At 36.5% G+C, this 54882-nt stretch carries 42 protein-coding genes; 32 read left to right on the top strand and 10 right to left on the bottom strand.

All coding sequences use genetic code 11. From position 1 onward, the window contains the following. Positions 1 to 218 precede the first annotated feature (218 nt). On the top strand, positions 219 to 476 hold the full coding sequence (locus ACECE_RS30545) for a hypothetical protein (RefSeq protein WP_162862475.1): 258 nt from the start codon (positions 219 to 221) through the stop codon (positions 474 to 476). 273 nt (positions 477 to 749) lie between these two features. On the opposite strand, the gene ACECE_RS0203770 is transcribed toward ACECE_RS30545, so the two are convergent. Next, complete coding sequence (locus ACECE_RS0203770; protein WP_010244281.1) at positions 750 to 1652, bottom strand: AraC family transcriptional regulator; 903 nt, start codon at positions 1650 to 1652, stop codon at positions 750 to 752. Positions 1653 to 2033: 381 nt separating this feature from the next. On the opposite strand from ACECE_RS0203770, the gene ACECE_RS29995 reads away from it, so the two are divergent. The 3 genes from ACECE_RS29995 (at position 2034) to ACECE_RS0203755 (ending at position 6451) form a co-directional block, all read left to right on the top strand. Continuing rightward, positions 2034 to 3128, top strand: coding sequence for an S-layer homology domain-containing protein (locus ACECE_RS29995; protein ID WP_010244278.1), 1095 nt, complete (start codon positions 2034 to 2036; stop codon positions 3126 to 3128). Positions 3129 to 3265: 137 nt separating this feature from the next. Continuing rightward, positions 3266 to 5758 carry a glycosyl hydrolase family 8 gene (locus tag ACECE_RS28995; RefSeq protein ID WP_010244275.1) on the top strand — a complete coding sequence of 831 codons (2493 nt, stop codon included), beginning with the start codon at positions 3266 to 3268 and terminating at the stop codon, positions 5756 to 5758. Positions 5759 to 5779: 21 nt separating this feature from the next. After that, the gene (locus ACECE_RS0203755) at positions 5780 to 6451 is read left to right on the top strand and encodes a hypothetical protein (RefSeq protein WP_010244272.1); all 672 of its coding nucleotides are present in this window, start codon (positions 5780 to 5782) and stop codon (positions 6449 to 6451) included. Positions 6452 to 6550: 99 nt separating this feature from the next. Here ACECE_RS0203755 and ACECE_RS0203750 read toward each other — a convergent pair whose 3' ends face one another. Then, positions 6551 to 7102 carry a DUF6143 family protein gene (locus tag ACECE_RS0203750; RefSeq protein WP_051033529.1) on the bottom strand — a complete coding sequence of 184 codons (552 nt, stop codon included), beginning with the start codon at positions 7100 to 7102 and terminating at the stop codon, positions 6551 to 6553. 33 nt (positions 7103 to 7135) lie between these two features. Beyond that, entirely contained in the window at positions 7136 to 7675 is a 540-nt protein-coding gene (locus tag ACECE_RS0203745) for a DUF6143 family protein (protein WP_010244269.1), read from the bottom strand. A gap of 223 nt (positions 7676 to 7898) precedes the next feature. Here ACECE_RS0203745 and ACECE_RS0203740 point away from each other — a divergent pair, with 223 nt between their 5' ends. From ACECE_RS0203740 to ACECE_RS0203670, 14 genes are all read left to right on the top strand, one after another. Beyond that, a complete protein-coding gene (locus ACECE_RS0203740; RefSeq protein ID WP_010244266.1) occupies positions 7899 to 8354 on the top strand; it encodes a MarR family winged helix-turn-helix transcriptional regulator in 456 nt (151 codons plus the stop codon). A gap of 57 nt (positions 8355 to 8411) precedes the next feature. Continuing rightward, positions 8412 to 10139, top strand: a complete 1728-nt coding sequence (locus ACECE_RS0203735) for an ABC transporter ATP-binding protein (protein ID WP_010244263.1) — start codon at positions 8412 to 8414, stop codon at positions 10137 to 10139. Further along, a complete protein-coding gene (locus ACECE_RS0203730) occupies positions 10136 to 12544 on the top strand; it encodes an ABC transporter ATP-binding protein (protein WP_010244260.1) in 2409 nt (802 codons plus the stop codon). The genes ACECE_RS0203735 and ACECE_RS0203730 overlap by 4 nt, the downstream gene beginning before the upstream one ends. 68 nt (positions 12545 to 12612) lie before the next feature. After that, on the top strand, positions 12613 to 14235 hold the full coding sequence (locus ACECE_RS0203725) for an alpha/beta hydrolase family protein (RefSeq protein WP_010244257.1): 1623 nt from the start codon (positions 12613 to 12615) through the stop codon (positions 14233 to 14235). A 31-nt stretch (positions 14236 to 14266) separates the two neighbouring features. Then, positions 14267 to 14920, top strand: coding sequence for an MtnX-like HAD-IB family phosphatase (locus tag ACECE_RS0203720; protein WP_010244254.1), 654 nt, complete (start codon positions 14267 to 14269; stop codon positions 14918 to 14920). Beyond that, positions 14917 to 15993, top strand: a complete 1077-nt coding sequence (locus tag ACECE_RS0203715; protein WP_010244250.1) for an iron-containing alcohol dehydrogenase family protein — start codon at positions 14917 to 14919, stop codon at positions 15991 to 15993. The genes ACECE_RS0203720 and ACECE_RS0203715 overlap by 4 nt, the downstream gene beginning before the upstream one ends. 197 nt (positions 15994 to 16190) lie before the next feature. Beyond that, positions 16191 to 17042, top strand: a complete 852-nt coding sequence (locus tag ACECE_RS0203710) for a transporter substrate-binding domain-containing protein (RefSeq protein WP_010244246.1) — start codon at positions 16191 to 16193, stop codon at positions 17040 to 17042. 75 nt (positions 17043 to 17117) lie between these two features. Beyond that, positions 17118 to 17828 carry an amino acid ABC transporter permease gene (locus tag ACECE_RS0203705; RefSeq protein WP_010244243.1) on the top strand — a complete coding sequence of 237 codons (711 nt, stop codon included), beginning with the start codon at positions 17118 to 17120 and terminating at the stop codon, positions 17826 to 17828. Next, positions 17812 to 18636 carry an amino acid ABC transporter ATP-binding protein gene (locus ACECE_RS0203700; RefSeq protein WP_010244240.1) on the top strand — a complete coding sequence of 275 codons (825 nt, stop codon included), beginning with the start codon at positions 17812 to 17814 and terminating at the stop codon, positions 18634 to 18636. The genes ACECE_RS0203705 and ACECE_RS0203700 overlap by 17 nt, the downstream gene beginning before the upstream one ends. Positions 18637 to 19009: 373 nt before the next feature. Continuing rightward, positions 19010 to 20680 (top strand): FMN-binding protein, encoded by a 1671-nt coding sequence (locus tag ACECE_RS0203690; protein ID WP_010244235.1) that lies wholly within the window; start codon positions 19010 to 19012, stop codon positions 20678 to 20680. Positions 20681 to 21097: 417 nt separating this feature from the next. Beyond that, positions 21098 to 22714: a hypothetical protein gene (locus ACECE_RS0203685; RefSeq protein ID WP_010244233.1), complete on the top strand. Its 1617-nt coding sequence runs from the start codon at positions 21098 to 21100 to the stop codon at positions 22712 to 22714. Positions 22715 to 22938: 224 nt separating this feature from the next. Next, positions 22939 to 24393 (top strand): NAD(P)/FAD-dependent oxidoreductase, encoded by a 1455-nt coding sequence (locus ACECE_RS0203680; RefSeq protein ID WP_010244230.1) that lies wholly within the window; start codon positions 22939 to 22941, stop codon positions 24391 to 24393. A 29-nt stretch (positions 24394 to 24422) separates the two neighbouring features. Next, positions 24423 to 25664, top strand: coding sequence for an NAD(P)/FAD-dependent oxidoreductase (locus tag ACECE_RS0203675; RefSeq protein WP_010244228.1), 1242 nt, complete (start codon positions 24423 to 24425; stop codon positions 25662 to 25664). Further along, the gene (locus ACECE_RS0203670) at positions 25654 to 26022 is read left to right on the top strand and encodes a DUF1667 domain-containing protein (protein ID WP_010244226.1); all 369 of its coding nucleotides are present in this window, start codon (positions 25654 to 25656) and stop codon (positions 26020 to 26022) included. The genes ACECE_RS0203675 and ACECE_RS0203670 overlap by 11 nt, the downstream gene beginning before the upstream one ends. Before the next feature lie 199 nt (positions 26023 to 26221). Here ACECE_RS0203670 and polX read toward each other — a convergent pair whose 3' ends face one another. After that, on the bottom strand, positions 26222 to 27931 hold the full coding sequence (gene polX, locus ACECE_RS0203665; protein WP_010244223.1) for a DNA polymerase/3'-5' exonuclease PolX: 1710 nt from the start codon (positions 27929 to 27931) through the stop codon (positions 26222 to 26224). Positions 27932 to 28245: 314 nt separating this feature from the next. Here polX and ACECE_RS0203660 point away from each other — a divergent pair, with 314 nt between their 5' ends. From ACECE_RS0203660 to ACECE_RS0203640, 5 genes are all read left to right on the top strand, one after another. Next, a complete protein-coding gene (locus ACECE_RS0203660; RefSeq protein ID WP_010244221.1) occupies positions 28246 to 33054 on the top strand; it encodes a RecQ family ATP-dependent DNA helicase in 4809 nt (1602 codons plus the stop codon). A 170-nt stretch (positions 33055 to 33224) separates the two neighbouring features. Next, on the top strand, positions 33225 to 33752 hold the full coding sequence (locus ACECE_RS0203655; RefSeq protein ID WP_010244219.1) for a ferritin: 528 nt from the start codon (positions 33225 to 33227) through the stop codon (positions 33750 to 33752). Positions 33753 to 33962: 210 nt separating this feature from the next. Then, complete coding sequence (locus tag ACECE_RS0203650; RefSeq protein ID WP_010244217.1) at positions 33963 to 34847, top strand: ABC transporter ATP-binding protein; 885 nt, start codon at positions 33963 to 33965, stop codon at positions 34845 to 34847. 5 nt (positions 34848 to 34852) lie between these two features. Further along, entirely contained in the window at positions 34853 to 35647 is a 795-nt protein-coding gene (locus tag ACECE_RS0203645) for an ABC transporter permease subunit (RefSeq protein ID WP_010244216.1), read from the top strand. 15 nt (positions 35648 to 35662) lie between these two features. Then, positions 35663 to 36457 carry an ABC transporter permease subunit gene (locus tag ACECE_RS0203640; protein WP_010244214.1) on the top strand — a complete coding sequence of 265 codons (795 nt, stop codon included), beginning with the start codon at positions 35663 to 35665 and terminating at the stop codon, positions 36455 to 36457. A 104-nt stretch (positions 36458 to 36561) separates the two neighbouring features. Here the strand turns inward: ACECE_RS0203640 and ACECE_RS0203635 are convergent, their stop codons facing one another. Continuing rightward, positions 36562 to 38586 carry an alpha-amylase family glycosyl hydrolase gene (locus ACECE_RS0203635; protein ID WP_010244212.1) on the bottom strand — a complete coding sequence of 675 codons (2025 nt, stop codon included), beginning with the start codon at positions 38584 to 38586 and terminating at the stop codon, positions 36562 to 36564. A 786-nt stretch (positions 38587 to 39372) separates the two neighbouring features. Between ACECE_RS0203635 and msrB the strand changes: the two genes are divergently transcribed. The 5 genes from msrB to ACECE_RS0203615 all read left to right on the top strand — a co-directional run bounded on the left by msrB (position 39373) and on the right by ACECE_RS0203615 (position 44434). Beyond that, positions 39373 to 40374 carry a peptide-methionine (R)-S-oxide reductase MsrB gene (gene msrB / locus ACECE_RS0203630; protein ID WP_010244209.1) on the top strand — a complete coding sequence of 334 codons (1002 nt, stop codon included), beginning with the start codon at positions 39373 to 39375 and terminating at the stop codon, positions 40372 to 40374. A gap of 261 nt (positions 40375 to 40635) precedes the next feature. Next, positions 40636 to 40791, top strand: coding sequence for a hypothetical protein (locus ACECE_RS32530; RefSeq protein WP_162862463.1), 156 nt, complete (start codon positions 40636 to 40638; stop codon positions 40789 to 40791). Beyond that, complete coding sequence (locus ACECE_RS0203625) at positions 40778 to 42412, top strand: class I adenylate-forming enzyme family protein (RefSeq protein WP_010244207.1); 1635 nt, start codon at positions 40778 to 40780, stop codon at positions 42410 to 42412. The genes ACECE_RS32530 and ACECE_RS0203625 overlap by 14 nt, the downstream gene beginning before the upstream one ends. A gap of 312 nt (positions 42413 to 42724) precedes the next feature. Next, positions 42725 to 43774 carry an inorganic phosphate transporter gene (locus ACECE_RS0203620; protein ID WP_010244204.1) on the top strand — a complete coding sequence of 350 codons (1050 nt, stop codon included), beginning with the start codon at positions 42725 to 42727 and terminating at the stop codon, positions 43772 to 43774. Positions 43775 to 43810: 36 nt separating this feature from the next. Beyond that, positions 43811 to 44434 carry a DUF47 domain-containing protein gene (locus ACECE_RS0203615; RefSeq protein ID WP_010244202.1) on the top strand — a complete coding sequence of 208 codons (624 nt, stop codon included), beginning with the start codon at positions 43811 to 43813 and terminating at the stop codon, positions 44432 to 44434. A gap of 23 nt (positions 44435 to 44457) precedes the next feature. Here the strand turns inward: ACECE_RS0203615 and ACECE_RS0203610 are convergent, their stop codons facing one another. Beyond that, complete coding sequence (locus ACECE_RS0203610) at positions 44458 to 45507, bottom strand: asparaginase (RefSeq protein ID WP_010244200.1); 1050 nt, start codon at positions 45505 to 45507, stop codon at positions 44458 to 44460. A gap of 333 nt (positions 45508 to 45840) precedes the next feature. On the opposite strand from ACECE_RS0203610, the gene ACECE_RS0203605 reads away from it, so the two are divergent. After that, positions 45841 to 46659: an undecaprenyl-diphosphate phosphatase gene (locus ACECE_RS0203605; protein WP_010244198.1), complete on the top strand. Its 819-nt coding sequence runs from the start codon at positions 45841 to 45843 to the stop codon at positions 46657 to 46659. Between the two features lie 36 nt (positions 46660 to 46695). Here the strand turns inward: ACECE_RS0203605 and ACECE_RS0203600 are convergent, their stop codons facing one another. The 4 genes from ACECE_RS0203600 to ACECE_RS0203585 form a co-directional block, all read right to left on the bottom strand. Next, positions 46696 to 47931 carry a sensor histidine kinase gene (locus ACECE_RS0203600; protein WP_010244196.1) on the bottom strand — a complete coding sequence of 412 codons (1236 nt, stop codon included), beginning with the start codon at positions 47929 to 47931 and terminating at the stop codon, positions 46696 to 46698. After that, complete coding sequence (locus ACECE_RS0203595) at positions 47932 to 48606, bottom strand: response regulator transcription factor (RefSeq protein WP_010244194.1); 675 nt, start codon at positions 48604 to 48606, stop codon at positions 47932 to 47934. Between the two features lie 61 nt (positions 48607 to 48667). Beyond that, on the bottom strand, positions 48668 to 50131 hold the full coding sequence (locus ACECE_RS0203590) for a sensor histidine kinase (RefSeq protein WP_026073681.1): 1464 nt from the start codon (positions 50129 to 50131) through the stop codon (positions 48668 to 48670). Positions 50132 to 50135: 4 nt separating this feature from the next. Continuing rightward, positions 50136 to 50834 carry a response regulator transcription factor gene (locus ACECE_RS0203585; protein ID WP_010244191.1) on the bottom strand — a complete coding sequence of 233 codons (699 nt, stop codon included), beginning with the start codon at positions 50832 to 50834 and terminating at the stop codon, positions 50136 to 50138. Positions 50835 to 51046: 212 nt separating this feature from the next. On the opposite strand from ACECE_RS0203585, the gene ACECE_RS0203580 reads away from it, so the two are divergent. From ACECE_RS0203580 to ACECE_RS0203570, 3 genes are all read left to right on the top strand, one after another. Beyond that, positions 51047 to 51733: a polyphosphate polymerase domain-containing protein gene (locus tag ACECE_RS0203580; RefSeq protein WP_010244189.1), complete on the top strand. Its 687-nt coding sequence runs from the start codon at positions 51047 to 51049 to the stop codon at positions 51731 to 51733. A gap of 113 nt (positions 51734 to 51846) precedes the next feature. After that, positions 51847 to 52548: a DUF4956 domain-containing protein gene (locus ACECE_RS0203575; protein WP_010244185.1), complete on the top strand. Its 702-nt coding sequence runs from the start codon at positions 51847 to 51849 to the stop codon at positions 52546 to 52548. A 14-nt stretch (positions 52549 to 52562) separates the two neighbouring features. Continuing rightward, positions 52563 to 54812, top strand: coding sequence for a CotH kinase family protein (locus tag ACECE_RS0203570; RefSeq protein ID WP_010244182.1), 2250 nt, complete (start codon positions 52563 to 52565; stop codon positions 54810 to 54812). Positions 54813 to 54882 lie beyond the last annotated feature (70 nt).

The raw sequence follows: 54882 nt of genomic DNA, 5'->3' as shown, positions 1-54882 counted from the left end.
CCGCCTATTAAATACAATGATGATGGTTGGCCACTTTGCTCTAAAGATTTCTTCTGTACCAATGAAACCAAATGGCTGGAGCCGAGAAGAAGGAAGAATCGAAAGATTCAAATGGCGGTGCCCACAGGCAAAACTAATTAAAGGTAAATGGGTTACTTCTTGTGATAACCCCCTGTAATGGCAAGCCTTGCGGTCGTGTAACCTTCACATCTCCTGCCATGGATAAACGCATGTATCCAGGTGTGATTAGAGGCTCTGACGAATGGATTTCTGACTACAAAATTAGGACTGTAGTAGAAAAAAACATTCAATACCTTAAGGAGCCTATGGCCTGTGGTAATCTTAAAACAAGAGACAACCTAACTATTAAAGCAGATTTATATCTCGCAGGTATCACACAACTAATTACTGTAATACTTGCAGATAAAATTCATGAGCACAAGTATATACGTAGTTTAAAACCTTTAATCGCTTGATTTACTAACTTACTCTTGAAACTTATGTCTTATACATAAGCTTATTTGTGCTGTAATTTCATCAACAAGGTTCTGGTTTTTCAGTCAAATCACTAACATATATCCCTCTTAAGTTATCAAAGTCCATTTTACATCTCTTCTAACTTTTTACATCTGATTTTTTAAGTCATTTTGCAAATGCCTATAATAAATATTATATATAGAATTATATTACTATGCATTAAGTCCGAAATCTTGTCAATTTCTGTTCGATTTTGTCCAATACATAATTGATTATTCTATTGTATTATTTAATAATGGGAGCCACAATTCACTTATTACATCATCTGCATTTCGAAAGCCTTCCCTACAGACCTCTAAAATTCCAAGCTCTTTGATTTGATAAGTAGAATAAGGTAAAAAGTTTGTATAAATCTGATTCCATAGTTTCTGAATTGCCATTGGGCGCAAACCCTTACATTTAAAAACGAGCCACTTTCTTGCAGGTATTTCTACTATTTCATATCCATCAGGAACTGTATCTTTTATAGACTCCACACCCACGCTCATACGGAATTCGCTTCCATCCGGTTTACAACCAATCCCATCATGAATTCCTAAGATCGAGTCTGCAAAGTAGGTTGTAGCATCCGTCATCTTATAAAGAATATCATACATGCCTTCTGAGGCCCATTTTTCTATGTGTTCTGGGATGCTTTCATGTTTGTCTTCGATAGACTGAGGTTTAAATACTTTGGTTTTAGCAATAACTCTCACGCAGCTATGGTTAATGATCTGATATTCCAAAGAATAACCACCGTCTACCTGTAAGCGGATGCTCAACTTATTATACAGCTTTAAACCTGCATTCCTTTTTCTTACAGCACTCGGAGTCGCTCCATGAAATCTTGTAAATGCTTTTGTAAAGCTTTCTGCAGTTTCATAACCATATTTTAATCCGATATCTAGTATGGATGTATCAGTTAACAGGAGTTCTTCACCGGATAATGAAAGTTTTCGGTTACGGATATATTCACCCACAGTTATACCGGTTACAATACTGAAAACCTTTTGAAATTCATACTCTGACGAGTATGCCTGCTTTGCTAACATATTTAATTTAAGTACACTCTGATCTTCGGTCAAGTGTAGCTCTATATATTCGATTACTTTTTGCAGCCGACTAATCCAATCCATTTGTTATTCTCTTTACTTTATTCTATAGATTTTACTTTGATAAAAAGAAGTATTATTTTGTTCGATTGATAAATCATATGATACCAAACATAATTCATAAAATCAAATGCTTTAGGATTGAAACTGTCAAAAATACCAGAAGTGTAAAAAAAGGAAATTACTCATCAATGTGGAATAATCTTAATATCTGAAATATGGTTGGAGATAGTATAATATGTCTTCATATGTGAAAGTAAATGTATGGAAAAGTTAGGGCTAAATGATCGTACTAAATTGATTATTCGATATAGCAATGAAGTCAAAAAGGAAGATTGAGCGTATAGGTATGCGAAAATGTGTAAATGTGTGAAAACAATAATATATCAATTGGAGGTAACTGTTATGAAAAAAATATTATTAGCTTGTCTGCTTTTGCTGAGCCTGATTTCGGTGTTTTTACCGACGAGTGTACTGGCTGAACTACCTGAAGGGGTTCCAACTTCGCTTGAAGCTCCAACGATCAAAAACATCGAACTTAAGAAAAATGAGGATGGTACTCCATATTTTGAAGCGCAGGTGTATTTTCCACAAAGTGTTCTCAATTTAGACAGCGAGGCACCTGGTGAGGGTTCTGTCTTTTGGGATTATTCAGTGAAGGTTGATAATGGTGATTGGGAAGAGTTTGGTGGCGGCGGATATATTTCTGTGTACACAGGAGGCGAAGATGGCGAACCTCCTGTCACTGCCGGTACATTTCCAATTATGTTCGAGCCTATGGACGAGGGTAGTTTAGAAACTATAGATATTAAGAACCACATTTATTCCTATCAAATGCGTTTTAGTTATGATTACTACGAGGGATGGCCGGATGTAGAACCAATATATTCCCCGGTTTCAAATGTGGTTACAATAGGTTCAGGCAGTTTTTACTCCGATGTAAGCAGTTGGGCAGAACCTCAGTTGAAAAAAGCAAATGAGCTTGGACTTATTCCTGATATCCTTAAGGGTGCCGACATGACAAAACCTATCAACCGTGAGGAATTCTGCGAGCTTGCTGTTCTACTCTATGAAAAAGTAACAAAAGTTTCTGCGACTCCTGTATCCCCAAATCCTTTTACCGACACAACAAACAGCCAGATATTGAAAGCAAATAAGCTGGGTATTACGTCAGGAACATCAGCTACTACCTTTTCTCCTAAAACACTTATCAACCGCGAACAATGTGCAACAATGCTATTTAATGCAATTAAGGCTATCGCACCTAATGCTGATTACAGTGTTACAGGTGTCAAGGATTTTCCGGATCAGAAGCATATTTCAGTTTGGGCGGTTAATGCGACAAAGTACATGTCAAAGCTTGAGATTATAAAGGGAGATTCGTCAGGCTACTTTATGCCCAAAGCCACAACTACAGCTCAGACTGCGGCCGGCTATGGCATGGCAACCCGCGAGGCTGCTATTATTATGGTTGTAAGAACATATGGTACCATGGAATAACAAGAAAGTGTCTTCGGTAAGTTGTAGTTACATAAGCAGCAAAAAGTATATAAATTTATTGTGAAAGTTGAGTTATAGAGACCGAAGGGCAACATTCCCTTTGCTATTTCCAAGAAGTTTAGGAGGGAAATTGATTTATGAATGCTATCAAAAAGTTTGTCAGTTTAATGCTTATATTGGTTTTTTCAGTATCCATGTCTTTGAACTCTTATGCCATAGTGGCCGTAAACACTCCGGAATATCCTTTTGGACTTGGTTCTGTGCTTGATGACCAGGTACAGACACGAGAAATGCTGTGTGAAGAGTGGGAGGATTGGAAAGAGAATTACTTATCTGAAAGTGGTTCTCTGAGGGTTATTTCAACTGACAATATTAATACAACATCCGAAAGTATGGGATTTGGACTTTTGTTATCCGTCTACTTTAATGAAAAGACAACCTTTGATTCTTTATACAGGTATGTAAAGCTTTGTTCAAATGCCAACGGCTTAATGAATTGGAAAACAAAAGATGGTCAAATTGTTGGTGCAGGTACAGATACTGGTGCAGATGAGAATATTGCTTTGGCGTTGATTTTTGCCGATAGTATGTGGGGTTCGAACGGTGATATGAATTATGCCAATGACGCACGTACACTGCTGGATAATATCCACACCCATTCAATTACATCAAATTATATTAACCCAGGAGATGATTTTGATTCGCCTAAATTCCTTTCTCAAGTTGCTCCGGGATGGTATGATATTTTCGAAGATTTCAGCGGGCAAAGCTTTTGGAGCACTGTTAAAGCAAACGAATACAACCTGGTATTGCAAGCAACTAATCCTAGTACAGGACTCTTTCCGGATCGATGTATTATCGGAGGGGCAAGTTTAGGGTCAGAGTTTGGTTATGAGGCAATTCAGCTTATATTTAGAATGGCTGTTTCCTATAGCTGGTATGGAGATGCGAATGCAAAAAATTATCTCAGCAAAATGTTGGTATTCTTTAATAATATAGGTGCAGAAAACATTGTTGACGGATATGCCTTAAATGGTACGCCAAAGAGAAATAACCATTCTCCTGCATTTGTTTCAGCAATATCGGCAGGATTTATGACAGGGACTAGTATGCAGCAGGCAACCGAGTTTTATGAGGAATGTTATGCAACAAAAGATAATTATTTCTATAATGCAACTTTGAGATTATTATCCTTGATGTATATGACAGGTAATTTTCAAAACTTGTATACTGGGGGCAGACAAATCCAGCAAGCTGATGGCAGTAATCAATCAGACAACCCTTCGGATACTACAGGTGTGACCGTTCCATTGACCTTAAGTGCTGTCGGAAAGGCTGGATATATAAGTCTTACTTGGAATACCGTTTCTGGGGTAAAAGGCTATTATGTCTTTAAATCGACGGTTTCCGGTGGACAAACTACAACACCTGAAACTGATTTTTGGGTAACAGGTACGACCTTTGAGGATATGAAAACTAATCCAGGCACGAAGTATTATTACATCGTCAGACCGGTATTGCAGGATAATTCACTAGGAGCAGCGTCGAATGAAGTTTCGGCCACGCCTTTGAGCAAAAGCACTACTATTGAGCTTATCATCGGTGATCCGTACATGAAAATCAATAATGCTTCAAAAGAAATTGATACTGGCAAAGGTACAGCACCTTCAATTACGAATGGTAGAACCTTCCTGCCTATACGTACAGTTATCGAGGAACTAGGTGGAAGCATCGAGTGGGATGGCAAGGAAAAGAAGATAACAATTCATTTAAACAATAAGACTGCAGAATTATGGATTGGAAAAAAAGAAATCTTTATTGACGGTGTTAAAAAGGTTTTAGATGTTGCACCTTACATCAGCAATACAAACAGGACCATGATACCACTAAGGTTTATAGAGGGACTTGGCTGTGTTCTGGTATGGGAAGGTGGCACCGTACAAAAAGCAACCATAATCTATGAGGGATTAAATACACAACAGGACAATACACAAAATGGTGATAACAAGCCGAATGGCGGCGAGGAAATTGGAACATGGCTTGGAACATGGTTTACGGACTACGGGCGTATGGAACTGACCCAAAGCGGAAATGAGATTACCGGTATTTATGGAGAAGAGAAACATACCCTTCGCGGTACCGTTTCCGGCAATAAGTTCATGGGTACATATAATGAATATGGTTCTATCGAACAGCTAGAATTCAGCATGTCATCAGATGGGTTATCTTTCGTCGGTATTTATGGAGAAAAGGATACTCCTCAAAGCGAATGGTCTCAATGGAATGGCAAAAGAGAGAGGGATGTATTAAGTGCATATCTAAGAATATTGACAACACCTTCAAACTGGGCGGGTACATGGGAAACTGATTATGGTACAATGGTACTCACTCAAAATGGAAACTCTGTCACAGGTACATATGGCGAAAATGCTTATACTATTACGGGTACTGTATCGAATAACAAGCTGACAGGCAAGTATAATGAAGACGGTTCAATATGTAAAATTGAGTTTTACATGAATGAAGACAACAAAAGCTTTAAAGGCTCATTTGGTGATGATCAAACCCCGAGGCAGGATTGGTCAACCTGGGATGGGGCGCAAACTGAAGTGGATTTTTTTATTGAGTAATTATAATAAGGCGGTGTAAACATGAAGGACCCAAATAGAGTATATTGGAACGAACAATTCAAGATTTTACAGGATACATGGCCAAAACCGGACGACTTCGAAAATTGCATAAATATGTTCTTAATCCTGCATGGTATGGTTCATTCTTTGCAAGTGTCGGCATTAGGTTTTTCTTTTGAGGATGAATTATGGGGAAATATGAATGAAGCTGCTTTTAGAAGGTTTTTCAAAGGAGAACAGTCTATTGCATGGAAGCTTTGGCATTCTGCGAGAATTGAAGACATTACCATGAATATACTGATTGCAAATAATTCACAGGTTTTGATTAATGAAGGCTGGACAGAAAAGTTAGGTGTTAATTTTTATGATACAGGAAATGCAATGGACGAGAATGAAATAGTACAATTATCAAATTCACTAGATATAAATGCTTTACAGGAATATAGAAATTCTGTCGGATTAAAAACGATAGAAATTGTAAAAGGTTTAAATCCTGAGGATCTCAAAAAGAAAGTAGAGCCATCAAGATTGCAGAAGTTGTTGGATGAAGGGGCTGTAGTTAATGAGGCAAAGGGACTTCTTGACTACTGGGGCAAAAAGACTTATTCAGGACTTCTCCTGATGCCTGCAAGTAGACATATCTTTGTCCATTTGAACGAATCATTTAGATTACTCTCCAAAAGGGCGAATTGATTATGATTATATCAGCATCAAGAAGCACTGCTATTATTTTGAAAGCTTAAAAGCTATCAGATAGAATTCTTTTAAATGAGGTGTTAAGCAGAACTTATTTTATCTGCAGATTTTTTCTTCCCACCAGCCGAAGGCTACTCTGGTATGTACCTGCCCTTTGCCTGGAGATAGAAAGAATAAAGCAAAGGAACTCCCTGGAGGAATAATATACATGCCTTGGAAGTCATGCTTTGTAAGTGTTGCGTTTGGTTCCACTCTTCTTACAAATGTGTATGTTCCCCCAGTAGGTGTTCCTGATACCATGCTTGCATTTTTAATTTTAACATGGGGGACCGGTGATGGAACTATGGATTGGTTCCCGGGTGCAAAATATGTGGACACTTTTGCATTTCCAGGTAGCATGCTGCTTAGCCAGCCTTCAGCAGTTAATGGTATACTTGCAAAGTTAGAAATAGTATAAGCGTTCAAAAACATATTTACATTTGAGTTTGCCGGGTTGACGAGTGCGCCCCAGCCATTATTAGTATCCCCAAAGGTTATAATATCTGTTTGACCTAGAAAGTATTCCCCCAGGTATGAATGATAAACGGCATCTGACAATACAACAACCTCTTTGGGTTGCTTTTCTTTTTTCACGAATGCGAATTTCATAGCTGATCCCCTCCTGCAAATAAATAAACAAATTTACTGGATTTTTTCCTCCCACCAGGTCAAAACAATTGTTCCGGTTATATTTTGCTGTCCCGGTGATTTCAGAAGAATTGAAAATGAGCCTCCAGGACCTATGATCATTGAGCCTTTGTGTGAATCACTTACAAGGGTGGAATTTGGGGCAACGATTCTTCCGAAGATATTCACACCGTTTTTCAGCGGTTCCGTTATATTATTGGCATATTCCATTATGGCTTTGGGTCGTGGGGGTGGAAAAATAGCTTGATTTGATGGAGTAACGGTGGAAGCTGGTTTGGATTCCTTTGGAGGCTTGGCATTGAGCCAAATTTCTCCGGTAAAGCTATAATTTGAAAAGTTAGTAATAGTAAAAATGTCAAAGTAAAGATTAACTCCTGAGTTACGCGGATTTATTATACCGCCCCAGGCATCACTTTTGTTTCCAAAACTCAGCGTATCAGTTTGAGCAATAAAGTATCTTCCTAACATGGAATTCATTGCTGGAGTGGTAATATCAACTACCTCAATTGGCTGCTTGGCTATTTTTTCAAACATATTGTTTCCTCCCGATTCTGCTGTCTATATAGTATATGATCTATTATTCATTTGTGTTAAGTTATCAGATTTTATTGTCAAAAATGTATATTGACTTTTTTTGGTTATCTAACTATAATGATTTTTAAACGAAAAATTTGTGTTGAAATATTTAGTACACGAAATAAATGCGATAAAAATGCATAAGAACAGAATTATAATGATAATGAAAGGTTGTTAATACATGGACAATAGTGACTCAATTGTTGAAACTACCAAGCTTTCTTTTGAAGTGTTTGGAATTGTTAAGCAACGTATGAGAAAAGCATTTGAAAATGAAGAATTAACATTACCGCAGAGCAGAGTTTTAGGTGTGTTGGTTAAATTCGGGAAAATTAAAATTAGTGAATTGAGTGAGAAGGTGAATTTATCAAACAGTACTGTTTCAGGCATTTTAGATAGACTGGAGAAGCAGGGGCTTGTTCAAAGAGTAAGAAGCGAAGAAGACCGTAGAACAGTTTATATACAAATTACAGATAAATTCAAGGAAGTGCATAAAGGGGGGTGCAAGAAGGCAGAAGAAAGTTTCGGAGATTTGCTTAGTGTAGCTACTCCAGAACAAATTGAAAAAATAAATGATGGACTTAATGCTTTGAAAAATATACTACTGATAGAACAGAGCAATAAGGATAAAGGATAGTCTCAGTTACGTCAAACTATGCTTTGAAATTAATACTATAATAGAAGGAGAGTTTTTATGTTAAAGCTATATAGGTTTTTAAAGCCATATACCATAATGATAATTGGTGTGCTATTTTTAGTAACATGTCAATCATTAGGCGATCTTTATCTTCCCACACTGATGGGAGATATTATAAATGATGGTGTTATGCAAGGTGATACTGATAAGATTTACCACATAGGTGGGATAATGCTGCTGGTGGCAGGTGCAGGTGCTCTTTGCTCTATACTTGCCAGCTTATTATCGTCAAAGATTGCTGTTGGGCTCGGGACAATACTTAGAAGCAAAGTGTTCAGAAAGGTTGAAAGCTTTTCTTTGCATGAATTCGACAAATTTGGTACGGCAACTCTTATTACTAGAACAACAAACGATATAAATCAAATTCAAACTGTTACAGTTATGATAATGCGTATGATGATCGGAGCCCCCATTATGGCAATCGGCGGTTTGATTCTGGCAATGAGACAAGACAAACCTCTGACATTGGTGCTGGCTTTTGCAATTCCAGTACTTACTATTGTAATAGTATTTATATCATCGAAAATGATGCCGTTGTTTAAACAGGTTCAGGTCAAAATAGATAGAATTAACCTGGTATTACGTGAAAAATTAACAGGTATAAGAGTAATACGTGCTTTTAATACGGTTGAACGTGAGACAAAACGTTTTGACGAGGCAAATGTTGATCTGACAGAAAACTACATAAAAGTTAACAGGATAATGGCATTTTTGATGCCTTCCATAACGCTCATAATGAGCTTAACCTCACTTTCAATCCTTTGGTTCGGTGGTATAAGAATAAGCCATGGTGATATGGATTTGGGAGCACTTTCTTCATTTACACAATATGCCATACAGATAATGATGTCAATGCTGATGTTGGCTATGATGTTTATTATGGTGCCACGTTCTCAGGCTGCAGCAGTGAGAATAAATGAAGTTCTTGATACTGTGCCGGAGATTACTGATCCAGAAGTTATAAATGAATCTTTCAGCGGTAAAGGCTATGTAGAATTTAAAAATGTAACTTTCAGCTACCACGGAGCAGAGGAGCCTGCATTAAAGAATATTTCATTTTCAGCAAAGCCGGGAGAAGTGACTGCTATTATCGGAAGTACAGGTTCTGGCAAATCAACGCTTATTAACCTTATTCCAAGGTTTTATGATGTGGATAGCGGAAATATTTACGTTGATGGAGTCGACGTCAGAGAAATAACACAGGAAAACCTGAGAGCAAAGATTGGCCTTGTGCCTCAGAAGGCAATATTATTCTCCGGTACAATAGCTGAAAATATAAAGTTTGGCAGCGATGATGCAACGGAAGAGGAAATCAGACATGCAGCAGAAGTTGCGCAAGCTGCTGACTTCATAGCAGCAATGAATGGTGGATATGACCATGAAATTGCGCAGGGTGGTACTAACGTATCAGGAGGACAGAAACAGCGTCTTTCCATAGCTCGCGCATTGGTGAAAAGGCCTGAAATATATATTTTTGATGATAGTTTTTCTGCTCTTGACTTCAAGACAGATGCAAAGCTTAGGGCAGCTCTTAATAAAGAAACTCAGGAGTCTACAGTAATAATTGTTGCACAAAGAGTTGGTACAGTTATGGATGCTAACAGGATTATAGTTATGGATGAAGGAAAAGTGGTTGGAATGGGAACCCACAAGGAACTGCTAGATACCTGTGATGTATACCGCGAAATCGTATCATCACAGCTTTCAGAGGAGGAGATAGCATGAGTCAACATAAAACAGGACAAGGAGCTATGAGGGGCAAAAAAGGCGGACCTATGGGTGGAATGGGAAGACCTGTAGAAAAAGCAAAGGACTTCAAAGGCACATTAAAGAGGCTAATCCGTTACTTAAAACCACATAGAATGAATTTATTAATAGTATTAATATTTGCTATAGCAAGTACATCATTTGCCATAGCTTCACCTAGAGTAATGGGTAAGGCTACGAACAAGCTTCAGTCAGCGTTTATGGTAAGAAAGATGCTACCCGAAGTGGAAAAGGGCCAGAATGAAGGAGTAAAGAAAATTACCGAAAAAATGGGGGATTATCAAAAAGACATAGTCAACCAGATTAGTAGTAAGATGACAGAGGTGCAGACAAAACCCAAGGGCAATAACAGCAGCTCAAGTGAAATGATGACTCCTGAACAGCTAGAAGGTGTTAAAAAGCTTTTACAACTGCCAATGCTTAATTCAATAAGTGATGCTGATAAGAAGTTGGCTGTATTGAATGAGCTGTTTGATATATTAAGTATAATGCCTGATATGTCAACTACAGACTCGAACTCAGACAACAAGCTCAAAATGGATAAAGAGAGCATTAAATCAATTAAGGAGTTCATAAATCTTCCTAAGTTGAGTACTTTAACTGATGCAAATCAGAAGGCAGATGTTACTAAAAAGATTCTTGATTTGAGCAAGAGCATGCAAAGTGCCATGAGTAATACAACATCAGATGTAAAGAGTAATGTGAAATTCACTGATGAGCAGATAGATTCTGTTATAAAAGCAATTAGGGAAACAAACGGTGAATATGACTTTAAATATATAGGTATGATAGCGATTATCCTAATATTTATGTATATCATAAGTGCGTTATTTAGCATTATAATGGGACTTGTAATGTCAGGCGTAGCGCAAAAGACAGTTAGAGATCTTAGAAGAGAAGTAGATGAAAAGTTTGCCAAACTACCGCTTAAGTACTTTGACCTTCATCCACATGGAGATATATTGAGCCGTGTTACAAATGACGTTGATACTATTGCTACAACCTTACAGCAAAGTTTGACACAGATAATTACGTCTGTTATTACTATAATCGGTTATATCATTATGATGCTGACAATAAGTCCGATACTGACTTTAATTGTAGTAGCAACAATGCCGCTGTATTTATTGGCTACAGCAATGCTTGCAAAGAAATCCCAGAAGTATTTTGCAGCTCAGCAAAAGCACCTCGGTAAGCTTAGCGGTCATGTAGAAGAAATGTATACAGGTCATAAAATCGTTAAGGCATTTGGACATGAAAAGGATTCAATAGAGGAATTTGAAGCTGTAAATAAAGAACTGGAGAATGCAGGTTGGAAAGCACAGTTCGTTTCAGGTACAATGTTCCCGCTCATGAACTTTATAAGTAATCTTGGCTATGTGGGTATCAGTATAGTTGGAGGTATTTGGATTACTAAGAGCATTTTGGGACTTGGAGATATATTGGCATTTATACAATACTCAAGATCATTCACAATGCCTATTGTTCAAACAGCAAATATAGCTAATGTTATACAATCGACAATTGCTTGTGCTGAACGTGTATTTGAGGTAATTGATGAAGAGGAAGAAATACCTAATAGTTCAAATGCAATAGTTCTTGATAAACCAAAGGGTGAAGTAAGCTTTGAGAAGGTGTCGTTTAAATACAAGGAAGATGAACCACTTATCGAAAATATGAATTTAGATGTAAAGCAAGGCAATACAATTGCTATTGTTGGGCCTACCGGTGCCGGTAAAACAACTCTTGTTAACCTGCTGATGCGCTTCTATGAAATTAATGCCGGTAAAATAAAAGTTGACGGAGTTGATATAAAGGATATGGAGCGCGGTAAACTGCGTAAAATGTTTGGTATGGTACTTCAGGATACATGGTTGTATAATGGATCTATAAAGGATAATATAGCTTATGGAAAAGAAGATGCTACAATGGATGAAATAGTAAGAGCAGCTAAAGCAGCGCATGCAGACCATTTTATCAGAACTTTGCCAGACGGTTACAATACAGTGCTTAATGAAGAAGCTACAAATATTTCACAAGGTCAAAAGCAATTATTGACCATAGCACGTGCAATCCTTGCGGATCCAACAATTCTGATTCTTGATGAGGCTACAAGCAGTGTTGATACCAGAACGGAAGTATTGATTCAAAAGGCAATGGCAAATCTTATGAAGGACAGAACAAGCTTTGTTATTGCACATAGACTTTCAACTATCCGTGATGCAGAACTTATCCTTGTTATGAACAGAGGAAGTATAATAGAAATGGGTAATCATAAGGAACTTATTGCTAAAGGCGGATTTTATGCTGATCTGTACAACAGCCAGTTCAGCGGAGCTGATTTGGAAGATAAAGCAGTATAGGATATGGCTTAAGAAGAATCAATTAGTAAATTTGAATATTAAAGGGCATATAATGAGTGGGGTTTTAAATGTCAAAACTGAATGATCAACAATATTTGCTTTTAAGTCAGTTTGCATATGTTAAGGCAACAGTAGATCCACAAAAATTTGCGGATTATGTAAAGAACGGGTATACACTTAAAGATATTATTGGGGTTGAAGGAGAAAAGGATATTGATACCATACTTGGCAGTCCGGACGGTAAAATAATCCACAGGAATGGGAGGATAACGACTGCCGAGTTTGTTACAATTCTAACTACGATTGCTAACGATCCTGTGCTTGGAAACCTTAAACTTAAGGGGTATGAGAATGATGATAATTGTGGAGGAATGGTTGCTTATGCCCTGGAAGACGATTCCGGCAATACATATTTTGCATTTACAGGTTCTGAAGGTATGCTGGCTCAAGGAAAAACTGGGAATAACTTATTAAGTGAAGATTGGATAAATAATTATAGAACATGCCTGGACAATATGTCTTGCCAGTTCGAACCCTCCAGAAGGTTTGTTGAGAAATATAAGAGTAGTGCTGGAATAAACTATTTAACAGGACATTCTCAAGGTGGTGCAAATGCAATGTATGTTTGTGCATTTGTTGAGGGATGTACAGGTAAGATATTTAATGGTACAGGGATTAGTCAACTTCTAAGTGTTGAGCAAAGGCAAAGGCTTACAAATTCGGGTCTTATTAATTATGTTGCACATAACGATTTTGTAGGCGCAATGTTATTTCATAGTGAAAAAAGGGTGTTTGTAGAAGAAAGTGCTGAGTATTTCAGTTGCTCAAGTCTGGGCATAAACCACCAAACGCAGGCACTGGTTTTTAAGGATGGGAAAGCTGTTGAAGCACCAAGAACAGATATATCAAAGACTATTGAAAAGCTTTCACAAAGATATTTTATTTATAATACACTAATAGGTTCAGGGGCAAAGGATATTTTTAATTGTTTTGAGGAAATCTATTCTAGTAATGCTACAATAGGCATTACTGATTACTCCCAGGCTACAATAGATATGATAAGCGGTTTGATTAAGCTGCCTATAGACTTTTTAGTACTGATTGTTTCTTATGTTGACAGTATTGGAGAAATATCAGTTGAATCAATTGAGTCGGAATATGGTTTGGCCGCAGAATTAGCTTATACATATGTTTTGGCTAGTATTTGTCCGATTCTGTTCGTGGATGATTTTTTAAGAGCGTTAAACAAAAACAGCAAAGTGCTACTAGATAAAGCAAAGACGGAGTTTGAAAGTAAAGGAGCAACTATAGTAAAAGCATTGCATGAAATTGAAGATAAATTGATGCAATTTTCAAATCCATTAGGGAATTCACTAGGTGTCTTTGAAGTGGAAGTTCAAGCGGCTTGGAGCGAGCTGTTGACCTGCATAACATGCGTTTATAACGATATTGACAATATTAGAAAGATGGATGAAGCAGCTATTGATAGTTTTGTATATGAAGTAAAAAGTGATGTATCCGACTTTTTTTTAGTGGTTTCAAATAGAATAAAAAGTTTTCATTCCAACTTAATATGCGATGTCAACGATGGCATAAAAAAAGCAGCTCATGGCGTTAATTGGATTATAAATGAAGCAAAGGCAGAAATCGAATTGCATTATAAAGAGTTTAAAGACAGAACATTTATTTGACCTATGTAAAAAAGGCCTTGGAGGTAAATTAATGAAAAAGTTTGCATTTATTTCGGATTTTGATGGAACACTTTCAGCAAAGGATTTTTATCACATCATTATTGATAAATACTTGGGAAGAGAGGGTAAGGAATTCTATACTGAATGGAAGAGGACAAAAAAGATAAATGTTGAGTTCCTTAATAAGATATTTGGCTCTGTTAATTTAAGTGAAAAGCAGTTGTTTGAGGAAATAACAAAAATACCTATTGATGCTTATGCTGGAGACTTTATCAATAGGGTTAGGAAAAGCTGTGGGGATTTTTATATTGTGAGTGCCGGTACATCATACTATATTAAAATTTTACTTGAGTACCTTGGTATAAAAGATGTACAGGTAATCTCCATGGAGGGTGTGTACTCAAACGGAGGTATTAAAATAATGCCAGATTCAAGCAGTTTGTATTACTCTGATGTTTTTGGACTGGATAAGCGAAAATTTGTTGAAAGTATTAAAAAAGATTATGAATACATAATTTTTGCAGGTGACAGTGAACCTGACCTTGGAGCAGCAAAGGCTGCTGATATAGTTTATGCAAGAGGAGAACTGGTTGAATTGCTTCGCAGTGAAAATATTAGCTTTACGGCTTTTTCTGATTTTAAACAGATTGAAAACGATTTAATAGAAAAGGGGTATTTGGAATGAAAGCACAAATACATAAAATTTCTATTCCGGTTATTATGGAAGTAGGACCAAACAAACTTGGTGAGATGGATCGCTATATAACAAAAGCGGGAATCAGAAAAATAACTTTATTTTTAGGTGAGGGAATTAGAGATTTATTTGGTGAAACAATATTTCAAGCCCTCAATGGAAAAAAGGAATTGGAAGTACTAGAAGACAGTGATTGTAATGAGAATTCCATGGAATATATAACACAAAAGGCTTTTTCGATTCCTGCAGGTACCGAAGCTATTGTAGGAATAGGTGGTGGAAAAGTGCTTGATGTCGCTAAGTACATAGCTTTTTTAAATAACCTTCCATTTATTAGTGTTCCAACATCCACAGCGCATGATGGTTTTGCCAGTTCAGGATGTTCTCTGTTTATAAATGAGCGCAGAACTTCTGTACATGCTTCTATACCCTATGGAATTATTGTTGATACTGCTGTAATTAAGAAATCCCCTGAGAAGTTTATTTATTCGGGGTTAGGTGATATTGTATCAAAGGTAACAGCAGTATTTGATTGGCAGTTTGAAGAACAACAAGGTGTGACGAGAGTTGATGATGTGGCAGCAATGATAGCAAAAAAATCTGTCAATAGTATAGTAAGGATGCCTTATACCGATATAAAGGAAGACTTTTTTATTAAAGAGCTTGTTGATTCATTGACTATGAGCGGGATTGCAATGGAGATAGCCGGTAACAGTTCACCTGCAAGTGGTAGTGAACATCTCATATCTCATGCCCTTGACAAGATGACACGAAAACCTCAGTTGCATGGTATACAAGTAGGTATAGCAACCTATATCATGAGTATTGTTCAAAATCACCGACATGAAAGAGTAAGAAAGTTTCTTACAGATACAGGCTTTTTAAGTTTTGTAAAGACACTTAACCTTAATGCAGCCGATTATGTAAAAGCTATAGATATTGCTCCAACCATAAAACCAAACAGGATGACATATATACATGTTGAGGAATACAGGGAAAAAGCAAAAAAAGTCATTTATGAAGACGATGTGCTGGCACAGGTGTTTAATACGATCCAAGTGTAAATTGTCTGATTGTTTATGTAAACAAAAGCGGCAAATTAACAACTGTAGGAAACTTGAGCGTAAGATATTCTCCTTTATTGGTTCAAAATAATTCAAATTTTATGTTGACAATTATGTTTGGATACTATAATTTATATTTATGAAAATAGGAGCATAGAATGTATAAGTAAAAAAGGTTTGTTAAGGAGAATGGTATTATGAAAAAAGTCATTACATTGGTCATTGCGATGCTGGCACTATGCAGCTTTACGCTTGCAGGCTGCAGTTCGAACAACAAAAGTTCGAAAGTCAAAGTTATAAACATCCCATTAACTGAAGAGGAGTACGCTTTTGGAATAGACAAGAGTCAACCGGAACTTCTCACAAAGGTTAATGAATTCATATCTAAGATTAAATCAGATGGAACGTTTGACAAAATAAGCAACAAATACTTCGGCGATGGAACACCTGAAGCTGTTACGCCTTCAGTATTTGACAGTTCAAAGGATCAGCTTGTTATTGCCACAAATGCGGCATTTGAGCCATTTGAATATACTGTAGGGGATAAGTATTACGGTATTGACATGGAAATTGCATCACTTCTTGCTAAATATCTTGGAAAAGAGCTTGTAATCAATAATATGGATTTTGATGCCGTTTGCCTCTCTGTAGGTCAAGGAAAAGCAGACGTTGCAATGTCTGGTCTTACAATAAAAGAAGACAGAAAAGAGTATGTTACATTTTCAGACAAATACTATAATGCGTCTCAGAAACTTATCGTTAAGGAAGCTGATAATTCATTTGACAATTGCAAAACAGCGGCTGATATTGAAGCGATTCTATCAGGACTAAAAAGCGATGCAAAGATCGGTGTCCAGACAGGAACAACCGGCCAATTCTATGTTGAAGGCGATAAAGATTGGGGCTTTAGCGGTTTTAAGGTGAAATGTGTAGGTTATAAATCAGGATCTCTTGCTGTTCAGGATATGCTTAACGGAAATATCGGTTATGTTATTATTGATGAGGCACCTGCTCAAAGTATTACAAAAGCAATCAACGAACTTAACTAAAGGGATTCTTAAATAAAAAAATAATTCAATGCTCCTCAGGATATTGTGGGGCATTGAATTCTATAAGGGATTAATATGGGGAATTTTGATAAAAAGTTAATGAAATTTTGGGAAATATTTTACCAAAATGACGGCTACACAAAAGTCCTGGCAGGACTAAAAAATACACTTTGCATTGCTGTTTTTGGCCTTTTGATAGGAATTATCATTGGTACACTAATAGCTGTTGTTAAAGTAGTACCCAAATATAAAAGATTACCCAAAATACTAAATGGCATATGTGATTTTTATGTTGGATTGTTTAGAGGTACACCGGTTGTTGTGCAGCTTCTGGTAGCGTATTATGTAATTCTGCCATTGATTGGTGTAAATATGCCTGCACTTAATGTATGTATTTTGGTGTTTGGTTTCAATAGTGGTGCTTACGTCTCAGAAATAATGAGAGGCGGTATCATGTCTGTAGATCATGGACAGATGGAAGCAGGCCGTGCTCTCGGTCTTAGCTATAGAATTACAATGTTGAAAATCGTTGTCCCTCAGGCAATTAAAAACATACTTCCTACATTGGGAAATGAATTTATAGCCCTGATAAAGGAAACATCCGTTGTAAGTTTTGTGGGTACTGCCGACTTGTATGTTGCATTTAATTATATAGGCACAAACAGTTATGAATTTATGGTTCCATACCTTGTTATGGCTATAATTTATATTGTTTTAGTTATGATTATAGCATCGCTCATAAAGATAATGGAAAGGAGGCTAAGAAAGAGTGATAGACGTAATTAACCTTAGGAAAAACTATGGCAGCCTTGAAGTATTAAAAGATATTACCATTACCATTAATGAAGGTGAAAAGGTTGCCATCATAGGACCCTCCGGAAGCGGTAAAAGCACCTTTCTGCGCTGCCTTAACTGTATGGAAGACCCTACAAGCGGTGCTATTATATTTGAAGGTGTTGATATTGCTGATATGAAAGTTGATATTAATATTCATCGCCGTGATATGGGAATGGTTTTTCAACAATTCAACCTATTCAGCAATAAGACTGTTATAGATAATATAATGCTTGCACCTTTGTATATAGAAACGCATGATTTTTACATGAAGAAGTGCAAGAATTTCTTTATAAAAATTACAAATACGTTTACAAAAAATAAGAAAGCTTTATATGAAATTAACACTTCACGAGGCAAGATAAAAGCAGATGTAAAAGAAAACGCTATTAGTCTGTTAAAAAGAATCGGACTTGAAGATAAAGCTAATGTTTATCCTTCAACTCTTTCTGGTGGCCAGAAACAAAGAATAGCAATAGTGCGTGCACTTGCAATGAACCCAAAAGTCATTCTGTTTGATGAGCCAACTTCAGCGCTTGACCCTGAGATGGTCGGCGAGGTTCTTGAGCTTATCAAGCAACTTGCAAACGAAGGAATGACTATGGTTATCGTAACTCATGAAATGGGATTTGCAAAAGAGGTCGCTACCAGAGTATTGTTTATGGATGAAGGAAAGATTCTTGAGGAAAACACACCGGAAGAAATCTTTTCAAACCCTCAAAATGCAAGAACCAAGGAATTCTTATCAAAAGTGTTATAAATATCTTTTTAGAGTACTTATGGAACCACTTTCATAAAATAAGTATGTACAATGTAAAGCTCTTGATATCAAGGGCTTTTTGTTTTTTGAGAAATTATCCAGCCTAAAAAGCAATCTTTAAGACTACTTTAAGCTTTTGAATTTATACTGTGTAATAGTGATCCAAATATTAAAGGAGAGAACCTGCTATAGTGAAATTCGGATTTGTCAAAGAAAGTTTTAACATTTGCAACATTAAGCCATATGTAGATATAATTGAAGCGGAGTTATGTTGTAAAGCTCAAGGAAGTTATTACAGTAAGAACCTAAAATGTTTGCAGTTCTTTTATTTTGGGTATAAAAACAAAAGGATATTTAGAAGTGAGGTATTATTATGAGCGCAAATAAAAAAAATTCGCTTTTACTAATTGTAAGATTCATAATCCAATTAATCTTTTTTATAATACTGCCTGGTATATATATAAATGCGTTTGCGGGTATAAAGCAAATTTACATGGGTGTTATAAACCAGAGCTTTAGCTTCGTTGGCAATCTGCCCCAACTTATAGAAGTAATAGCAGTAATCCCTGCAACTATTGTTTTTGGAAGGGCCTTCTGTGGATGGATGTGTGCATTTGGAACTCTAGGAGATATGCTTTACTTAATTTCGAATAGGTTCTTCAAAATTAAGTTTAAAATGAATGAAAAACTCGATAGAGTACTAAAATATTTCAAATTTGTTCTTCTAGCCTTTTTGATTGCTGTTGTATGGACCTTTGATATAACGATTTTTACAGGAGCAAACCCATGGAATGCATTTGGAGTGCTTGCAACATTCGGCAAATTCCCTGATGTTTCTTATGCTTTAACGGAGTTCACAATAGGTACTTTGATATTAGTGGCAATTATTATAGCATCATTTTTCGTTGAAAGGTTCTTCTGTCGTTACCTTTGCCCATTAGGTGCAGTCTTTTCAATAGTATCTAAGTTGAAATTTGTTAAAATTAGTAAACTATCACAGAAATGCGGTTCCTGCAGAATATGTACCAATAGCTGTGCAATGGGTATTCAGCTTTATAAACATGACAAAATAGATTCAGGAGAATGTATTCATTGTTATAAGTGTGTTTCAGCATGTCCGCGTAATAATGTAGCTATAAATATAGGTAAAGAGGATATGCGTACCGGTGTTGCCGCTGCTTTAGCAGTTACCTGTATGACAGGTTTGTATTATGCAGGAACCATAGCATGCAATGCTTCAGGCACTGTAAATACTATAACTTCAACTAAAAGTACTTCGAAGTCATCAGAATCACAAATATATGCTGACGGCACGTATGAAGGATCTGGTACAGGCTTTAGAGGAGCTGTTACAAATGTGTCGGTAACTATTGAAAACGATATTATTAAGGATATTAAGGTGGTATCCTATGGAGATGATGCTCCATACTTTAACAGGGCTTATAATTCCATCGCAAATCAGATTTTAAGTTCACAATCCACGGAAGTTGATGCTGTTTCAGGTGCAACTTATAGCAGTGTTGGAATAATGGATGCAGTAGCTGATGCGTTGGAGAAGGCAAAGATTACACCAGTAATTGCATCATCGGATGTTGAAGAAAAAGTGACAGAAGTACCTACTCCAACAAGTGCTGCTTTGGAAAGTACTCCCGTAAGTGCTGATTTTGAACCAACTCAAGCTAATAATTCAAATGAACTTTCGAAAAGCGATAACAATGCAAATAATGAAAATTCTGAGAACGAAGCGAAGAGTACAGAAAATAGTAAAAGTATTTACAAGGATGGAATGTATGAAGGCTCTGCCAGAGGTTTCAAAAGGGGTATTACTACAGTTTCTGTAGTTATAAAGAATGATAAAATCACTGATATAGAGGTTGTATCACATGGTGATGACAGGCCATTCTTCAATTCTGCATATGCAGTAATAGATGAAATGCTTCAAACCCAGTCAACCGATGTGGATGTGGTATCTGGCGCAACATATAGCAGTATGGGAATCATGAACGCTGTAGAAGATGCACTCGAACAAGCGAGAACCCAGTAAATGACAAATTAGAATTATTGTTTATATTATATTTTAAAATATGTACAGTTTGAATAATACAAAGTAAACCCACGCTTGAATACATGATTTGTAATCAAAGTGGGTTTTTATGTTTGGGAGTACTTTGTTACTACTTGAATAATATTGTAAAAAAGACTAAAATATTAATATACGTGAGTTGCCATGAAAGTATTTGCGTGGCAAAATTGACTTCGGTTTTTATAAATCACCTTATTCAATGAAGCTTATTTTAATGACCTCAGAGATTGACGATTCAAGGCGACAATAATTATGAAGTATTAGGATAGTCCGACATTTTGAGAGTGTATTATCCAGGAAGATAAGTAATATATAAGGAGGAGTCTTAAAAGAAATGTATTAATGCAATGTTGTTTTGGACGGGGAAGGAAAAGATTTATGAGGTCAAGTAATAAGGAAATAGAGTTAAATTTAAAGGCAGCAAGAAAACCAATTGGATTTACTGCAATACTTTACATAATCGTAATTGTATCTGGAATACTGTTTAGAATAGGCTCCTACATACAGGACAGAACTCTCTGGTATGATGAAGCAATGCTTGCTAGCGCAATAATTCAGCGCGGTTTTGGTGGGTTATTTGCACCGCTTGATTATTCACAAAGTGCACCTCTTGGGTTCCTAACAATCGTAAAGAGTTTTGTTGTTATCATGGGAAGTTCTCAACATGTTTTGCGGCTGTACTCTCTTTTGACCGGTTTATTATCAATTAGGCTTTTTTATCTTCTTTTAAAAAATTGGGGGTTCAAAAGGCCTCTGTTAGGAGTTGCCTTTTATGCTACAATTTCTCCGCTTATTTACTATTCTACCGAATTAAAGCCATATATGCAGGATGCTTTTTTTACAATTCTGGCTTTATATCTCTACCAGCTTTATATTGACAAAAGGCTTCCTTTATGGATATATATGCTGTTTTGCTTTTTAGCGGTATGGATTTCGTTTCCGGTAATTTTTGTGATCGGAGCAATTACATGCTTCAATTTCTTTTCAAGTATAATCAGGTTTATAATAAATCTGTTTACCAGAGACGAAGAAAAGCGAAGGGAAATAGCAAGGACTTTTTTTAGTGCCGTAATCTTTGGTGCAATAGCTCTTATAGGTTTTGGCATTTGTTATATTGTTTATACCCAAAGGGTTTCAGGAAACATTGACGGGATGTCTATGGAATATTGGAAACATCTTTATTTTCCACTCATTCCGAAAAGTCAATCGGATTGGGACCTGATATATCTTATGCTTAATAATTATCTTAACTTTGTTTTTTCAGGAGCGTTTCCTCTTGCAGGTATTCTATGGATAGGTGGAATTCTGCTCTTATTTGTCAGAAAAAACAACCTTGGAGCATATAGTATTCTGACCATTCTATTTACATTAATTGCGTCTAATATGAAACAATACCCTATTCAGGACCGCTTATTATTATTCTTAGTACCTTTTACAGTGATTGCAATCCTTTTCTTTGTGGAAGTTCTGCTGGATATGCTGAGGTGGAAGCCGTTTGAAGTCATAGTTTTTATATTGATTATCGCATTAAATTATGGGTCATTAAAATATACAGATGTTAATAGCATGTACAAAGAAGGTCAGGAAGCATCCAAACTGATTGATTATCTTAATAACAACATTGAAGAGGATGAAAAACTTTATATTTTCGCCAATGCAATACCAATTTATGAATATACTTCGGGATACAAGCAGCATTTAGAGCAATTTCCGGAGAAGGTTTTTGAATCAGGCCAGCTGATTTATGGCTGCAAATACTGGGACCTTAAGTGTGAGCCTTACAAATACATTACTTCTATTGATGAAGAACGCCTCGAGGAAAACGTTGAAGCTATTATAAAATACCCTAAGGCATATGTATTATTCTATCATCATGGTGCTGATGCAGAATACTATTTGACCTCTGAATTAAGAAAATATGGGACAGTAACTTATTTCATGCAAGATAACGATACTCCTTTGTACTACTTTGTGAGGTTTGCGCATCTTAACTAAGTATTCTCCATATTTCCTTATTTACGATGTACTTTTTAGTAATCATATTCAATTGCACTTATTTTCGTGATATAATTTTTTGTGGATTATCTTTTGCATTTGTCTATTGAGGCGCACTTAGGTTGAAGCTTTTGATATTTACTCTGTCAAATGTAAGATTATACTTAGGAATGCTGAAAATATAACTTCGGCTATAATTTTTAAAAGGAATGGATAAATATTGCATGGAAAATTATTTTGATATAATCATTGTGGGAGCAGGTGCGGTAGGCTGCGCCGTAGCTAGAGAACTCTCGAAATATAAGCTTGATATTGCAGTTTTGGAAAAGGAAAGCGATGTTGCAGCTGGTACAAGCGGCAGAAACAGTGCTGTTGTTCATGCAGGATTTAATAACAAGACCGGAAGCCTTATGGCCAAGCTTTGTGTAGAAGGAAATTTGGGATTTGAAAAAGTATGCAAAGACCTCGATGTACCTTATAAGAAGACTGGGAAACTTGTTGTTGCATTTGATGAAGGTGATCTTAAAGGCATAGAAAAACTGATGGATGCAGGAAAAAAGAACGGTGTACCAGGGCTTGCTTTTATAGACGCAGAGGAAGTCAGGAGACTTGAACCGCATGTGGGAGGCATTGGAGCAATGTTGTCGCCAAATACGGCGATTACCAACCCTTTTATATATACTGTTGCATTAGCTGAAAATGCTTGTGCAAATGGTGTAAAATTCTATTTTAACTCTGAAGTTCAAGGTATAAGCAAGCAGGAAAACAAGTTCCGCATTAGTGCGGGTGGAAGGTATTATTATTGCAAATACATTGTAAATGCAGCCGGACTTTACTCCGATAAGGTTTCTTCTTTGGCAGGGGATCCAAACTATAAGATCTATCCTTGCAGGGGCCAATACTATATTTTAGATAAACGGACAAGCAAGTACCTGAATATGCCTGTATACCCTGTACCGAGGCCCGGAATTGGAGGACTTGGAGTTCATCTAACTCCTACAATTGAGGGGAATATATTGATAGGACCCAGTGCGGAGTATATAAAAACAAAATCAGATTATGCTGTCACAAAGGATGTCATGAATCAGCTCTTTAGTGAGGCAAAGGAATTGCTGCCTCCTATCAGAATTAAAGATGTTATCAGAAATTATTCCGGTATCAGATCTAAGCTGGTTGGACCCAAAATAGGCGGATTTGGCGATTTTGTTATTGAAGAATCACAGGTTGTGAAGGGGCTTATCCAATTGATAGGCATTGAGTCACCAGGTCTTACGTCTTCTGTGCCAATTTCCCGGATGGTAAGAGATATTATAGGAAATAAGGAAGACCTTTTAGAAAAGCCTGACTTTATCAATAAAAGAAAAGGCATTGTTGAGTTTCGTCAGCTAAGTGCAGAGGAAAAAGACAGGTTGGTAAAGGAATGCGCTGAATACGGGGAAATAGTATGCAGGTGTGAGCAAATCACAAAAAGAGAAATTATGGATGCAATTGAAAACCCCCTGGGTGTGAAAACTTTGGCAGGGATCAAATACAGAGCACGGGCTATGATGGGAAGATGTCAGGGCGGTTATTGTCTCACCAGGATTGTTGAGATACTTACAAAAGAATATGGTATTCCAGTAGAAGAGATAACACTAAGAGGTAAGGAATCCAAGCTGTTTGAAGGAAGCGTCAAATAGAAGGGGCGAATAATTTAGGAGTGAGCAAAATGATAATAGATAAAGATGTGGTTATCATTGGAGCTGGACCCGCAGGGTTGGCGGCTGCAGTGGAACTTGGGAAAAATGGAGTGAAAAAGCTTGTTGTCATAGAAAGGGAGCCATTTGCAGGAGGGATACTTAATCAATGTATTCATGATGGATTTGGCGTTATAAGGTTCAATGAAGTATTGACTGGCCCTGAATATGCACAGAGATATATAGATGAAGCAGAAAAATTAGGTATTGAAGTGCTGACGAGCTCTACGGTTATTAATATGAGCCGGGATAAAGATATAACTGTACTGAGTCCAAAGGGGCTTATTGTATATAAAGCAAAGGCTGTTATTCTCGCTATGGGATGCAGAGAAAGGACAAGGGGTGCTCTTGCAATCCCGGGTACGAGACCTGCAGGAGTTTTTACTGCGGGAGTGGCTCAGCATTTTGTGAATCTCAAAAATATAATGATTGGAAAACAGGTTGTTATTCTAGGCTCCGGGGATATTGGGCTTATTATGGCAAGAAGGCTTACGCTAGAAGGTGCAAAGGTTATTGCGGTGGTCGAAAAAATGCCTTATTCAAACGGGCTTGCAAGGAATGTTACACAGTGCCTGGAGGATTTTGATATTCCCCTTTTGTTGAGCCATACTGTTACAAGTATTGAAGGAAAAGAACGTTTGAAAAGCGTTACGATTGCAAAGGTTGATGACAAAGGGGAGCCTATACGCGGTACATCCAGGAAAATTGATTGTGATACCCTCATACTTTCTGTAGGACTTATTCCTGAAAACGAATTATCTAAAGATGCAGGTGTAAACTTAGATGATATTACTCAGGGGGCAGTAGTTGACGAAAACCTGCAGACCAGCATTGAAGGTGTATTTGCCTGCGGGAATGTATTGCAGGTTCATGACCTTGTTGACCATGTTTCCAATGAGGCTGAGAAAGCAGCTAGATCTGTAATTAGCTATCTTGACAGCAAGCATGTACAGCAAAATAAAGTTACTGTGAAAGCGGGAATGGGTGTCAGATATGTAATTCCTCATTCTATATCGGGAGAAAAGGATGTTACTTTTTCGATGAGAGTGGATAGACCATGTATTGACAGAAGACTGACTTTCAGAAACTGTGGAAATATAGTAAAATCATTTAAATTTAAGAAAATGAATCCTTCCGAGATGGTGGTAGTAAATTTGAAGGCATCGGAACTCCAAGATGTTGAAAGTTTGGAGGTATCAATAAATGAAGATTAAGAAAGAAATGACCTGTATTGTGTGTCCAAACGGGTGCAAGCTGGAAGTGACTTGCGAAGATACTATAATTGTAAAGAATGCTCTATGCCCGAAAGGTGAAGAGTATGCACGCAATGAGATGATTAATCCTGTAAGAAATGTAACTTCTACAGTAAAGGTTAATGGAGGAGTGTTGCCTTTAGTAAGTGTGCGTAGCAACAGGCCTGTTCCCAAAGAAAAAATGTCTGAGATTGTTCAACTTCTTAAAGAGATTGAAATCGAGGCTCCGGTTGAGTTCCATTACATAGTGCATCGGGATATACTTGGTACTGGGGCAGATATTATTGCAACACGAGAAGTGAAAAAGAAGAAGGCATAATAGTTAGGTGCTGCTAGGTTTGAAATGGACCTAAGCCGCACATTGTGCGGCTTAGGCATCTATGAGAAGTCGGATTCATGATAATTTATTTTTAGTCGTATTGTCGGGATATGATGGAGAAGTTATTATCAATGCCCATTTTGTCTAAAATTTAAGATGTTTTAAATTGTATGAAAAATAGGTTTGACAATTAAAAATGCTAGCGTCCTATTAACTTTAAAAAATCTTCAATACTTCTGGTGTTAACTATATCATCCTTTTCAAGCCATCCTTTTCTAGCAGTATTTACACCGTATTTTATATCATCAATTCCTTCAAGCCTGTGAGCATCTGGACATATAACGAATTTGCAGCCTTCATATCTTGCACCTTTTAACAGCCTCCAATCCATATCCAGCCTGTGAGGATTTGCATTAATCTCCAGAATAACCTTTCGTGATGCACATGCTTTTATTACCTCATTTATGTTTATTTTAAAAGGCTCTCTTGAAAGTAAAAGTCTTCCTGTTGGATGCCCTAAGATAGTAACATATTTATTGCTAATTGCCTTTAAGACCCTTTCGGTCATCTTATCTTCATCTAATGTGAAGGATGAGTGAACTGATGCAATAGTAAAGTCAAAGCTAGACAGAACATTATCAGTATAGTCAAGACTTCCATCCGGAAGGATATCTAATTCTATACCCTTCAAAATAGTAAAATTAGTGTACTTTTCATTTAGTTTGTCTATTTCTTCATGCTGTCTTTTTATATCATCCTCTACCAGTCCACCAGCATAATATGCGGACTTGCTGTGATCGGTGATTCCAAGGTAGGTATAACCTTTATTCATAGAGAACTTCACCAATTCTTCTATAGTATTGGCACCATCACTGTATGTAGAATGTACATGAAGAATTCCTTCTATATCATTATGATCAACAAGACATGGAAGTTGATTATTGCTTGCAGCCTCAAGTTCGCCGTTGTTTTCCCTCAGTTCAGGCTCAATATAATCCATACCAAAAACTTTAAAGATGTCCTTTTCATCACTGCATTTTATTGTTTCATTTCCCTTAAAAAGGCCGTATTCATTTATTTTTATACCTTGTTGCTTTGCAATATGCCTTAATGCTGTGTTGTGTTCCTTGCTTCCTGTAAAATGGTGAAGAGCATATGGGTATTCATCATCACTCACTACTCTCAGGTCGACATTTATTCCATCTTTAAGGATGACAGCGGATTTCGTTTCTCCCTTTGAGGTAACACTACTTACAAGCGGGTGGTTTGTAAAAAGAGCCATTACAGCTTCAGCATTATTACTGCTTGCCAGTATATCAATGTCTTTTACAGTTTCTTTTTTTCTCCTGAGGCTGCCGCCCTCACATACTCTTATAACCTGTCCACTTTCTTTTAGCGTAGCTATAATCATATCAGCAAGTGTTTTGGCAAAAGGGTAATAAAATTGGTTAGAATATTTATTTAAGTTCTCGATTCCCTCAAGTATTTTTTTCTGAGTCTTTTCACCAAATCCCGCAAGCTTTATAAGTCTGTTTTCCTCACAAGCATACTTTAACTCACCTATAGTAGTTATTCCGAGTTGTTTATAGACTGCAGCCACTTTTTTTGGTCCGAATCCAGGTATCTTAAGCATTTCTACCAGACCATGAGGTATACTTTTCTTAAGATTTTCATAATATTCAAGCTTACCTGTTGTAACTAATTCGGTTATTTTTTGAGTTAAAGCATTTCCGATTCCCTTTATTTCCTTTAGGCGATCATTTAAAATCAATGCCTCCAGATCTTCGTCCAAAAGCTCTATAGTTCTAGAAGCATCATAGTATGCCTTTGACTTAAAAAAACTCTCACCTTGTATTTCAAGAAGAAGTCCAATGTCATTTAGAATATTACTTACTTCATGCTTATCCATTTGATGCCTCCATATGCAAGGATTATATAGTTATGTTGCCCCAATTCAGTAAAATTCACAACTATGAAGTAAGAAATCGGAATAAAGTATTAAAACTTGAAACTTTTATCCTGATAATTTGGCCTATATGGGAGGAAAGACCATAGGTAATGTAGGTGCGTGTATTTGTAAAATGACTGGAATTTGAGATACGTTTTCAAAATCAAAAAGAGCAAGCAATCTTTACCAATTCTGTTTTTAGGGTTATAATTATAAAATAAAGAAGCTTTCAATAAATTTACGAGCCGTTCAAAAGCTTTTTTAGGGGGCAGAACATGAACTCTATCGTTTTTATTGATACCGAAATTGAGCTAAATAGTGGAAGGATCCTTGACATTGGGGGGATTAAGTGGAATGGTTCTTCATTTCACTCAAATTCTGTTGCACATTTTATTGAATTTCTGAACGGTTCAGAATATGTTTGTGGTCATAATATATTTAATCATGATTTAAAATATATCAAAGATGCAATTAATTCTGCCCATATCAACAATTTGAAGTTTATTGATACTTTGTTTTTTTCTCCGCTTCTGTTTCCAACCAGACCTTATCATGCTCTATTAAAAGACGATAAGCTGCAAACAGAAGAACTCAACAATCCGCTCAATGATTCAATAAAGGCCAGGGATCTTTTCTTTGACGAGGTTGCAGCTTTTCAAAATACAGATGATATATTAAAACAAATCTATTATTCATTATTAAAAGACAAAAAGGAGTTTTGTTCTTTTTTTAATATCGTTGGATTTAAAGAAAATGCTATAAATACTGAAAAAATGATTATGGAGAAGTTCTATTCACAAATATGTGAGCAGGCTAATTTGAATGACATAATATCAAAATACCCCATCGAATTAGCCTACTGTTTGTCATTGATAAATACAAGAAGCCGTTATTCAATTACTCCGCCATGGGTGCTAAAAAATTTTCCTACAGTTGAGAAGGTCATGTTTCTACTAAGAGGCAATCCATGTTTGTGCGGTTGTACTTACTGCAACGAAGCGCTTGACATTTATAAAGGTTTGAAACGGTTTTTTGGGTTTGATTCCTATAGAAAATACGCAGGTGAAGCATTACAGGAGAGAGCGGTCAAAGCAGCTGTTGACAGGAAATCGCTTTTGGTTGTGTTTCCTACCGGTGGAGGAAAGTCAATTACTTTTCAAGTACCGGCATTGATGAGCGGAATTAATTCTAAGGGCTTGACTGTTGTTATTTCTCCTTTGCAGTCATTGATGAAGGATCAGGTTGATAATCTGGAAAAAGCAGGTATTACAGATGCTGTTACTATAAATGGTTTGCTTGACCCTATTGAAAAGGCTAAATCTTTTGAAAGAGTTGAAAATGGGTCTGCTTCTATACTGTATATTTCTCCTGAAGCTTTACGTTCAAAGAGTATTGAACGATTACTACTAGGAAGAAACGTTGTTAGGTTTGTTATTGATGAAGCGCATTGCTTTTCGGCATGGGGACAGGATTTTAGAGTGGATTATTTATATATTGGTGATTTCATAAAGTCAATTCAGGAAAGGAAAAACCTGGAGGAAGGAATTCCGGTTTCGTGTTTTACTGCTACAGCAAAACAAAAGGTAATTGAGGATATCAGGGAGTACTTCAGGCAAAAGCTTTCTATTGAAATGGAGCTTTTTACTTCTGGTGCATCAAGGAGCAATCTGCATTATAAGGTATTTGAAAAAGATAATGAAGAAGAAAAATACAATACGGTAAGGGATTTGATTGAACAGAAGAAATGTCCAACCATAATCTATGTTTCAAGAACAAAAAAAGCTTATAAGCTGGCACAAAGATTAACACACGATGGTTATTCGGCAAAACCGTATCATGGAAAAATGGATAAGCAGGAAAAAAGCGAAAATCAGGATGCATTTGTTAATGGTGAGGTTCGGATTATGGTTGCAACATCTGCTTTCGGTATGGGAGTTGATAAGAAAGATGTTGGAATGGTTATTCACTATGAGATATCAGATTCCCTTGAAAATTATGTTCAGGAAGCAGGAAGGGCTGGCAGGGATGAAACTATTTCTGCTGACTGTTATGTTCTGTTTAATGATGAAGACCTGAACAAGCATTTTATGCTGTTAAACCAGACTAAAGTGAATATCGAAGAAGTACAACAGGTATGGAGGGCAATAAAAGATATTACCAGATTACGTTTAAAAACATCTCAATCGGCGTTAGAGATTGCACGAATGGCTGGGTGGGATGAAAATATAGGTGGAATAGAAACAAGGGTAACAACAGCAATTGCAGCGCTGGAAGATGCCGGATATGTTAAGCGTGGACAGAATATGCCAAGAATATTTGCGGATAGCATTCTATCCAAAAATGCCCAAGAGGCAATTGACAAAATCAATACATCAAATAGGTTTGAAGGAAAGCAAAAGGAAAATGCAATTCGAATAATTAAGAGTTTAATTTCTAGTAGAAGCAGAAAAAGTGCATTAGGAGAAGAAGCTGAGTCTAGAATTGATTATATTTCAGACCATCTAGGTATTACCAAGGAGGATGTAATTCAAACTGTAAATCTGCTACGGGAAGAAAAAATATTGGCTTTTACGAAAGATTTAGGAGCATTTATAAAGAGAAAGGAAAACAAAAACCGTTCACTTGTCATATTAAAAAGTTTTGTACGTATTGAAAATTTTCTTTTGACTATTTTTACTAATGAGGAAAAAACATTTCATATTAAAGAGTTAAACGAGCAGGCTGAAAGTTTCGGCTGTAAGGACGTAACTCCCAGGAACATTAAAACTGTCATAAACTTTTGGGTGATCAAAAATTGGATAAAGAGACAAAGTACAGGTTATTCATCAAACTATATCACAGTGCTTTCTCTTTATGATAAAGATTTGCTTGAAGAAAAGCTTACGCAAAGACATGACCTGGCACAATTCATTTTGGAGTATCTTTACGATAAAAGCAATACAAGTATAAGGAATGAAGAAAGTAACAAAGAAGAAGTTATGGTTGAGTTCTCGGTTTTCGAGCTGAAAGAAGAATTTGGGCTGCAACTGACATTTTTTAATACGAAAATTGATGTTGAAGACGTTGAAGATGCACTTTTTTATCTGTCCAGAATCGGAGCATTGAAAATAGAGGGCGGATTTATGGTTTTATATAATCCTATGTCTATTGAACGTATTGAGAGGGACAATAAAAAGAGGTACAAGATAGAGGACTATCAGAAATTAAAGGAATACTACGAGAATAAGGTGCAGCAAATTCACATTGTCGGAGAGTATGCGAGGAAAATGATCAGCGATTACAAAGATGCATTGCAGTTTGTAGATGATTACTTTCAACTGAACTATACTTCATTTTTAAATAAATACTTCAAGGGAAGCCGCCAAAATGAAATCAAACGAAATATTACACCAACAAAATTCAAACAACTTTTTGGAGAACTTTCGCCCACCCAATTAAAAATTATTACTGATAATCAAACAAAACACATTGTTGTGGCAGCAGGGCCTGGGAGCGGTAAGACCCGCGTTCTGGTTCACAAACTTGCTTCATTATTATTAATGGAAGATGTCAAGCATGAACAACTTCTGATGGTGACTTTCTCAAGGGCAGCTGTAACTGAATTTAAAAAGCGTTTGTTGAAGCTGATTGGTAATGCTGCCAATTTTGTTGAGATTAAAACATTTCACTCCTATTGCTTTGACTTGTTAGGAAGGGTTGGAACACTGGAAAAAACGGATGAAGTAATAAAAGAGGCTATTAGGAGAATTCAAAGTGGTGAAGTTGAAGCCGGCAGAATAACCAAAATGGTTTTAGTTATAGATGAAGCTCAGGACATGGATGCAGACGAGTTTGCACTTATTAACGAATTGGTTGAACAAAATGAGGATATGAGAGTTATTGCAGTTGGGGATGACGACCAAAATATTTATGAATTCAGAGGTGCAAGTTCTAAATATCTGGAACATATGATAAAGGTTCAGAACGCTGTTATGTATGAGCTAATTGAAAACTATAGAAGTAAAAGTAACCTTGTTGATTTCACAAATCAGTTTGTAAAGAAAATTTCACATCGTTTAAAGAATATACCTATTTATGCAGTACAGAGAGATAATGGCAGAATCAAACTGATTCGGCACAGGAGTCGCAACCTGATCACGCCAATGGTTTATGATGTTCTCTCAGAAGAACTTTCAGGATCTACTTGCGTTTTGACCAGGAGTAATGAAGAAGCTCTGCAGATTGCCGGATTGCTTGTGAAGTTTGGAATGCAGGCAAAACTTATTCAATCCAATGAAGGGTTTAATATATATAATCTTTTGGAAGTTCGATTTTTTCTAAGCCAGCTCAATTTGGAGGAAGACACTTATATGATAGGCGAGGAAAATTGGGCAAATGCAAAGCGGAAATTGATAGAAAGGTTTTACGGCAGCTCAAATTTAGAAATGTGCCTAAACATCATTAAGGATTTTGAGGCTACCAATCCAAAAAATAAATACAAATCGGATTTGGAAATTTTTATACGGGAATCAAAAATAGAAGATTTCTTTGGCGAAAAAGCCGAGACCATATTTGTTTCAACAATTCATAAGGCCAAAGGCCGAGAGTTTGAAAATGTCTTTCTTATGCTTGATCAATTCGATGTCTGTACAGACGAAGGGGTAAGACAGATTTATGTTGCTATGACAAGAGCTAAACGAAACTTGACTATTCACTATAACGGAACTTATTTTAACTTCATAAAAACAGAGAATCTTAAAATAGTTGAAGATAATGAGGTTTATTTACCTCCGGATCAATTGGTAATGCAGTTAACTTTTAAGGATGTTTGGCTGGATTACTTTTTATCCTGCCAGAATCTAATATCACAACTTAACAGCGGAGACGAACTTACAGTTGACGGAGAATGCTGCCTCAATTCAAAAGGGCAGCCAGTTATAAGATTTTCAAAGCACTTTTTAAACCAGATTGAGGCTATGAAACAAAAAAGCTATGTGCCAAAAACGGCTAAAATCAGGTTCATTGTATATTGGCAGAAGGAAGACTCTGAGTATGAAGTTAGAATTGTTTTACCGGAGGTTTATTTTGAAAGAACGGATGGATAATTCCTTAAAAAGTTTGAACCTTAGTATGTACTCTGATTAGAAACGGAAATTTTTTTATGATAATTGAGAAGAGGTAAAAATTAATATGAAACGTTTCAGATTAGTTATTTGTGGGTATATTTTTGTTAGGAAAGAATAACTATAAAGTTGTTGAAAGGATGAAAGCTAACATGATTAACGAAAAACTTGAAAAATTGTTAAATGATCAAATTCAAAAAGAATTTTATTCTGCATACCTTTATCTTTCTTTTGAAGTATACTTTACATCAAGAAATCTAAACGGTTTTGCCAATTGGTTCAGAGTACAGGCAATGGAGGAGAGAGATCACGCAATTATCTTCTTGAATTATTTGAATCTTGTGGGGGGACGTGTAAAACTTCAGGAATTACCAGCACCTGAATGGAATTTCAATTCTATTGAAGAAGTATTGACCAAAGCACTTGAGCATGAACGCTTTGTAACAGGTTCCATTTACAGTATTGCTGATCAAGCTATTGAAGATCGTGATCATAAAACGAATTCATTCATAAAGTGGTTCATAGATGAGCAGACTGAGGAAGAAGCCAATGCAGAACAGAATCTCAGCAGTATTAAACTGATAGGCGAGAATGACGGAAAAGGTATATTAATGCTTGATGCTGAATTGGCAAAGAGAGTTTATGTTGTTCCGGCACCTCTAGCTGCAAAAGGACAGTAATTTACTGCTTGTGCAAGCAGTACTTGCATAAATGGAGGTTATTTGAGGAAAAAAGTACAGGAATGTCAATTAAAAACTTTGAGTTTATATGCTAATTTAATACTTATTTGCAGGATTTTATGATATGCTATCTTCGAGAGTTCTATTATACTCTCAGGATAGTATATTTTTAATTGAGGGAAAAATAATACAGCATGGGAGGTTTCAGATATGAATGTTATCGAAATTAAAAACCTGACCAAGAACTATGGTAAATCGAGAGGGATTATTGATGTTAGCTTTAATGTCGAGGAAGGCGAAATTTTTGGGTTTATTGGCCCTAACGGAGCGGGTAAGTCTACTACAATCAGGACCCTGCTATCTTTGATTTATCCAACCAGTGGCAGTGCTGAGATTTTTGGAAAGGATTGCATCAAATTTGCTCCCGAAATTGCCAGAGATATTGGTTATTTACCCTCGGAAGTATTTTATTACGATAAAATGAAGGTTATTGACCTGTTAAAATATTCTGCTAGTTTTTATAAAAAGGATTGCAGCAAAAGAATCAAGGAACTGGCTGAAATAATGGATTTAGACCTCAAGAAAAGAATTGATGATTTGTCCTTTGGAAATAAAAAGAAGGTCGGGATTGTGCAAGGCCTACTTCATGAGCCAAAGCTGATTATACTTGATGAGCCCACAAGCGGTCTTGATCCTCTTATGCAGCAAAAGTTCTTTGATTTACTTAAGGAGGAAAATAAAAAAGGTGCAACAATTCTCCTGTCGTCCCATGTATTAAGTGAAGTTCAAAGGTTGTGCACACGCGTAGCCATAATTAAAGAAGGCCGAATTATCAAACTGGAAAAAATGAGTAATTTGACAGAGAATAATTATAAGAAGTTCAAGGTTGAAATGAAATCGGAAGTAGACCCAAACTATTTCAACATTGGTGGCGTGAGTAATCTTGAAATAAAGGATAAGTCAGTGAGCTTTTTGTTTAAGGGTAATGTCAACTTGATAATGAAAAAGATTTCGGATGTGGAAATATCCAATGTCTGGATAGAGGAACCAAGTCTTGAGGAAATCTTTATGCACTACTATGAAAAGGAGGCCTGAGGGTTATGAATATATTCCTGCATGAACTGAGGGCTTACCGCAAATCTGTAATTATTTGGTCACTTTCCATGTCTTTACTGGCAGTTATGTATATATTTATTTTCAAAGGCCTTGGAGAGGATATAGAATCTTTTAAAGTCTTTGTGAATAACATGCCGGATGTAATGAAAAAGGTTTTCAACTTATATTTAGGCAACATTTCTACACTTGTTGGTTTCTATTCAATTGTATTTCCGTTTGTTGTATTGTGTGGAGCAATTCAGGCAATGAATCTTGGAATAGCCATTGTATCAAAAGAAATACGTGACAAAACTGCGGATTTCCTTATGACAAAGCCTGTAAGCCGTGAAAGAGTGCTGACCTCAAAGGTCTTGGCAGTATCGTCTTCACTGGCAATAACGAATATTATTTATCTGGGATTGACGATTTTGTCTGCAACAGCTATAGTTGGTGACTATAATCTAAAATTATTTCTGATGATTTCAGTTACATTATTCTTTATACAATTGATGTTTATGGCTATTGGAATTATTGTTTCAGTTATAGCAGGTAAAATCAAATCAGTGATTTCCATATCCTTAAGTACGGTGTTTGGGTTTTACATCATTGGAAATCTTGGATTAATTATTGGGGAAGAAAAAGTAAGATATATATCCCCTTTCAGGTATTTTGATGCTGCTTACATTATTCAGAATGCTGCGTATGAAGCCTCTTACGTCATTGCAGGAATTATTTTTGTTATTTCAGCTATTGTGGGAAGTTACCTGATATATAAGAAAAAAGACATCCATGCGGTTTAAGGAGGGAGCGAGCATATGAATATTTTTATAAGAGAATTGAGAGCTCATAGGAAATCACTTATTATTTGGAGTGTTGCAATATTGCTCATGGTTGTTTCTTCAATGGGTAAGTTTTCTGCATATGCCCAATCAGGCCAGTCAATGAATGAGATTTTTTCCAATATACCTAAAACAATAAAAGCTGTATTGGGAATGGGTAATTTTGACCTGACAAAAGCCAGCGGATTTTATGGTATGTTTTATTTATATATACTGCTAATGGCTACCATTCATGCTACATTGCTTGGAGCTAACATCATTTCAAAGGAAGAACGGGATAAAACTACGGAGTTTCTAATGGTTAAACCTGTTTCAAGATTTGAAATTATTACCGCAAAGCTTTTGGCAGCACTTTTTAATATTGTTGTATTTAATGTTGTCACACTGATTCTTTCGATAGCCATTGTTGGGAAATATGCCAATGGTGAGCAAATAACAGGTGAAATAGCTATATTGATGCTCGGAATGTTTATATTGCAGCTGGTATTCTTATCAATAGGTACAGGGATAGCAGCTGCAAGCAGAAATCCCAAAGCAGCTCCGGGTGCTGCTACAGTGGTGCTCTTGGTTTCGTTTGTTCTTTCATCAGCAATTAGTATGAGCAGTAAACTTGATGGTTTGAAGTATATTACTCCGTTTAAATACTTTGAAGCCGAAAATTTGTTGGATGGAGGAATACAACCTGTTTATGTGATTTTATCATTAGTAATTATTGTTGTAATGGTTTGTGTAACTTATGTGTTTTATAAAAAGAGAGACTTAAATGTTTAGAGATTAATTCATAGGTTGTGATTGAGTCATATGGATGCGAATACAAGAACAATTAAACTAAAAGCAATGGTAAATATCAAACCATTGCTTTTATCATTTAAAGTTTATATCTTTTTTAATACCAAAGCCGTACGATTGGGTGAGTATATTGAAATTCCGGTAAAATCACGGTTCATATTGAGCTTATAAGTATCATAAATAACATCATGGGCTATACGTCCATGCCCTCCAAACCTATGCTCATCTGTATCTATAACAACTTGGAACCGGCCATCCTGATGGATTGGAAGCTCGAAGTCCGGATAAGATTCTGTCGGGTGAAAATTGAATATGAATATGAAGTCCTTTTTTCTGAATACAATCAGCTTCCTATTCTGGTCTATCCAAAGAGCTTGAGGGGCTCCACATCCTACCAGACCTTCTTCAGACATAAAATGAATCATAGCTCTGTCAAATTGGTTCAGGTCGTGATATCTAAGATATTCACTGTCGGCAAGAGTCCATTGCCTCCTGCAGTGTTTGAAGCTCCATCCGTTACCTTCCCTTGGAAAGTCAATCCATTCCGGATGGCCAAACTCATTGCCCATAAAATTCAAATATCCTTCTGAACCAAGCGAAATTGTAATAAACCGTGCCATCTTATGCAGTGCAATTGCACGTTCTATAACCAGGTTCTGGCTTTCCTTGTTCATATGCCAGTACATTTCTTTGTCTGCCATCCAGAAAATAAAAGTTTTGTCTCCAACCAATGCCTGATCATGTGATTCGACATAGCCTATGCGCTTTTCCATGTAACGGCTTGTCGACAGTTCATGGTACAGCGACTGCATGTTCCAGTCGTCATCTCTATGCTTCAAGGTATTGACCCAGAAGTCTGGCATTCCCATGGCCAGCCTGTAATCAAAGCCGATTCCACCATATTCAATGGGAAGGCACATTCCAGGCATTCCACTCATGTCCTCAGCGATAGAAATTGAGTTAGGTTTGATTTCTTTTATCAGCTCATTGGCAAATTGAAGATACGTCAATGCTTCAACATGTGTATTCATGCTGAAGTACTTGTTATAGTTGTCAAAAGCTGTTCCTAGTCCGTGGTCATGGTAGAGCATGGAGGTTATACCGTCGAAACGGAACCCATCAAAGTGATATTCTTCTATCCAGAATTTAATGTTGGATAACAGGAAGTGAATAACTTCATGCCTCCCATAGTTGAACAGCTTGGAGTCCCAGACATGGTGAGTGCCCTGACCGCCTGAGTGGAAAAACTGATATTCTGTACCATCAAACTCATTTATACCCTCTGCAAAATTCTTTGCAGCATGAGAATGTACAATATCCATGAGGACAGAAATGCCCATCTCATGGGCCTTATTAATAAGCGATTTTAGTTCTTCAGGCGTACCAAACCATGAGGATGCAGCAAAGAAATTGGTAACGTGGTATCCAAAGGAGGCATAATATGGATGTTCCATAATGGCCATAATCTGAATTGTATTGTATCCAAGGTCCTTTACTCTAGGAAGCATAGTATCCTCGAATTCCTTATAGGTTCCCATGTCGCACTTCTCCTGAGCCATTCCTACGTGAGTTTCATAAATTAACGGAGCTTTGGAGGTATCTACCTGGAATTCGGAATCTGTCCACACAAAAGGATTTTCAGGTGCCCAGATTTGTCCGCTGAAATTGTGATTTTCAGGGTTCTGAATAACTCTTCTTATATAAAGCGGAATTCGATCGTTAGCTTGCCCCTGACTTTTTATATGTACTTTGACAAGGGATTGATGGGGTAGTGCGTTTTTACCCGGAAGGAATATTTCCCAAACTCCATTGTCTTTTTTAGTAAGGGGATGAGATTCCCGGTTCCAGCCGTTAAAATCTCCAATGAGGTATAAGGCCTCAGCAGCAGGTGCCCATTCGCGGTAATACCAGCCCTCTTCAGTTTGGTGAAAGCCAAAATAATGGTGGCCGTTTGCAAAATCCTTAAAACTTTTACATTCACCAAGGAGTGCTTGTTTAACACCATAGTAGCGCTTCATTCTTTCCTCCAAGTCGTACCTGTGAGGTTCAAGCCATGGGTCGATTTCCAGTATTTTAAGTCCAGCTTGAGGGTTTAAACTGTTGTTTATCATAAGTATCTTCTCCTAATATTTAATAACTTTCTTGAAATCTAAAGATAATGCTTAAAATCTCGTCTATTATTGTAGTATTTACCGGAGAATATGCTCTATACAATGAAAAATAAAATTATTAAGTAATAGCTGAAATATTACTTTGGATTTTTCATGTTAAGTTTGTTTTTGCTTACTCTTTTTTGGTATAGTATAAAATTTTATAGACCATAACACTCATTCTACCTCACTTCATTTGCTACTGAATTCTTCGGTAATTTCTATGACAGACTAACTACAATAATTCAACGTGCAGCAATATTTTTTTGTGAAATCCGAACTTGTATTAATCAATAGACAACATGTAAATAATGACATATAAATTAACATATTAATGTTACGACAGTTTGAATGATATGTCAACAATTGTATCTAGTGATCGTTAAGATAAGTTAACCAGGTTTTTATATCTAGTAATATTTTAATTGTATAGTGTGTAATTATTATATAAAAGATTCAGATTTACATAAGATTATAAAAGAAATTGTAACCATCCAATTTATATATGTATCAAAGATATAATTTAAGGAATAAGTGTGTACATAAATTAATACCAACAAAGGAAAGTTAGTTATTGTACTTTCTATTATATATTTTGTAAAACAGATTTCATAAATATCAAATTGCTATATGAGGAAATAGTTTCTATAATTTAAAAAACTGCGATTTATATATAATATTTAAGGGTAACGATATTATAAGTATTAGGTGAGTGCAAAATTGTACTGGATGGGAGTGGACGTTATTATGAACAATAAATTTAACGAATTGGATTATAAATTTGCTACATTTGCTGGTGGATGCTTCTGGTGTATGGTTCCTCCATTTAGAGAACTTGGTGGTGTTTATCAAGTGATTGCAGGCTATACTGGAGGACATATTAAGAATCCGACGTATGAGCAGGTTTGCTTGGGAGAAACAGGGCATTTTGAAGCTGTACAGATCAAATACGACCCTGGGATGGTTAAGTATGAAAACCTCCTGGATATTTTTTGGAGCCAGATTGATCCCAATGATCCAAATGGACAATTTTTTGATAAGGGTTCGCAGTATCGTACAGCAATATTTTACCATGATGAAAAGCAGAGAGAGCTGGCTGAGGAATCAAAGAGAAATTTGCAAAATGGAGGAAGCTTTAATAAACCTATTGCAACAATGATAATAAGGGCTTCAGAATTTTATCCTGCAGAGGAATATCATCAAGATTATCATCTGAAAAATCCTGAGCATTATAAGAGCTACAAGATTGGCTCAGGTCGGGAGGCGTTTATTCAAAAGACTTGCAGAATAAGGGAAACTGCAGAAAAACAATATATTAAATTAGATGATGATACATTAAGGAATAAGTTGTCAAAATTGCAGTATCAAGTAACCCAGGAGAATGCAACGGAAAGGCCTTTCGAGAACGAATACTGGGATAATAAAGAAGACGGAATTTATGTAGATATTGTTTCGGGAGAGCCATTATTCATTTCGCTTGACAAGTTTGATTCAGGATGCGGATGGCCGAGTTTTGATAAACCTCTTGTTAAGGAAAATATAAAAGAAAAGGTTGATAAAAGTCATTCAATGATACGTACTGAAGTGAGAAGCAAATATGCAGACTCTCATTTGGGGCATGTATTTGGTGATGGCCCAACACCAACAGGTGTAAGGTATTGTATAAATTCAGCAGCCTTACGTTTTATACCTGTAAAAGATCTTAAAAGGGAAGGGTATGAGGAGTACCTCAAATTTTTCGATAAATGAGTTCGGAATTTAAGCGCACAGAGCAAAAAACTTGAACGTTCCTCTGTTATAATGGGATTATATACTAGTAACCTTATATATGTCAGTAAGTAGTTGGTATATGAAAAGTCTACAACAAATAGGATAAGCACTTGAAAATTGTACATGTCAGTGATAGAATGGAATTAATTTTACAAGCGGTTTTCCACGTAGACTGCGGCGGGAATGCCCGTTAATGTGCCGGAGCATAATGTGATTGCTCTATTGGCTGTACTCTGTTAGGTGGCAGCAAATGAGGTGGTACCACGGATATATCCGTCCTCTGTTTTAATGCAGTTTGTGACTGCTTCAACAGAGGACGTATTTTTATACCGATTTAGCCTGATTTTATATGATTTTACAGGCAAAGAAAGGATGCTGAAAAATGGCTATTACTGATTTTCTTGAAAGAAATGCAAAACTTTATCCAATGGAGGTCAGTCTCGTTGAAATCAATCCAACCAATCAACCCGATCATACAGTTACCTGGCGTGAATACAACCTGATCGAGACAAGCCCGAATGAAAAATATCGTCGTGAAATGACATGGAAGGAATTTGATATAAAGGCAAACCGTTTTGCAAACCTTTTGCTTACCCGAGGAATCAAAAAGGGTGATAAAGTTGCAATTTTGCTTATGAACTGCCTTGAGTGGCTTCCAATATACTTTGGAATTTTGAAAACTGGAGCTCTGGCTGTGCCTATGAATTACCGTTATACTGCAGACGAAATAAAGTATTGTCTGGAGTTGGCAGAGGCTGATGCCCTGATATTTGGGCCGGAATTTATTGGACGTGTGGAGCAGGTGTTTGACCATCTCCACGGCGTCAAAACATTTTTCTATGTTGGCGAAAACAGACCTACTTTTGCTGATAGTTATGATAAACTTGTTTCTTATTGCTCATCCACAGCACCGGCTGTTGAGTTGAAGGACGATGACGATGCAGCAATATATTTTTCTTCCGGTACAACCGGATTTCCAAAAGCGATTCTTCATTCACACCATGCACTGATTTCCTCGTGTATGACTGAGCAGAACCATCATTCGCAGACACGTGAAGATGTGTTTTTGTGTATTCCGCCGCTCTATCATACTGGTGCTAAAATGCACTGGTTCGGCAGTCTTTTGTCTGGAAGCAAAGCTGTTATTCTCAGGGGGGTTAAGCCTGAGTGGGTTATGCAGGCGGTGTCTGAAGAAAAAGCGACTATTGTTTGGTTGCTTGTGCCATGGGTGCAAGATATTCTGGATGCTATCGAGCGTGGTGACATTCGACTGGAAGACTATCGCATTGACCAATGGAGACTGATGCATATTGGAGCACAACCAGTGCCTCCTAGTCTGATACGCAGATGGAAGCAGGTATTCCCAAATCATCAGTATGATACCAACTATGGTCTCAGTGAATCAATTGGGCCAGGCTGTGTTCATCTTGGGGTTGAAAACATACATAAGGTTGGATCAATCGGAAAAGCAGGCTATCTATGGGAAATTGCAATAGTTAAAGAGAACGGCGAGCCTGTTGAGCAAGGAGAAGTAGGTGAATTGATTGTCAAAGGTCCCGGTGTGATGAAATGCTACTTCAACAACCCGAAAGCAACTGCAGAAATACTCAAGGACGGTTGGTTATATACTGGGGATGTTGCACGAATGGACGAAGATGGTTTTGTTTATCTGGTTGACCGTAAAAAAGATGTTATTATCACTGGTGGGGAAAACCTGTATCCTGTACAGATTGAAGATTTCCTGCGTGCGAATAATGCTATTAAGGATGTGGCTGTGATCGGTTTACCTGACGAGAGACTTGGAGAAATTGCAGCAGCAATTATTGAACTGAAGGAAGGTGCGGTATGCACTGAAGAAGATATTAACGAGTTTTGTATGGAGTTGCCGCGTTATAAACGACCACATAAAATTATTTTTGCCCAGGTACCAAGAAATCCTACCGGCAAAATTGAGAAGCCGCGTCTTCGCGAAATATATTGTGGTAAGAGACTGGTTGAGGCTCAGACGACAAAATAAGTTCCAACATTTTGCTAATTTGGGGCTGCAGACTTTAATCTGCAGCTCTTTTTTTAATGATTTCTTTTTTCAAAAACGGATAAAATAAACTTAGAAATACAAACCAAATTTTAAGATATTTTTAAGGATAAGATGGTAAACTTAAAATATAATATACATGTAATCAAATTGTTAAATAAATGTTAAATAGCTGTAAGATTTGCTAATGGCTATTGTATGTCCACATAAATTATGCTATTCTAAAAAAGGTCAAGAAGGTAAAAAAGACATATAGAGAAAAATTTATGAAAATCAAAGGAAAGTTGATGAAAAATGACAGTAACACTTAGTGGTTTTTTAAGCGAATTATTGAGAAATCCAGCTTTAGTTGTAACTACACTACTAACTTTAGGAGTTATATTGGTTAATGGTTGGACGGATGCTCCTAATGCCATTGCTACCTGTGTTTCAACTAGGTCAATAAAACCTAAGACTGCTATTGGGATGGCAGCTGTTTTTAATTTCTTGGGTGTTTTAGTTATGACTATGGTAAATTCGAAGGTAGCAAAGACTATCTACAATATGGTTGATTTTGGTGGAGATCCTAGGGAAGCACTTATAGCACTTTGTGCGGCCCTTTTTGCAATTGTTCTTTGGGCAACGGCAGCTTGGTGGTTTGGGATTCCAACAAGTGAAAGCCATGCACTGATCGCAGGAATTAGTGGTGCCGCAATTGCACTTCAGGGAGGCATAGGTGGTATTAATTTTAGCGAGTGGGTTAAGGTTCTTTATGGATTGGCATTATCTATCGGATTAGGTTTTATTATGGGCTGGGTGATTGTAAAGATAGTAGAATTGATTTGTGGAGGCTTAAACAGGGCAAAAACATTTACTCTTTTTAAGGATGCGCAGATCTTGGGTAGTGCAGGTATGGCATTTATGCATGGTGCACAGGATGGACAGAAATTCATGGGAGTATTTTTGCTGGGAATGTTTCTCGCTAGGGGACAATCAGTAACCGAATTTCATATTCCGCTCTGGTTGATTATTCTTTGCTCAGTAGTAATGGCTTTTGGTACTTCTATCGGAGGATACCGTATAATAAAAGCTGTGGGAATGGATATGGTAAAGCTTGAAAAACATCAGGGTTTTGCGGCCGATTTTGCAGGGGTTATATGCCTTTTTATAGCATCTACAACCGGATTGCCGGTTAGTACAACCCATACAAAGACAACTGCCGTTATGGGTGTTGGAGCAGCAAAACGTATATCTTCAGTAAACTGGGGAGTTGTTAAAGAAATGATGCTCGCATGGGTTCTTACATTCCCTGGATGTGGTCTGATAGGCTTTTTGATGGCGTGGTTATTTATGCAGATATTTTAACGAATAATATAATTTAATGAAAGAGGATTGGGAATTATGGCTCGTAAAAAAGATGAATACTACTATGATACGTTTGTAGAATTAGTTGAACACTCTTGTAAAGCAGCAGATTTGTTGAATAAAATCATGAACAATTTTAAGGCGGACGAATTAGTAAAGAAAGTAGAAGAAATGCACAGTATTGAGCATGCTGGAGATGAAGCAAGGCATGTAATGACAAAAAAGCTGGTAAAGGAATTTATCACGCCTATTGAGAGAGAAGATATCATGGCATTGGCAAATACAATAGATAATGTTACAGATGCAATTGAGGATGTTGCGCTTAGAATGTATATGTTTAATGTTACGAATATCCGTCCATATGCTTTAAAGATGACAGAAGTTATTGTTAAATGCTGTGACTCATTAAAGGTAGCTCTTGGTGAGCTGCATAATTTCAGAAAATCCAAGACTTTACATGAATTGATCGTAGATGTTAATCACCTTGAGGAAGATGGAGACAAGCTTTATACAGAAGCTATGAGGGATCTATACGTCAATTGTAATGACTTTAAAGAAGTGGCAGCATGGGAATCTACATTCCACTTCCTGGAGAAGTGCTGTGATGCTTGTGAAGATGTTGCAAATGCGATTGAAGACGTTATTATGAAGAATTCATAAACCGGACTATTTTAAAGATGGTATTACTCAAATAAAATATTTTCGCCTAAAAAATGCCGATGACTTATCGGCTTTTTTATGTTGAAAATAGGCAGTATTTTTCCTATGGTTTCATTTAAATTGTTTTTCAATTCAATGTTGTACCAGTGTTTTAGCTTTGAGAACTCTGCTTCATCTAAAATATCAAGCTCTTTTAAAATTTGAATGACTATTGGATAAAGTGCCCGACTATTACCATCAATAATCTTTATACAGATACCAAGGTTACCTTCTTTTACACCAAGACAATACACTGCCTCGCTGCCTAACTTTCCTATGAGTTTTCCTTTTGTCACCTGCATCAACTCTGTACAGAATTCTTTGTCACCTGCAACCATTTCCGGGAAGCTTACCATAGACTCAAAAATAGTTCTGCATGGATAGTAATAAGAACTAGCTGGGTTCTCGGAATTCTCCGAAAATTTTGCGTACGACAGGGCAATTTTATATATAGGTAGAAGGTATACCGGCACACCGCATCCGTCAGTTCCAAAAGGTATAGAGTTTACATCCTCATTGGTGAATTCGGCGATTGTTTGTAAAATCTCTTGTTGTACGGGGCTGCCTGTTTTTTCATAACTACCTATATCGTATCCTCTGAATTTAGCAAGAGCCAGCATTGAGGAGTGCTTGCCGGAACAGCTGCAGTGGGTGGCTGAAGGTGAGTTGCCTTCGCTTACAAGGTTTTTATATTCTTCAGCATTAGAAGGCTTTGTTATGCCGCAGTGCAGGTTTGCCTCATCAAGGTCCAGTTTGTTCAAAATCGATTTAATAGTCTCCTGGTGCTTTTTTTGACCAGTATGTGAGGCGCATGCAATGGCAATTTCCTTTTTCGAAAGGTTAAATGCTTTTGCTGCACCTGATTTGATAAGCGGTATTGCTTGAATCGGTTTTGCAGACGAACGGAAAAATATTTTAGTATTGTAATCACCCAGATGATAAAGAATTTTTCCAGATGAGTTTACTACACAGATAAACCCATAATGCAGGCTTTCTATATAATTAGACCTTGTTAGTGCAACTAATGGTTCCATTTTTCACCTCATGATAACGAACAGTACTAATGATGCATGCCGCTTGTTTTATTAAATTAGTATAACCTGTATGCTGCTCAAATTATGTATATTATACTTTCAGCTACATAAAATCCATATTCATTATTATTAAAATGTGGTTGATATTGGAATCCTTCTGATGTATAATTTCATAGAAATCATAAGGCGATTTACAAGTTACCTGACAGGTTATGAAAAGACTGTTGCTTTTGAAAATTGTACTTTACAACACAAATTTTTAGAGTGAAAAACTGTAGGAATGCTAAAATATAACTTTGGTTTTAATTTCAATTGGAGGAGACGCAAAAAAATATGGAAATTATTAAAGCAATTATTCTTGGTATTATTGAAGGAATTACAGAGTGGCTGCCAATCAGTAGTACGGGGCATATGATTTTGGCAGATGAGTTTATAAAGCTAAATGTGTCCAAAGAATTCAAGGAGGTATTTTTGGTTGTTATTCAGCTTGGAGCAATATTAGCAGTAATAATGCTATTTTGGAATAAGTTGTTTCCTGTATCTTTCAAAGAAAAGAAGCTGCAAGTAAAGAAGGATACTATTTCCTTGTGGATGAAGGTATTGGTTGCGGTTATGCCGGCAGCAATAATAGGTATACCTTTTGATGATAAAATAGATGCTCTATTCTACAATTACCAAACAGTTACAGCTACCTTAATTATTTATGGTATTTTATTTATCCTTCTGGAAAAGCGAAATAGAGCAAAGACTTCTTTGGTTAATGGGTTTGACCAACTTAGTTACAAGACAGCTGCAATAATCGGTATATTTCAAGTGTTGTCCTTGATTCCTGGGACTTCACGTTCTGGGGCAACTATTTTGGGGGCGATACTAATTGGCTGTTCAAGAGAAATAGCAGCGGAGTTCTCCTTCTTTTTAGCAATACCAGTTATGTTTGGAGCGAGTCTTTTAAAGATTGTTAAATTTGGATTTGCATTTACCGGATCAGAATTAACAGTACTTTTATCAGGTATGATTGTAGCTTTTGTGGTTTCAATTTTTGCAATTAAGTTTCTTATGGGATATATTAGAAGGAAAGATTTTACTGCCTTTGGTTATTATAGAATTGTACTGGGTTTGATTGTTATGGTATATTTTATGGCTTTTAGGTAAGTGAGTCAGAAGGGGAAGCACTGACCCACTTACTGCCTAAAAAATGACATAAAATGTTGTACCAGCTTCTTTTGTGCTTGTTACTGAGATCTTACCATGATGCATTTCTACAATATTTTGTGCAATGGACAGCCCAAGGCCATATCCACCTAATTCCCTTGCTCTTGATTCATCTGCACGGTAGAAACGTTCAAATAAATGAGGTAGGTGCTGAGCAGGAATTGGTTCTCCGGAGTTTGTTATTTCGAGAAGAATTTTATCCTGCTTTTGACTTAAGTTTATTTTTATAACACCTTTTTCATCTGAGTATTTGCAGGCATTATCAAGAAGAATCATAATTAATTGTTTAAGTTTTCCCTCATCACCCTTAAAAGAGATATCAGACTTGATATCACTTTGTAAATCCTTACCCTGTTCATATGCAATTGATTCAAATGGAAGCACACAACTCCAGACCAGGTCGCTAAAATTAAATATAGATGTAACTACAGTATTTCTTGATGCATCAGATTTGGCCAGAAACAATAAATCATTTACGAGACCCTTCATTCTTGTAGATTCTGTCTTGATATAGTCAAGCCACTTGAGTTGACTTTGAATGGTTTCTCCTTTATGAGCCGCTAGAACATCTGTATTAGCAAGGATAACAGTAAGTGGTGTCTTTAATTCATGGGAAGCATCTGCAATAAATTGCCGCTGTTGTTCCCAAGACTTTTCTACAGGTTTTAAAGCCCATTTGGCAAGATAAAGGCTAATAATGAAAAAGGCGCCTAAACTGGCCAAACCAACCAGTGTAAAAGTAATTATTAAGTTGTACATAATAGTTTGCTCTGAACTTAAATCATAAAAGGCAATTTCTGTAACGCCATGTTTATCCTTCATCATATAGCGAAAATCCTGACTTGATATAGTACCGGTCGGCTTATTATCATTGATACATTGCTGAATAAGTTCATTTAGCACTTCATCAGATATTTCTACGTTTCCTACTGTTTTATAGATTTTATTGTCAGAATTTAAAACTACTTTAAAAACAACATTGTTATTCATAGGTTTTTTATCATCAGGAGGTTCATTTCTTGGCGGCTCTATTCTTCTTTTTGGCATTCCTTCAGCACTAAGCTTTGAAAGATTTTCTTCAAGTGCAACATAGCTTTCACTTACTAGTCTTTGATACGTGGAAATGCCAATTGTAATAAAAGTAACTATGAGAACAATGCTTACTAAAACCATATTTATTATAATGAACTTTGTTTTTAATTTTTGAATCATTTAAGGTGCCTCCTCTAGGAAGTACCCAATTTTCCTAACAGTTGAAACAGTTGCTTTTGAGCCTAGATAGGAAAACTTCTTTCTTAGAAATGAAATATATACTTCCACATTATTATCCTCTGCGTCGGATTCATCTCCCCATACTCTAGTAATTAGTGTTTCCTTTGGAACAACCATCGTTGGGTTTAACATAAGCAAGCGTAGTATTTCGAATTCTTTATAACCTAAATGCACTGATTTTGATCCGCATTCCAACATATAGGTAGCAAGATTAAGAGACAGGTCTGAAAATTGCATTGAATCCATGATTATTTCGCCTTGTCTTCTGGACAATGCACGGATTCTGGCTAATAGCTCATCAGGAACAAAAGGCTTGGTTAAATAATCATCAGCCCCGCTGTCCAAACCTGCTATTTTGTCTGATACTTCATCCTTTGCAGTAAGAAGAATTACAGGAGTTTGCAGTTTGTTTTTTCTCATTGTTTTAACAACTTCGAAGCCATTAATTTTGGGGAGCATTACATCCAGTACAATAACATCATAAACGCCTGTCATTGCATAGTCCAGGCCATCTGCGCCATTATACACAACATCCACTATATATTTATTTTCAAGCATGATTTCACGGAGTGTGTCCGCAAGTCTGATTTCATCTTCAACTATTAAGATCCTCATGTTTATACCTTCTTCCTAATATAAAAATTATAGATAAGAAAGCTTAAAATACTCTTAAACGTCATTTTATAGGCAATATAATTGTAAAAATTGCACCACATTGGGAATTATGTGCTGTTATTTTTCCATTGTGTTTTTCTATTACATTTTTGCTGATAGCTAAACCCAGGCCGACGTTACCCTTTTTGCCTTTGTAAAATCTTTCAAAGATATTTGGAAGCTCTTTGGCATCAATTCCGGGGCCATCATCACATATGGTAATCTGGAGCTGATTTTCGGAAAGCTTTTGTGATTTGATCTCTACAGTATTGTTTGCATATCGTATGCAGTTGCTGATTATATTCGTAAATGCTCTGAAGAGCTTATCTTCATCTGCATATATTGAAATATTATAACTGAGGGAATTGGCTATAAGGCTTATATTGCTTTTTATAGCAATGCCGTTCATTCGTTCCTTACAGGTATTTATAAAATCGTTAAAATCCAGAGCGTTATAGTGGTAGTTTTCTTCTATTGCATCAAGACGCGACAAATATAATAAATCTTCTACAAGATGGGTCATTCGCTTGGTTTCATCAATTATTATATCAGCAGCAGTGTCTTTTTCTACGACATCATACTTTATTCCTTCAGCATAACTTTGAATAGACATAAGAGGAGTTCTAAACTCGTGTGAAGCATTTTGCAGAAAGGTTTTCTGAGCTTTATCATACGATTCAAGCTTCTCAGACATGGTATTTATATTAATCACAAATTCCTGCAGCTCATCATCTACAGGCAGGTCAATTTTTGTTCCGAAATTCCTCTCTGCAATTGCTCCAATATGTTTGCTTAGAGAAGAAAAGGGTGCGGATATTTTTTTTGCTGCTATGGACGAGAAGACAGCAACAATTAATGCTGATAAAACAAGAATTACAAGTAATATAGCATTTATCGCTAACTTAAGCTGATTAACCTTTTGGAGGGTTGAGTAAATTACCAGCCAGCCTAGTCCGATGGAATTCTGATTAGAAATAGGTTTGATAATTGATATATATTCTGTTCCGTTTATTGTAAAATTAATATATTTTTGATCTTCTACATCTTTTAAGTGCCCTATCTCGTTTGTTACTTTTTCAACTATATTTTCTGGAAGGCTAAAATAATCCTCGCTTGGAGATGGGATTACTTCCTTGTTATTATCTAGAAGTATATAATTGGCATTAAGTATTGAAAGAGGTTCCCTCAACGAATGATCCAACATAAAATGAAACCCTAGCAGATCGATATCGGTTTTGTTAGTTTCATTTATAGTGTCTGGTGGTGGAGGAGGTGATTTTTTATCTTTAATGGGGAAAAAGTCAGGACCCTTATGCAATGCTGTGTATTCAGTTTGCTGGGCGATCATACTCAACTGTTTTTTGATATCACCTTCAATATAAAAACGGATGGCGATATTAAACACTATAGTTGTCAATGCTATCAATCCAACTATTATGATAATGTTGTATTTGAAGATCCGCCATTTCATTGTGTTTCTCTTCATAGAATCATTCCTTATCTTCAACTTTGAAGCCATATCCCCATACCGTTTCGATTTTTAAAGCTGAACCTACATCTGTAAGCTTTTTACGGACTCTCTTTATCATGTCATCAGTAGCACGTGTTTCTACTTCATTATCAAAACCCCATACCTTATCTAGAAGTTCACTGCGGCTTACTGCTTTGTTTTTGTTAACGGCAAGGTAATAAAGCAATGCAAACTCCATGTTAGTCAAACCGATATTTTTATCATTAATTTCGGCTTGCTTTTTGTCGGAGTTTATAACAACATCTGCAATCTTTATTTTTTGAACTTTTTCATTCTTGATTTTATCCATCTCGATTCTGCGAAATATGCTTTTGATCCTTGCAATAAGTTCCATAGGGCTGAACGGCTTTGTAAGATAGTCATCACTCCCTAATGTAAGGCCTGCTATTTTGTCTGTCTCAGTATCTTTAGCAGATACAATTATAACAGGTACATTACTTTTCTCTCTAATTGATGAACATAGAGAAAAACCGTCCAATTCCGGCATCATGATATCTATAATAAGCATGTCCGCCGGTCTTTTATTAAACGCTTCAAGTATTTTACGGCCATCATTGAACGTTTCTACTTCATACCCTTCTTTAACAAGAAAAGATTTTATTATATTGCATATATTAACCTCGTCATCTGCTATATAAATCAGTTTTTTGTCGGACATATTAATTCACCTCTTAAATACATTTTACCACTTAATAAACAAAAATAAATATTTTCCAATGATATGCCTTAGTATTGCCACAATTATAGTTTCTGATTAAATCTATAATTGCCACAGTTTTGCGGAGATTTATACTAAATGAGGATGCTAGAATAAGTTTAGAATTAACATGTATTTAACATTTCGATTCTTAAGGAGGTGAAAGTGAAACAATGCATAATATAAAATACCGCCATGAATTCAAACACTATATTAACATTGGAGATCGTTTATTGTTACAAAGCAAGCTTAGGCATATTATGAAGCCTGATTCAAATGCCGGACCTGACGGAAACTACCTTATAAGAAGTTTGTATTTTGATACTCCTGATGACAAGGCACTGATGGAAAAGATTTCAGGTGTAGATAACCGTGAGAAATTCCGTATTCGCTTATATAATCATAATGATTCATATATAAGGCTTGAGAAGAAAATAAAGGTTAATGGGCTTACAGCTAAATTGAGTACAAAACTAACTAAAGATCAGTGCAGCGATATTTTAAACGGTAACATTGAATGGATGAAAGATTCAAATAACCAGGTTTTAAATGAGGTATACCATAAAATGAGACACCAGAGGCTAGCACCGCGTACTATTGTAGATTATGACAGGGAGGCGTATGTATACAAAGCAGGTAATGTAAGGGTTACAATTGATAAATCAATAAGGACAGGTATTACCAGTACAGATATATTTAGTAAGGATCTACCAACAGTAGAAGCCCTTGATAAAAAGATGGCAGTGCTTGAAGTAAAGTTTGATGAGTTTTTACCGGATATAATAAGTGATATTGTTCAGCTTGGTGATCGACATAAACTTTCGGTTTCAAAGTACGCTCTTTGCCGTATGTACGGTTAAGAATCGGTGAAACCGGCTTCTTTAATGCCTAAGAAAGTGCATTACTTTCTGGCACCAAAAAAGTCTACCGAAAGGCGGCTTTTTTACAATCATAACAATTTGGGAGGAAAAACATGAGAAGTGAAGTGACAAACAATCAGGTTAATTTTAATGATATATTTAAATCGAATTTTTTGGAAAAGGTTTCGAGCTTTTCAGCCCTAGATACTTTAATAGCGTTAGGACTTGCATTTGCTTTGGGATTATTCATTTATTTTGTTTACAAGAAAACATTCAAGGGTGTAATGTACTCTAAAAGCTTTAGCATTTCGTTGGTAGCATTGACCATGATAACTACTCTTTTGATTCTGGCAGTTACATCCAATGTGGTTCTTTCGCTTGGTATGGTGGGTGCTCTTTCAATTATAAGATTCCGTTCAGCTATAAAAGACCCAATGGATATAGCATACCTCTTCTGGGCAATAGCAACAGGTATTGTATTGGGTGCAGGTCTTATTCCGCTGGCTGTTTTTGGTGCTGTATTTATTGGAATAATACTCGTTATATTTGTTAATAAAAGCAATACAGATAACCCATATGTTCTTATAGTTAACTGTGAAGATGATAAAGCTGAAAGTAATGTACTAAAACTTGTACAGGATAATGTAAAGAAATATGTGGTTAAGTCCAAGACTGTAACAGGCGGAAAAGGTATAGAAATTACAGTTGAAATACGCCTTAAGAGTATGGAAACAACATTTGTTAATGAAATTAGCAGGCAAAATGGAGTTTCCAGTGCAGTAATGGTAAGTTATAATGGTGATTACATGAGCTAAGAAAGGTGAACAGTATGAATGAAAAACCGCATATAATGGCTGTTAAAGTAACTGCAACGCTATTATCGATAGCACTATTGATAACTGTTATGGCCTGTGTCCCAAAGTTTGCACCTGAGACAGCACAAGCTTTAGCGCAACCTGAGTATATAGATAAGGTGTTTGATAAAAACACAGTAAATGAAATTAGTATTGATATGGATGAATCCGATTTTCAATGGATTATGGATAATGCGACAAAAGAGGAATTCAAAAGCTGCAATATAACTATCAATGGTGAGAAATTTTATAATGTTGGTATAAGGCCAAAGGGAAACTCAAGTTTGTCAAACCTTGCAAGGAGTAGCGAAACACAGCGTTTCAGTTTAAAGATTGACTTTGATCAATATGTTAATGGTCAAAAATATCATGGTATGGAGGGGTTGGTGCTCAATAATGTTATGTCTGATAAATCATACATGAAAGAGTATCTCTCGTTTGAATTGTTTGATTTTATGGGTATAGCATCCTCTTCATGTGCTTATTCCAATATCAAAATAAATAATAAAGATTGGGGATTATACCTTGCCGTTGAGCTTGTAGATGAAAGTTTTATACAAAGGAAATTTGGAAGTGTAGAGGGCAATTTGTATAAGCCTGAGGGCATGGACATGGGTGGCGCTGGCAATCAAAACGGCGGCGGACCTCCTGACTTTGGCAATTTTAAGGGTGGTCAAATGCCATTACCCAAAGGAAATAATGGAGATCAAATGGATGGCAAGATTGGAGCACAAGACGTCCAAAAGCCAGCATCTGAAGTTATAGAACCTCAAAATGGTCTAATAAAAGGAAATGATCAGAGCAAAACAGATAAACAAAGTGGACAGGATAAACAAAACACTCAAAACGATCAGAACATCAAAACTGATTCAAAGAGTTCCGGAAATCAGAAAAGAGATATGAAAATAGCAGGTGGATTTGGTGGAATGGGCGCGAGAGGTGGCACCAATCTCAAATATACAGATGATAATCCTGAAAGTTATTCAGTTGTAAGAGAGGGTGCAGTTTTTAAATCAACAACAGATGAAGACTTTAAAAGAGTAATTGAAATGATCAAAAACCTAAATAATGGTACTGAGCTTGAGAAATATCTTGATGTAGACGAAATACTAAGATTCTGGGCAGTAAATACTTTCCTGGTCAATCTGGACAGTTATGCAGGTGGGATGTATCATAACTACTATCTATATGAGGAAGATGGACTTTTTACACTCTTGCCATGGGATTTTAATATGTCCTTTGCAGGTTTTAGTATGAAGAATGCCTCAAATGCAATTAATTTTCCAATAGATAAACCTGTTACAGGTAATTTGGAGGATGCGCCTCTTATAGGGAAGCTTCTTGAAGTAGACGAGTATAAGACTCGTTACCACGATTATTTAAAGAAAATTGTTGAAGAATATGTAGGAAGCGGCATATACGAAAAGTCAATTAACAGTGTAAATGCGCTCATAAGTGATTATGTAAAAAAAGATGCAACAGCATTCTACACGTTTGAGGAATATCAAAAAGCAATACCCGCTATGAAAACTTTTGGAAAAGACCGGGCTGCCAGCATTATTGCACAACTTGACGGAACTCAGCCTTCTACCGCTTATGGAACAATATCAACCACGCTTAACCTGAATGACTTAGGGAGTATGGATTTTGGAGGTTTTGGCGGTAATGGTAATTCAGAAAAGAAACAAGGGCAACAAGGTGGTGTGCAGCCACAGGGAGACATGCAAGGGGGAAATATGCAACCTCCTGATGGTATGCAGCCACCGGGAGACATGCAGGAGGGAAATATGCAACCTCCTGATGGTATGCAACCACCGGGGGACATGCAAGGGGGGAATATGCAACCTCCTGATGGCATGCAAACACCCGGAGATATGCAGCAGGGTGGCAATATGCAACTGCCAGGTGATTTGCCGCAATTGGAGAATATGAATGAAGTAATGCAAGTTATTGATGAAGCAAACGGGACAGAACTAACGGATACGCAAAAGGAAAAGCTTAAATCACTGGGCGTTGATGAAAATATGCTGAAACAAATTCTAAGCATGTCCAAAAATATGGGTTTTCCGGGTGGACAAAATTCTCAGAACACTACTGGAATGATGAAGGCTCAAATTGTTATTTTATTGGCTTCAGTTGCAGTTTTATTGGCAGGTATAATATTTGTTACAAGATTCAGAAGAAAAAGCTATATTATATGTAATAAAAATCTGAGGGGCATCTAGCGCCATTAGGTTTTTGGGGATTTGCTTCGAAAATTCCATAACTAAATATTTTATTAGTTATGGGAAAATT

The organism is Acetivibrio cellulolyticus CD2, from assembly GCF_000179595.2.
Taxonomy (GTDB): Bacteria; Bacillota; Clostridia; order Acetivibrionales; family Acetivibrionaceae; genus Acetivibrio; species Acetivibrio cellulolyticus.
The sequence above is the reverse complement of the archived record's forward strand: the minus strand, read 5'-3'. Positions and strand labels throughout refer to the sequence as shown.

Coding starts and splice junctions, on each gene's coding strand:
- ACECE_RS0203740 (WP_010244266.1), top strand. CDS start 7,899: ATGGACAATAGTGACTCAATTGTTGAAACTACCAAGCTTTCTTTTGAA.
- ACECE_RS0203725 (WP_010244257.1), top strand. CDS start 12,613: ATGTCAAAACTGAATGATCAACAATATTTGCTTTTAAGTCAGTTTGCA.
- ACECE_RS0203650 (WP_010244217.1), top strand. CDS start 33,963: ATGAATGTTATCGAAATTAAAAACCTGACCAAGAACTATGGTAAATCG.
- ACECE_RS0203735 (WP_010244263.1), top strand. CDS start 8,412: ATGTTAAAGCTATATAGGTTTTTAAAGCCATATACCATAATGATAATT.
- ACECE_RS0203720 (WP_010244254.1), top strand. CDS start 14,267: ATGAAAAAGTTTGCATTTATTTCGGATTTTGATGGAACACTTTCAGCA.
- ACECE_RS29995 (WP_010244278.1), top strand. CDS start 2,034: ATGAAAAAAATATTATTAGCTTGTCTGCTTTTGCTGAGCCTGATTTCG.
- ACECE_RS0203605 (WP_010244198.1), top strand. CDS start 45,841: ATGGAAATTATTAAAGCAATTATTCTTGGTATTATTGAAGGAATTACA.
- ACECE_RS0203610 (WP_010244200.1), bottom strand. CDS start 45,507: ATGGAACCATTAGTTGCACTAACAAGGTCTAATTATATAGAAAGCCTG.
- ACECE_RS0203745 (WP_010244269.1), bottom strand. CDS start 7,675: ATGTTTGAAAAAATAGCCAAGCAGCCAATTGAGGTAGTTGATATTACC.
- ACECE_RS0203690 (WP_010244235.1), top strand. CDS start 19,010: ATGAGCGCAAATAAAAAAAATTCGCTTTTACTAATTGTAAGATTCATA.
- ACECE_RS0203655 (WP_010244219.1), top strand. CDS start 33,225: ATGATTAACGAAAAACTTGAAAAATTGTTAAATGATCAAATTCAAAAA.
- ACECE_RS0203705 (WP_010244243.1), top strand. CDS start 17,118: ATGGGGAATTTTGATAAAAAGTTAATGAAATTTTGGGAAATATTTTAC.
- ACECE_RS0203685 (WP_010244233.1), top strand. CDS start 21,098: ATGAGGTCAAGTAATAAGGAAATAGAGTTAAATTTAAAGGCAGCAAGA.
- polX (WP_010244223.1), bottom strand. CDS start 27,931: ATGGATAAGCATGAAGTAAGTAATATTCTAAATGACATTGGACTTCTT.
- ACECE_RS0203770 (WP_010244281.1), bottom strand. CDS start 1,652: ATGGATTGGATTAGTCGGCTGCAAAAAGTAATCGAATATATAGAGCTA.
- ACECE_RS0203590 (WP_026073681.1), bottom strand. CDS start 50,131: ATGAAGAGAAACACAATGAAATGGCGGATCTTCAAATACAACATTATC.
- msrB (WP_010244209.1), top strand. CDS start 39,373: ATGAACAATAAATTTAACGAATTGGATTATAAATTTGCTACATTTGCT.
- ACECE_RS0203600 (WP_010244196.1), bottom strand. CDS start 47,931: ATGATTCAAAAATTAAAAACAAAGTTCATTATAATAAATATGGTTTTA.
- ACECE_RS0203620 (WP_010244204.1), top strand. CDS start 42,725: ATGACAGTAACACTTAGTGGTTTTTTAAGCGAATTATTGAGAAATCCA.
- ACECE_RS0203645 (WP_010244216.1), top strand. CDS start 34,853: ATGAATATATTCCTGCATGAACTGAGGGCTTACCGCAAATCTGTAATT.
- ACECE_RS0203635 (WP_010244212.1), bottom strand. CDS start 38,586: ATGATAAACAACAGTTTAAACCCTCAAGCTGGACTTAAAATACTGGAA.
- ACECE_RS30545 (WP_162862475.1), top strand. CDS start 219: ATGGATAAACGCATGTATCCAGGTGTGATTAGAGGCTCTGACGAATGG.
- ACECE_RS0203750 (WP_051033529.1), bottom strand. CDS start 7,102: ATGAAATTCGCATTCGTGAAAAAAGAAAAGCAACCCAAAGAGGTTGTT.
- ACECE_RS0203570 (WP_010244182.1), top strand. CDS start 52,563: ATGAATGAAAAACCGCATATAATGGCTGTTAAAGTAACTGCAACGCTA.
- ACECE_RS0203710 (WP_010244246.1), top strand. CDS start 16,191: ATGAAAAAAGTCATTACATTGGTCATTGCGATGCTGGCACTATGCAGC.
- ACECE_RS0203580 (WP_010244189.1), top strand. CDS start 51,047: ATGCATAATATAAAATACCGCCATGAATTCAAACACTATATTAACATT.
- ACECE_RS0203625 (WP_010244207.1), top strand. CDS start 40,778: ATGGCTATTACTGATTTTCTTGAAAGAAATGCAAAACTTTATCCAATG.
- ACECE_RS0203660 (WP_010244221.1), top strand. CDS start 28,246: ATGAACTCTATCGTTTTTATTGATACCGAAATTGAGCTAAATAGTGGA.
- ACECE_RS0203670 (WP_010244226.1), top strand. CDS start 25,654: ATGAAGATTAAGAAAGAAATGACCTGTATTGTGTGTCCAAACGGGTGC.
- ACECE_RS0203680 (WP_010244230.1), top strand. CDS start 22,939: ATGGAAAATTATTTTGATATAATCATTGTGGGAGCAGGTGCGGTAGGC.
- ACECE_RS0203730 (WP_010244260.1), top strand. CDS start 10,136: ATGAGTCAACATAAAACAGGACAAGGAGCTATGAGGGGCAAAAAAGGC.
- ACECE_RS0203640 (WP_010244214.1), top strand. CDS start 35,663: ATGAATATTTTTATAAGAGAATTGAGAGCTCATAGGAAATCACTTATT.
- ACECE_RS28995 (WP_010244275.1), top strand. CDS start 3,266: ATGAATGCTATCAAAAAGTTTGTCAGTTTAATGCTTATATTGGTTTTT.
- ACECE_RS0203755 (WP_010244272.1), top strand. CDS start 5,780: ATGAAGGACCCAAATAGAGTATATTGGAACGAACAATTCAAGATTTTA.
- ACECE_RS0203715 (WP_010244250.1), top strand. CDS start 14,917: ATGAAAGCACAAATACATAAAATTTCTATTCCGGTTATTATGGAAGTA.
- ACECE_RS0203575 (WP_010244185.1), top strand. CDS start 51,847: ATGAGAAGTGAAGTGACAAACAATCAGGTTAATTTTAATGATATATTT.
- ACECE_RS0203595 (WP_010244194.1), bottom strand. CDS start 48,606: ATGAGGATCTTAATAGTTGAAGATGAAATCAGACTTGCGGACACACTC.
- ACECE_RS0203615 (WP_010244202.1), top strand. CDS start 43,811: ATGGCTCGTAAAAAAGATGAATACTACTATGATACGTTTGTAGAATTA.
- ACECE_RS0203675 (WP_010244228.1), top strand. CDS start 24,423: ATGATAATAGATAAAGATGTGGTTATCATTGGAGCTGGACCCGCAGGG.
- ACECE_RS0203585 (WP_010244191.1), bottom strand. CDS start 50,834: ATGTCCGACAAAAAACTGATTTATATAGCAGATGACGAGGTTAATATA.